Raw genomic sequence first — 56,124 nt, 5'->3', positions numbered from 1 at the left:
GTCCGCGCCCACGCCCCGCAGCGCGCCCGTCATGCGGTCAGCGACGTGGGGATCGCGTGGAACTGCCGGCGGAAGTAGACGAGCGCCCCCGAGCCGTCCTCGCCGACGAGCACCCGCTCCGCCTCGATGAACATCACGGTGTGCGAGCCGCGTTCGGCGGTTCCGGTGACCCGGCCGACGACCGAGGCGGCCGAGCCCTTGAGCACCGGGACGCCGGCCAGCGTGTGGTCCCATACGTCGCCGCGGGCCGCGAAGCGCTCCTCGGCGGGCACGCCGCCCGCGAAGGCCTTGGCGACGTCGGCGTGGTCGGGGCCGAGGACGTTGACGCAGACGCGGCCGTTCTCGGTGAACAGGTCGTGGCTGCGGCTGGACTGGTTGATGCAGACGAGCATGGTGGGCGGGTCGTCGGTGACGGAGCAGGCCGCGCTCACCGTGATGCCGGCGCGGCCGCGCGGTCCGTCCGTGGTGACGATGTTGACGCCTGCGGAGAGGTTCGCCATCGCGTCACGGAACGAGAGTTGGTTCGGGGTGAGTCGGTCCACCGCTGCCCTGCGTGTCACGGGTGTCATGGCTGTCACGGTAGGGCGCGGCGGGCGGCCCGCGATATCGAGAGTTCCTTCGGGACGCCTCAGGATTTCCCCTATGCCGGGCGAGGCCATTCCCAATTGGCCGCCCCCTCCGGCCGTCCTAGCGTCTTGGGCATCGAACGACGGAGGCACGATGACGCTTGAGTTCAGTGCGGACACCGTCCACGACCTCGCCCCGCACGATCTGGTGGGCGAGGACCGCGTGGCGGGGCGCATGTACACCGATCCCCGGCTCTTCGAGCGGGAGATGACCGCGATCTTCGAACGGACCTGGGTGTGGGTCGCCCACGACAGCGAGCTGCCGAAGGCGGGCAGCTTCAAGTCGACGTACGTGGGCCGGCAGCCGGTCATCGTGACGAAGGACCGCAAGGGCGACGTCAACACCCTGCTCAACCGCTGCCGACACCGCGGCGCCAGCCTGTGCGAGCAGCGGACGGGCCGGGCCAACGGCTTCACCTGTCCGTATCACGCCTGGTCCTACGGCCTGGACGGCAAGCTGCGCGGCATCCCGTACCCCGACGGCTACGAAGGTGTCGTCGAGAAGGGCGAGTTGGGGCTTCGCAGGCTGCGCACCGAGTCCTACGGCGGCATGATCTTCGCGACGTTCGCCGAGGACGTCGAGCCGCTGGAGGACTTCCTCGGTGACGTGAAGCTGTGGATCGACCGGTTCATGAAGCAGGGCGGCGGCTACCCGGTGAAGGTGCTGGGCACCCACCAGTTCCGCTTCCGCGGCAACTGGAAGATCCAGCTGGAGAACACCACCGACGGCTACCACTTCCCGATCGTGCACCGCTCGTGGATGGCGTCCGTGGACGCCGAGACCGCGGACATGATGTCGTTCATGACCGACCCCTCCGCGGTCACCCACGACCTCGGTCACGGGCACAGTGTCATGCAGATGGTGCCCGGGCACGCGGACCTCGACGCCGACGACGGCACGGAGCCGCTCCAGCCCCGATTCGACGGCCTGGTCGGGGAGTTGAGGTCGGCGGGCCTGGACGACGCGGCGGTCCGCAAGCTGGTCCGGGCCGTGCACGGCACCGGGTTCAACCTCAACCTGTTCCCGAACGTGTCGATGTCCAACTCGTTCCTGCGGGTGCTGCGCCCGCTGTCGGCGAACGAGACCCTCATCGAGCACGTGGCCCTCGGCCCCGACGGGCCGCCGGAGGTCGTCGACCCGGTCAACCGGGAACGGCTGCGCATCCACGAGCACTTCCAGGGCCCGTTCGGCTTCGGCACCCCCGACGACGCCGAGGGCTGGGACCGCGTGCAGCGCGGCGTCCAGGCCGCGCCCGACATGCCGATCCTCGTCAACCGGGGCCTGGCCCGCGAGACACCGAGCCCCGAGGGCTGGCCCACCGCGCACGTCACGGACGAGACCGGTATGCGCGCCGCGTACGCGCAGTGGAAGGAGATGATGCGCGATGACTGACACCCTGACGACGCCCGCCGAGGGACTTCTGGGCCTCGCCGATCCCCGCGTAATGCGCGCGATCTCCCTGGTCTGGCACGAGGCCGACCTCCTCGACCGCGGCCGGTACGAGGAGTGGCAGCGGCTCTACACCGACGACGCGCACTACGTGATCCCGATCGACCCGGCCACCGACGACTTCGCCGGCTCCCTGAACATGGTCTACGACGACGCCCGCATGCGGCAGATGCGCGTGACCCGGATGACCGAGGGCTACGCCATCGCCGCGGTCGACGCCGCACGCACCGTACGCACGGTGTCCCGGTTCGTGCCCGAGGAGGTCAACGACACCGAGGTGACGCTGCGTTCGGCGCAGGTGCTCGTCGCGTACAAGCGAGGCCGGCACGACCTGTGGGCCGGCGAGGTCACGCACCGGGTCCGGCTCTCCGCCGAAGGGGACCGGATCGCCCTGAAGGTCGTCCGCCTCGTGGACAGCGAGGACGCCGTACCGGCGGCCGGGTTCCTACTGTGAGCGTGGAGGTCCGGGTCCGAGAGGTGACCGAGGAGACGCCCGACATCCGCGCGCTGCGGCTCGTGCGGGCGGACGGGGCGGCGTTTCCCGCGTACCCGGCGGGCGCGCACATCGACGTGAAGGGCCCCACCGGCGTGCTGCGCCAGTACTCCCTGTGCGGCCCGCCGTCCGATGCGTCCTCGCTGCTCATCGCGGTGAAGCGGGAACCGTCCTCGCGCGGCGGCTCGCTGGCCCTGCACGAGGTGACCGAGGGCGCCCGTCTGGAGATCGACGGCCCGCGCAATCTGCTGCGCCTCGCCGAGGACGCCGACCGGCACGTTCTGGTGGCGGGCGGCATCGGCATCACCCCGCTGCTGAGCATGGCGTACGAACTGCACCGTACGAACGCCGACTTCGAGCTGCACTACTTCGCCACCAGCCGCGAACAGGCCGCGTTCGTCCACCTGTTGGAGCGGCGCGTCGAGTTCCCCGACCGGGTGCGGCTGCACTTCGGCACGGTCAGGTCCGAGCGTCCCGCGCTGCTCGCCGCCACCGCCGCGGGGCTCACGGGCGCGTCCCATGTGTACACGTGCGGGCCCGAGGGCTTCATGCGGCAGGTCACCGAGGCCTTCGAGCCGGTGGTCGGCGCGGCACATGTGCACATCGAGCACTTCGAGGCCGCCGAGGTGGACACGAGCGCCGACCGGGCGTTCACCGTCGAGCTGGACACCGGCGAGGTCTTCGAGGTCCCCGCCGACCGCTCCATCCTCTCCGTCCTGGAAGAGGGCGGCATCGACGTCTTCAAGTCCTGCGAGGAGGGCGTCTGCGGCTCCTGTGTCTCCGGCGTCCTCGAAGGCACCCCGGAGCACCGCGACAACTGCCTGTCCGCCGCGGACAGGGCGGCCGGCACGCAGATGGCGCTGTGCGTGTCGCGGGCCGGTTCGGAGCGGCTCGTCATCGAGCTGTACTGACCGAGCCGCACTGAAGGAGACGCATGGCCTCGTCCGGAACCACGTCCCGCAGGCCGAGCGCGCTCAGTCGCTGCCGCCGTACGCCGCCATCGGCATCGCGGCGCCGGCCCGCACCTGCCGAGGAGAGAGCACCCCGGCCGCCCGTCGAGCCCGTCACTCCAGGAGCACGATGAAGATCACCGCGATAGAGGCGATCCCCTTCGCCATCCCGTACCGAAAGCCCCTGAAGTTCGCCAGCGGCGAGGTGCGCACCGCCGAGCACGTCCTCGTCCGTGTGCACACCGACGCCGGTCTGACCGGGACGGCGGAGGCGCCGCCGCGCCCGTTCACGTACGGCGAGACGCAGGCCTCCATCGTCGCGGTGATCGGGCACCTCTTCGAGCCGCAGCTGCTCGGCCTCTCCCCCGTGCGCCGCGAGGCCGTGCACGCCCGCCTGAACCGCACCGTCGGCAATCCGACCGCCAAGGCCGCGATCGACATGGCGCTGTGGGACCTCGTCGGCCAGGCGGCGGGCCTGCCCGTGTCCGAACTGCTCGGCGGCCACGGGGAGTCCATGCGGGTCTCGCACATGCTGGGCTTCGCCCCTGCGCAGGAGATGGTGGACGAGGCCCGGCGGATGCGGGACACGTACGGCATCACGACGTTCAAGGTGAAGGTCGGCCGCCGCCCCTTCCGCCTCGACGTCGAGGTGTGCCGGGCGCTGCGCGAGGCGTTCGGCGACGACGTCGAGCTGTACGTCGACGGCAACCGCGGCTGGACGCCATCGGAGGCGGCGCGCGCCCTGCGGGCCATGGACGACCTGGACCTGACGCTGGCCGAGGAGCTGTGCCCGGCCGACGACGTGCTCGGCCGCCGCCGGCTCGTCGAGAGCTGCCCGGTCCCCTTCGTCGCCGACGAGAGCGCCACCCGCACCGGCGAGGTGACGCGCGAACTGCTCGGCGGCTCGGCCACCGCCATCAGCATCAAGACGGCCCGCACCGGCTTCAGCCACTCCCAGCGCGTGCTGTTCGAGAGCGAGGGGCTCGGCGTGGAGGTGGTGATGGGCAATCAGATCGACGGCCAGCTCGGCTCGTTGTGCTCGGTCGCCTTCGGGGCCGCGTACGAGGCGACCTCGCGCCGGGCGGGCGAACTCTCCAACTTCCTCGACATGACGGACGACCTGCTCGCCGAACCGCTGCGCATCAGCGGGGGAACGCTGCGCGTCCGCGAGGGCGCGGGCCTCGGCATCGAACTCGACGCCGAGAAGCTGACCCGTTACCGCCAGGACCTCTGAACCGCCCTCCGCCCCCCCTTCCGCACTCGCAAGGAGTCGCATCATGACCACGTCCACCGAGCAGGCCACGGCCGCCGCGTCCGGCAACGCCGCCACCGCCGCGTTCGCCCAGAAGTCCCGCTCCGGCGCCGCCGGCAGCACGGAGCGCGTCGACACCCTCGCCTCCGAACTCATCGCCGCCGTCCATGACATCGTCCGCCGCCATGAGGTCACGTACGCCGAGTACGACGCGCTGAAGGCGTGGCTGATCCGGGTCGGCGAGGACGGCGAGTGGCCGCTGTTCCTCGACGTCTGGATCGAGCACGTCGTCGAGGAGGTCGCGAACGCGTCCCGCGAGGGCTCCAAGGGCACGATCGAGGGCCCGTACTACGTGCCGGGCGCGCCCGAACTGCCCGCCGATGCCACGCTTCCGATGCGCCCCGACGAGCAGGGCACGCCCCTGCTGTTCCAGGGGCGGGTCACCTCCGTCGACGGAACTCCCCTGCCCGGCGCGCGCGTCGAGATGTGGCACGCCGACGACGACGGCTACTACTCCCAGTACGCCCCCGAGCTCCCCGAGTGGAACCTGCGCGGCACCGTCGTCGCCGACTCCGAGGGCCGCTTCGCCATTCGCACCATCGAGCCGGCGCCGTACCAGATCCCCACCGACGGCTCCTGCGGCAACCTGATCGCCGCGGCGGGCTGGCACGCGTGGCGCCCCGCCCATCTGCACCTCAAGGTGTCCGCCGCGGACCACCGACTCATCACCACGCAGCTGTACTTCAAGGGCGGCAGCCACATCGAGGACGACATCGCGCAGGCCGTGAAGCCGGAACTGGTCCTCGACCCGACCGCGGCCGCGAGCGGCACAGGACACGAGGTCACCTACGACTTCGTCCTCGACCCCGCCTGACCCCCTGACACCGACCGAGGAGCCCGCCCATGCTGTTCGCCGTCACGATGGACGTCCGCATCCCCACCGATCTCGACCCCCAGGTACGCGCGGACGCCATCGCCCGCGAGAAGGCGTACTCCCAGGAGCTCCAGCACAAGGGTGTCTGGCGGCACATCTGGCGCTGCGTGGGCCAGTACTCCAACCTCAGCGTCTTCGACGTCCGCGACAACGACGAGCTCCACGACATCCTGTGGGGTCTGCCGCTGTTCCCGTACATGTCGCTCGAGGTGACACCGCTGGCCGGGCACCCGTCGGACATACTGCGCGAATGACGTCTTCGCTTCCCGCAGGGCTCGCGCTCCGCCACGACCTGACCCCGACGGCATGGGTGCGCGAGGCCCTGCCGGACTTCGCGGCCGGCATGGTCGGCTCCCTGCTGCCCGCCGGGTACGAGCGGTACGTGCGCGTACTGCACCCGGCGGACCGCGACGGGGACGGGCCCGGTGAGGGGACGCTGCCTGGCCCGCTCGCGGCGCCGCTTGCGGAGGTCCTGGAAGGCAGCACGGCCACGCCGGACGACTGCTTCTTCGGAGTATGGGACGGCTGTGGCTACTTCGACGACGGCACGGCCACGGCCCTGCTCGTGAGCGGTACGGGCACGGTGTCCTGGCGGGTGCGACCGGCCGTCGACATCGCGGGCGCGCCCCGCCTCGCACTCCCTCACCGCGAGTACGCCGTGTTCCATGGCCCGGCCGGCTCAGTGACCGCCCTCGCCATGACCGTCGCGGGTGAGATCGGGGAGGGCGCCGACCTGGACAACGCCCTCGTACCCGACCTGTGGTGGCCCGCCGACCGCTCCTGGTTCGTGCACGGGGACACCGACCTCACGGCGACGTGGATCGCCTGCTCCGCCGCGACGGCGGAGCAGCTCCTCGCGCACCCGGGCCTTGAGGCCGTGCCGATGGATCCGGCCTCACCGGTGCTCCCCTGACCGGGCGCTCACTCGGCGAGCGCACCCATCGGGTCCCAGGCGGGCAGCACGATCGGCGGCTCGTCGAGGGCGGCGGACAGCTCCGGCGGGAGCGCGGAGCGGCGCACGGCGACCTCGAAGACATGCTCACCGAACCACGAGTCGTTCATGGTCCAGAAGCCCTTGTCGGCCTTCTCGTCGCCCCAGCTGTTCTCGACCCGCCAGCGACGCGGCGCGCCGTCCACCACGTCGACGCCGGTGAAGAGCATCGCGTGGGTCATCTGGGTCTCGTGGTGGACGAGCCGGTCCGCCTTGTCGAGCTCGAACGCCGCGTCGTAGACGGCCTCGTAGTCGAAGAGTCCGGCGTCCCAGATGCCGAGGTCGGGGCGCATCTGCTGGGCGACGTCGCAGCCGAACCAGACCGGCTCGCCGCCCACCACGGCCTCCATGGTGAGCCGCTTGAGCAGGTCGATGTCCGCGTTGAGGTAGACCACGGGCGGGGCCTCGACGATGTTGCCCAGGTGCTCGACGGTGAAGGTGCGCCCGACGGGGCTGGACTCGCGCGGATCGTGCACGAGACACACGTACTCGTCGAGGGGTATCTGCACATACGCGTCGGCGAACTCGGTCGGTGTCATCCAGCCGTCGCGGTGGAACTCCTGGTCGCTGTCCCGCCATTGCCACAGGAATGTCCGCGGCGGCGTCCCGAGGTGGATGCTGAGCACGCGGTGGACGGCGCCGAGCACCTCCGCCTTGCGGACGCGCTGCGCCTCGGCGCCATCGGCCGCCGCGCGGCGCAGATCACGGGCCCCTTGACGGAGCAGACTCATCAGGGCCCGGTTCATCGGCCCGGTCGCCGAGGAGCTCTCGGTCTCCGGCATCGCCGACTTGGGCACGAGGCCGTGCTTGGCGACCAGCGCCACGAACATGTTCCACTGCCCGCCGTCGCTGATCGGATCGCCGAGCAGGTGCGCCACGGTGCGGTCGTCGACATCCCGGTCCGAGGTGTCGATGACACTCTCCAGGAAGTGGTTCGCGCGCTCGAACTTGTCCCACCACAGCACATAGTTCTGGGAGAACTCGAAGTCCTTTACACCGAGCTTGCGCGCGGCGCCCACGCGCAGCAGATTGAGCCCGGCGAACATCCAACAGCGGCCGCTGCGCTTCTGGTTGGTGACCTTCCAGTCGTCCAGGTGGTGCGAGACGGTGTGGTCGATCGCCGTGACGATCCGCCGGTCGAGGGCGATGTCGTCCACCGTCGTCTGCGTCACGGCGTTCTGCATCAACCGGTTCGCCGGCCGGGCGGCGAACTCCTTCTCATATGCCTCGAATTGAGCCGGGGTCAGGCCGCGTTCGCTGTCGGCGGGAGCGTCGGTGGACCGAGAGGTGTGCGGGTGTCCGAGCGTCACAGTTTCCGCTTCCCGTTCTTGAATCGGCCCGTGCTCACGCGGGGCCTGGCAGGTAAAAGGGGTAACGCGCTCTCACCGTCGCACGGCCGTTCTAGCCAGTCAACGGACCCGCCCCCGCGGTCGTTGGCCCCGACACTCAGTTCTCGGCATCCTGCGGATACCACCGCAGTTCGACGGTGTTCCCGTCCGGATCCTTGACGTACACGGACTGCGCCTGCCCTCGCGCACCCCAGCGCGGCACCGGCCCCTCCAGAACCTCGAACTCCCCCGAGTCGATGACCTCCTGCCAGTCGAGGGGGTCGACGACGAGGCAGAAGTGATCGACGTTGGACTCGACCCGGGCGGCGGCGAACAGATCGATGACGGTGCTGCCGTCGATCCGCACGGACGGAAACGGCACCTTCCCGGCCCGCCACTCCTCGACCCGCTCGGGCACGAGCCCGAGCCGGCCGGTGTAGAACTCCAGCGACTTGTCGACGTCGGCCACGTTCAGCACCAAGTGATCGAGAGCTTTGACACGCATGGGTTCCGTCCCCGTTTCTGTCGGCTACCTGCTCCCGGCCTGCTTAGCCCAGCAGCGACCCGACGGCAAGGGGCACTCGGGCACCGGCCGCGGCTCCGGCCGGTCGGCGGCAGCGCAGCGACTGTAAATGTACGTACACCTTGCGCCAGAATCACCGCAGCCACTTGTACGTCACGAGGAAATCGACCTAGCGTAGATGTACGTACATTATGGCGGGAGGGTTTCCCTTGGTGACCAAGCAGCACCACCGGACGGTGATCGTGGGTGGCGGCTCGGCCGGGATCTCGGTCGCGGCGCGGCTGCGGCGTGCCGGTGAGCGCGACGTCGCGGTCCTCGACCCGAGCGAGCGGCACCACTACCAGCCGCTGTGGACGCTGGTCGGCGGCGGCCGGGCGCCGCTGAAGGAGAGCGTGCGGCCGCAGGAATCCGTCATGCCGAAGGGCGTGCGGTGGATCCGGCGGGCCGCGGTCGCCGTCGACCCCGAGGCCCAGGAGGTGACCCTGGACGACGGCGGTGTCGTGCGCTACGACCATCTCGTGGTGTGCGCCGGCATCCAGCTGGACTGGGGCGGCGTGCCAGGACTGGAGGGCGGGCTCGGGCAGGACGGGCTCTCCAGCAACTATCTGCCGCACACCGCACCCGTGACCTGGCGGTTCATCCGCGACACCCGCTCCGGCAGCGCCGTGTTCAGCATGCCGTCCGGACCCATCAAGTGCGGCGGCGCCCCGCAGAAGATCGCCTACCTCGCCGCCGACCACTGGCGTCAGCAGGGCGTCCTCGGCCGGATCGACATCCACCTGGTGCTCCCGACGGACACCATCTTCGGTGTCCCGGAGTTCGCCCGGGTCCTGGAGGACGTGGCCCGCCGGTACGGCATCCACGTCCACTACGGCAGCGAGGTCACCGAGGTCCGCCCCGAGGCCCGCGAGGTCGTCGTCAGCCACCTCGGCACGGGTGACAGGACCACGCTCCCGTACGACATGGCCCACCTCGTACCGCCGCAGAGCGCCCCGGACTGGATCAAGCGGAGCCCGCTCGCGGACGCCGCCGACCCGGCCGGCTACGTCGAGATCGACAAGCACACGATGCGGCACGTCCGGTACCCCAACATCTGGGCCCTCGGCGACGCCGGCTCATCGCCGAACTCGAAGACCGGCGCGGCCGTGCGCCAGCAGGCACCCGTCGTCGTCGAGAACCTGCTCGCGACCATGCACGGCCAGGAGCCGCTCGCCGTCTACAACGGCTACTCCTCTTGCCCGCTGACCACGGCCCGCAACAAGATGCTGCTCGCCGAGTTCGACTACAGCGGGCGGCCCACCCCCTCGATCCCACTGATCGACACGGTCCGCGAGCGCACCGACATGTGGTACCTCAAGCGGCACGGCCTGCCGTTCCTGTACTGGAACCTCATGCTCCGCGGCCTCGCGTGACCCGCACGCCTCCCCCAAGCAGCTTCACCACTCCGGAGTCCGTCATGCCCGCCACACCCCAGGAGCCCCTCGCCCACGAAGGCACCGGGCCGCTGATGTTCGAGCAGTTCTACCTCGACTGCCTCTCGCACGCCTCGTACCTCATCGGCGACCGCACCACGGGCCGCGCCGTCGTGGTCGACCCCCGGCGCGACGTCAACGCATACCTCGCCACCGCCGCACACCACGGCCTCACCATCGAGCGCGTCATCGAGACCCACGTCCACGCCGACTTCCTCTCCGGACACCTGGAACTGGCCGAGCGCACCGGCGCCCGCATCTCCTACGGCGCCGCCGCCGACGTCGCCTTCGACACCGAACCCCTCGCCGACGGAGAACACCTCCGCCTCGGGGAGGTCGACCTCCAGATCCTGCACACACCGGGCCACACCCTGGAATCGGTCTGCATCCTCGTCCGCGAACACGCCGACGACCCCGTCCCCTACGGCGTCCTCACCGGCGACACCCTCTTCATCGGCGACGTCGGCCGCCCCGACCTGCTCAGCGCACGCGGCCGGTCCGCCGAGGAGATGGCCCGCGCCCTGTACCGCTCCACCCGCGAGCGCCTGCTCACCCTGCCCGACGAGACCCGCGTCCTCCCGGCACACGGGGCGGGCTCCGCCTGCGGCAAGAACCTCTCGACCGCGCTGAGTTGCACGATGGGCACCCAGCGCCGCACCAACTACGCCCTGGCCGACATGTCCGAGGACGCCTTCGTCGAGGCCGTGACATCGGGCCAGTCCGCCGCACCCGCCTACTTCTCGTTCACCTCCGCGCGCAACCGCGAGACACGTCCGGTGCTCGACGAGGACGCACCCGTGCCCCCACTCACCCCCGACGCCGTACGGCAGGCCGTCGCGGGCGGCGCGACCGTCCTCGACACCCGGGCCCCCGACCCCTACGCCGCCGCCCATCTGCCCGGCTCGGTCAACGTCCCGCTCGGCGGCCGGTTCGCCGAACTCTGCGGCGAGATACTCCCGTCCGGCGCCGACCTCGTCCTGTGCGGGGACCCGGCCACCGCGCGCGAGGCCCGCAACCGCCTCGCCCGCATCGGCTACGACCGGGTCATCGGCGCCCTGTCCGCCGACACACTCCCCGCCGAGGACACGGTCTCGACGCCGCGCGTCGAGGCGCAGGCCCTCGCCGGCCGTCTGGCCGACAGCCCCCGGCCCTTCACCGTGCTCGACGTACGCGGCCCCGGCGAGATCCACGACACCGGCACCCTCCCCGGCGCCCACACCGTCCCACTTCCCGAACTTGTCGAACGACTCGACGAGTTGACGGAAACTCAGCCGGTCGTCGTGGTGTGCGCGAGCGGCAACCGGTCCTCCGTGGCCGCCTCCGTGCTGCGGGCCCGCGGCTTCGACGCCGACGACCTGCGCGGCGGCTTCGCCGCATGGCGCGGCCCGGTGGAGCACCCGTCGCGCGGGGGCGGCGTCCACGCGTGAGCATCCTGATCCTCGCCGTGCTCTGCGGCGCCGTCGTCGGCCTGGCCCTCGGCGGACTCGGCGGCGGCGGTGGCGTCCTCGCGGTCCCGGCACTCGTCTATCTCCTGGACGTCGACCCGGCCGACGCGGGCACCACCAGCCTGCTCATCGTCACCGTCACCTCGGCCACCGCCCTCGCCCGGCACGCCGGCACCGGAACCGTCCGCTGGCGGACCGGCGCCCTGTTCGCCGCGGTCGGCGCGGTGCCCACCATCGGGGCGTCGATGCTCGCGCACCGCCTCCCGCAGAACCTGCTGACCGGGGCGTTCGCCGTACTGGCCGCAGTGGCCGCCGCGGTGATGCTGCGCGGCACCCGCACCCGGGGGGACACGGCCCCTGCCCGCCCACCCACGCGGGCCGCAACGGGGCCCGCCCCCGGCCACGTACACGTACACGTACACGTACACGTACACGAGGCAGAACAGACGATCACCGAAGCCCGCCACGGCAGCCCACTCCGCACTGCCGGCGCCGGGGCCGGACTCGGCACGGTGACCGGCCTCCTCGGGGTGGGCGGCGGGTTCCTCGCCGTACCCACCCTGGTGTCCGTACTGCGGCTGCCGATGCGGGTGGCCGTCGGCACCAGCCTCGTCGTCACCCTCCTCAACTCGCTGATGTCCCTCACCACGCGCCTGACCACCGAGGGCATCTCCATCGACCCGGCGGTGCTCGGCCCCTTCGTCGGCGCCGCGATCCTCGGGGCGTGGGACGCGAGGCGACTGGCGGCCAGGCTGTCGGGGCCGGCGCTGCAACGCACGTTCGCGGTCCTGCTGCTCGCGACGGCGGCGTTCATGCTGGTGGACGCGTTCATGTGAGCAGGTCCCGCCGTTTGCACCGCCTCCGTAAATCGACGAGCATGCATCCCGTGCCCACCAGCAGCTCGCAGTCCGGCCCTCGTCCGCTCACCCGGTCCAAGGGCAAGCCGCTGTGGTCCCAGCTCCGCGCCGACCTGCTGCGCCGCCTCGAGGACGGCGAGTTCCGGGACGTCTTCCCCGGCGAGCACGACCTCGTCGCCGAGTACCAGGTCAGTCGGCACACCGTCCGCGAGGCGCTGCGCACGCTGCGCGCGGAGGGCCTGGTCACCGCGCAGCGGGGCAGGGTGTCCCGGTTCGCGGCGAGCCGGCCGCTGGAGCAGAAGGTCGGCGAGGCGTACAGCCTCTTCCGCTCCGTCGAGGAGGTGGGAGCGGTCCAGCGCAGCGTCGTGCGCCGCCTCGACGAACGGGCCGACGGTGTCATCGCCGCGCGCCTCGGCCTGGAGGAGTCCACTCCCCTCGTCCACCTCGAACGCCTGCGCCTCGCCGACGGGGAGCCGCTCGCGGTCGACCGCGTCTGGCTCCCCGCGGACGTCGCCCGCCCGCTCCTGTCCGTCGACTTCACGCACACCTCGCTCTACGACGAGCTGGAGCGTCACTGCCGTACGCACATCAGCGGCGGCTGGGAGCGGATCCGGGCCGTCGTGCCCACCCGCGCGGAGCGCAAGCTGCTCGACTGCCCCGAGTCCACCGCGCTGTTCGCGATCGACCGGCTCGGCCACGACGGCGACCGCCGCCAGGTCGAGTGGCGCCAGACCCTGGTCCGCGCGGACCGCTTCGCGGTGGCCGCCGCGTTCTCGGCGGACGACGGATACCGCCTGGGCGGCCCCATGCCCACCACCTGACAGACCGCTCCCCGCTTCCGGGGATGTCACAACCGCCGCACGCGCAGCACACCCGTCCGCATCGGCAGGGTGAACTCGCCGCGGGCGGTCTCCGGCCGCGAACTCGGCCTGTTCCGGCGACCCGAACCGGGAAGCCGCCCCGGCCCTCGGAAGGTGCATACCGGCGGTCGCGGCGCGCCAGGGCCCGGGCCCCCGTCAACGAACGACGCAGCTCGGCCGGCATGACCGCGTCCGGCTCCACGACGCCCAACGCACGGCGGCCTGGGCGTAGTCGAGCCGATGCTCGGCATACGGCACCGCCACCGCACCGAACGAGGAGGCGCGCCGCTGCCGCTCAGCGTCTCGTGCCTGTTTTACGTGCCTGGATGACGACGGATCGTGGTCCACGCGGTCACCGCAGCCGTACCGATAACGCATGGACAAGGGAACGCGGTCAGCCAACTCCCTTGAGGTCAAGGGTCGGTGGGGTCCAGTCGTGGTGCCGCAGGATCATGCGGACGGCGGTACGGGAGGGTGTCAGCCGCATCGCCGTGTTGCGCAGGGCGACGGGCAGCGGACGGGTGAGCTGCTGCCCCATGCGCCCGGCCTGGCGCGCGGCGCGTGCGACGGCCTGACTGCGCGGGCGGCGCTCGGCGTCGTAGCGGGTGAGCGCGGCTTCCACGGTGGACTCGGAGCCGAGGGCGGCGGCGAGGGTGACCGCGTCCTCAAGTGCCTGACAGGCGCCCTGCCCCAGGTTCGGTGTCATCGCGTGGGCCGCGTCGCCGAGCAGCGCGATCCGGCCGACCGCGTACGAAGGGAGCGGCGTACGCAGTTCGTTGACGTCGTGGTGCAGCACGGCGTCCGGGTGCGTCGCGTCGAGCAGCGCGGGGACGGGCTCGTGCCAGGTGCGGAACCGGCGCCGCATCTCGCGCAGCGGGTCGTCGAACCGCGTCCCCTCGGGGAGGTTGAGGACGGCGTGCCATTCGGCGCGGCCGTCGGGGAAGGCGATGTGCCCGAACTCGGCGCCGTGACCCCAGGTCAGCTCGAAGTCGGTGCGCAGGTCGAGCGGCCGCTCGGTGAGGGCGCGCAGGACGGCCGAGCCACTGTGGACGGGCCCGGGGTGGGACGGAAAGAGGTCGGCCCGGACCTTGCTGCCGATGCCATCGGCCGCCACGACCAGATCGGCCTCGATCCCCCTGCCGCCGCACTCGACATGCACCGTGCCGGAACCGCCCTGCCGGACGGGCCCGGCCTCCCGGCCGACGAGCAGCACTCCGGCGGGCAGGGCCTCGCGCAACAACCGGTGCAGGGTGGCGCGCGGGATCCCCATGATGGGTGTGCCGACCGCCTTCTCCAGCGCCGCGCCGTCCATCCGGGCGAGCCAGCGGCCGTCCGGTGTGCGGGTGCCTCCGGTGTACTGGCCCCGGGACGCGGCCCGCACCGCCTCCCCCACGCCGAGTCCGTGCAGCGCCCGCAGCCCGTTGGCGGCCAGCGAGATGCCCGCGCCCGCGTCGTCGAGCTCCGCCGCGCGCTCGACGACCGTCACCTCCCAGCCGACCCGGCGCAGCCCGATCGCGGCGGCGAGCCCGCCGATACCGCCTCCGACGACGACCGCACGCTTCCCCATGCCGAGCCCCTCCACCGTCTTCTACACCTGTAGAAACGGGACCCTACCCGAACCTCCACTCCAACCTCTACAGGTGTAGAAAGGAGCCATGGCACCAGCGGACAAGGCAACGGACCGGCGCACCCTCCTCGCGGACGCGGCGCTCGACGTACTCGCCGACGACGGCATCCGTGGCCTCACCCACCGCGCGGTGGACCGCCGGGCCGGCCTGCCGACGGGCACCACGTCGGCGTACTTCCGCACCCGGACCGCCCTGCTCACCGGACTCGTCACCCGCCTCGTCCAACTCGACCAGGCGGAACTGCAGTCGACGGCCGAGCGGCTCGCCCCGCTGCGCACCACCGCCGACTTCGTGCACGGCATGACACACCTGACCCGGCAACGCCTCACCGGCGAGGGCCGCCGCCGCTCACTGGCCCGCTACGCCTGCGCCGTCGAGAGCGTGCGCGACCCGGAGCTGCGGGAGATCCTCGTCCCGCGCGAGAACGCCGGCCGCGAGGCGGTCCGCACGTTCCTCACCGCACACGGCGTACCCGACGCCGAATCCCGCACCCACACGCTGCTTTCCTGCATCGACGGCCTGATCTTCGCCCACCTCGTGAACGGCGGCGAGGTCCCACGCGAGGCCTTGGAGGGCCTGCTGGCGGCGGCGCTGCGGTAGGTGCTGGGGCCCGGACTCAGGCGCGAGCCGCCCTCCGTGCCGAACGCGGTCGGTACTCCACCACCGTCAGGGCCAACGACACATACCGTTCGACGAGTTCGTCGGGGGTCACCTCGCCGTCGGTGCGGTACCACTGGGCGATGGCGTTGCACATGGCGATCACGGCGCGACGGGCGTCGTCCGGGTGGGGGGTCAGGAAGACGCCGTCGGCGACGCCGCGTTCGATGACCTCGCGGAACTGCTGGGTGCCGCGTTCCTCGTTCTTGCGGTAGCGGGCGAGGTGTTCGGGTTCCAGGCTGCGGCCCTCGGTCAGCACGATGCTGCTCTTGACCGGGTGCTCGATACGGAACTGGACCGTCGCGGTGACGAGGGCCTCCAGCTGCTCCGCCGGATCGTCCCCTGCCTCTTCGAGGGCGGTCCCGCAGGCGCCGAAGTACGCGTCGAGGCCCTCTTCGAGGATGGCGACGAGCAGGTCCTGTTTGCCCTTGTAGTAGTAGTACAGCGCGGACAGGCTGACCCCCGCGCGCCCCGCGATGTCGCGGATCGAGGTGGCCCCGTAGCCGTGCTCGGAGAACTCTTCGCGGGCGGCCTCGATGATGGCCCGGTGACCTGCGGGGCGAGTGGACACGATGCTCCGATCTGCTGGGCCGCTCCGTCCGCCCCGCGACTGAACATTCGTAAAGCCCGCGACGGCGCCGTCATCGTAGCGCCGTGGGTCCTCGCCGCCGAGCCCGCACCGGAATCGTTTTGCGCCTAACGAACGTTCAAGGAAACGCCCGGCTCGGCGGCCCACCCCCGTGCGGACCGCCGAGCCGGGCGCTCAGCCCGGGAGCGTCACTCCGTGATCTCGATGTGGCCGTTCGGCGATTCCGCGCCGACCGGTTCGGCCGTCTTCGGGGACGGCACCGTGCCCTTGCCGCCCGTGATGTTCTTCAGCAGCGCGGCGAGGTCCACACCGGTCGTGGAGTTGAGGAGTTCCACGCCCTGCGCCACGTTGTCGGCGACCGTACGGGACAGCTGGCTCGCCCCGTCCGTGGAGATCACCGTCATCTTGTCGACGGCGCCCAGCGGTTCGGACGCCTTCGCGACGACCTGCGGCAGCACCTCGACCAGCATCTGGAGCACCGCCGCGTCGCCGTACTGGGCGAACGCGTCGGCCTTCTTCCGCATGGCCTCGGCCTCTGCCGCACCCTTCGCGCCGATCGCCGCCGCCTCGGACTCGCCCTCGAGCCGGACCGCGTCCGCGAGCGCCGCACGGTGCGCCTTCTCGCCCTCACCGGTCAGCCGGGACCGCTCGGCGTCCGCCTCGGCCTGCTTGACCAGGCCGATCCGGCGGGCCTCGGCCTCCTGCTCGGCCTGGTAACGGGCGGCGTCCGCGGGCTTACGGACCTTGGTGTCCAACTCGCGGTCGGTCAGGGCCGCCTGACGCTCCGCCACCTTCTCCTGCTCGGTCAGCACCTCCTGCTGGCGGGCCGCGTCGGCGAGCGGACCCGCCGCGTTGGCCTGCGCCGCGGCCTGGTCGGTCTCCGCCTTGATCTCCGCCTGCTTCAGCGCGAACGTGCGCTGCGCGATCGCGATCTCCTCCTCGGCCTTCAGCCGCGCCTGCTCGGAAGCACGGCGCGCGACGGCCTCGGCGATGTCGGCCTCCTGCTTGGCGCGGGCGGCCTCGGGCCGGCCCAGGTCCTCCAGGTAGGAGCCCTCGGTGGTGATGTCCTGGATCTGGAAGGCGTCCAGGACCAGGCCCTGCCCGGACAGCGACGCCTCCGCCTCCTCGGCGACCTGCCCGGCGAACGCGGCCCGGTCGCGGATGACGTCCTCCACTGACATCCGCCCCACGATGGAGCGCAGCGCGCCGGACAGCACTTCCTGGGTGAAGCCGACGATGCCGTCCTGCTGCATCAGGAAACGCTGGGCGGCGGCGCGGATCGAGTCCTCGGTGCCGCCGACCTTGACGATCGCGACGCCTTCGAGGTTCGCCTTCACACCGCGCAGGGTGACCGCGCCGCGCACCGCGACGGGGATGTGCCGCGAGGACAGGTCGAGCGTGAACTTCTGCTGCACGAACGGGACGACGAACACGCCGCCGCCGACCACGACCTTCTGGCCGCTGTTGTCCGTGATGACGTGGCCGGTCTCCGGATCGGTGGACTTCTTGCCGCGCCGCCCGGTGACGATGAACGCCTCGCTGGGCCCCGCGACCTTGTAGCGGGTGATGACGACGAGCGCCAACAGGACCAGGAGTACGACGACTCCGGCCACGGCGATGGTGACAGGGCTCATGATGGCTTCCCCCTCTGCCCCCTCGCCTCCCGGGAGGCGGCAGTCGGTTGGTGATGGTTCGTACGGATCGATCGAGATGGCACGCACGGAACCGCGGTCTGTGGTCGACGGTCAGCGGTCAGCGGTCAGCGGTCAGCGGTCAGCGGTCGACCGTGCGGACCTCGACCGAGGTCGGCGACAGCACGTCCGCCACCCACACCTCGGCGCCGCGGGCGACGGCGATCGGGCTCTTCGCCGAGAACTTCGTCGGCTGGCCCGCGAGCCGGAGCAGCACCTCGCCGTATCCGTCGACCGGGATGGCGGTGACCACGGTCCCCGCGCTGCCGACGAGGTCGTCGCCGCGCGGCGTGACCGCGGTCTGGTCCCGCATCAGCGCGCGGGTCAGCTTCCACGTCAGCCAGCCGGCGCCGCCCCCCGCGACGGCACCGACGGCAGTGGCGGGTCCGGCACCGAGGTCGGTGGTGCCGAGGACGATCGCGCCGCCGAACCCGAGCATCGACACGAAGCCCGCGATCACGGGCAGCGACAGCAAACCGTCGAAGAGTCCGTCCAGGACCCCGGCCCCGTCGAACAGCCCCTCCAGCACCCCGTCGAGCACCAGGGACAGTGCGAGCAGCACCACTCCCGCGATGCCGAGGCCCAGAAACCACGTCATGTCACTGGCCTCCCCTGGTTCGCGTCCGCTCCGTCTGCTGCCCCGGATGTTGTCATGGGCAACCACCTCGGGTAACTGCCGGATTCCGGCAATCTTTACGCGATTTTGATGCCTGCGTGCTCATCGGCTAAGAATGCGGAGGGAGTGCGAAGAAGGTGCAGAGGGCACGGCACCGCGATGGGGGTGGGCATGGCGCCGCAGCAGGACGTTCCCGACGAGTACCTGGACGGGTATGTCGGGGCGGTGGCCGATGCCGCCGCGACCGGGCGCCGGCTGACCCGGGACGAACTCGACGCGCGCCGCGCGCTGGGCGAGCGCGCCGCGGAGGCAGGACTAGGGCTGCGTGCGCTGGTCGCCGCCCACCTCGCGTGCACGCACACCGGCAACCTGGGCCACAGGGTGGGGGTCGACTCCGTCGTCGCGGCCGGCGCCCAGGCCATCGACGCGTTCGCCGAGGGCTACGAGCGTGCTCAGCGGCAGACCATGCGCCGGGAGGAAGCGGCCCGCCGCGAGTTCATCGACGACCTGCTCTACGGCCGCAGCGACCTGGGCAAACTCGCCGAGCGCGCCGAGCGGTTCGGGTTGCGCCTGTCCGACGAGCACGCCATAGCCGTGGCCCGCGGCGACAGCGCCTACGAGGAGGGCGACACCGTCCCGCGCGAGATCGAACGCGCGGTGATCGCCCGTTTCGGCAACCGGAACATCCTGCTGACCACCAAGGACGGGCGGCTCGTCTGCATCGCGCCCGGCGACCAGAGCGAGGTCCTCACGTACTTCGCCAAGCAGGCGTACGCCGCCGCCGACGGCGGCCAGGTCGCCATCGGCCGCCCCCAGTCGGGCCCCGGCGGCGTCGTCCAGTCCTACGAGGAGGCGTTGAGCGCGCTCGACCTCGCCACCCGCCTCGGCCTCGACGCCCCCGTGCTGCGCTCGGCCGACCTGCTCGTCTACCCGGTCCTCACCCGCGACCGGCAGGCCATGACCGACCTGGTCCACAACACGCTGGGACCGCTGCACCAGGCACGCGGCGGCGCCCAGCCGCTGATCGACACGCTGATGGCGTACTTCGACTCCGGCTGTGTGTCGGCCGAGGCCGCCCGCCAACTGTCGCTCAGCGTACGGGCCTTCACGTACCGCCTCGCCCGCATCCACCAGCTCACCGGCATCGACCCCGCGGTCCCGGCCGACCGCTACACCTTGCAGACCGCGGTGATCGGCGCCCGCCTCCTCGACTGGCCGGCGGACACCACCACCGCTTGACGCGAGGGACCTCACTCGAAGAACTTGAGGCTCCAGCCGGTGTTGGTCTCCGCGCCGGGGACATTGGCCCGCCGGTAGGTGGTGTCGCCCCACCAGACGAACGAACCGGAGTACCAGTAGCGGTTCTCCCAGGCGTACGGCGTCCCCTTCGCCACGGCGTGGAACATGAAGGGCACCTTGTTCCCGGCCGGCGGGCTGGTGTTGATGTCACCGTCCCGCAGGGCGAAGGTGTGATGGCCCGGGCCGTCGACGTGCAGCGTCGGATCCCAGCCGGTCATCATCGTCTCGCGGTGGGAACCGAACAGGCAGCCGTTCGACTTGTACCAGTCCCATACGTACGTGGGGTCGCCGCCGGCCCGCAGCCGCAGGTCGGCCAGGCAGTACTGGCTGCTCCAGCTGCCGTTCGCGGAGTAGACGACGTGCAGCTGCCCGTTCGGGTCCTTGATGGCCTCGGGGGCCTCGTTGATGTACGGGTCGCCGACCACCCGCTCCCAGCTCTCGCGGGGCTGCGAGATGACGGACCGTTTGCCGGTCGGCGTGGTCGGGTCGCTCATGCGGGCGATGTAGAGGTTCTGCTCGACGTTGGTGTCACCGGCCCACCCCGACCAGACGAACCAGCGCTGCCCCTGAAAGGTGAAAAGGGTCCCGTCGATGGCCCACTTGTCGTCCGGCAGCGCCAGCTTCTTCTCCGCCGTGTAGCCGCTGTCGGGGCTCGCGGAGCTGATGACGTACATGCGGTGGGCGGCGCTGCGGCCCGCGGAGAAGTAGATGTAGTAGCGGCCGCCGTCCCGTACGACCTCCGGCGCCCAGACCTCTCCCAGCCCGCCGTCGTCCGACCACACCTTCTTCCCGGGCGCGGACGCGAGACCGTCCAGGGAGGAGGCCTGCCGTACGAGGATGCCGCCGTCGGCCGACTTGACGGCGATGTAGGTGTCGCCGACGCGCAGCACACTGGGATCCGCGCCCTTGAGGCCCGTCGCACCCCGCGCCCCGTCCGCGTCCGCTCGCACGGAAGGCGGTCCCGCCCCCTCCGCGCTGCCGGACAGCGACAACGGCATGGCGAGCGCGCACGTCAGCGCGAGCACACCGAAACCGACGGAGTGTCTCAAGCGATTCATGGACTCTTCCCTCCAGCGTCGCGAATGCATGCATTACATCGTTGGAAGTACGCCGTCACAGGCTCCCGAAGGCCGCATGACAAGTCAACACCACCGTCAAGAAGCGAGCACGTGGTGCGAGTTGCTTCAACGTTTACCGTGACACGCCCCGAGGGCTGCCACGCGGGTTCGGGTCGCAACGGGTGCCCAAGAAGGCCGCTCCGTCGATACTGGCGAGGGACCGGAAGACGCCGCCCTGCGCCGCCTGCCAACGCCACCCGGAGGTACCAGTGAAAATGCTCATCAACGTAGCCGAGACCGTCGTCCCCGACGCCCTGCGCGGGATGGCCGCCGCCCATCCCGAACTGAACGTGGACGTCGAGAACCGGGTGATCGTGCGCCGGGACGCGCCGGTGGCCGGGAAGGTGGCGTTGGTCTCGGGCGGCGGGTCGGGGCACGAGCCGCTGCACGGCGGGTTCGTCGGCCCCGGGATGCTCGCCGCGGCCTGTCCCGGTGAGGTGTTCACCTCGCCCGTGCCGGATCAGATGGTGCGGGCCGCCGCCGCGGTGGACAGCGGCGCCGGTGTGTTGTTCATCGTGAAGAACTACACCGGTGACGTGCTGAACTTCGACATGGCCGCCGAGCTCGCCGAGGACGAGGGCGTCCAGGTCGCCAAGGTGCTCGTCAATGACGACGTCGCCGTCACCGACTCCCTCTACACCGCGGGGCGGCGCGGCACCGGAGCCACCCTCTTCGTGGAGAAGATCGCGGGTGCCGCCGCCGAGGAGGGGCAGCCGCTGGAGCGCGTCGAGGCGATCGCCCGGCAGGTCAATGAGAACGCGCGGAGCTTCGGTGTCGCACTGAGCGCTTGCAGTACGCCCGCCAAGGGCGCGCCCACCTTCGATCTGCCCTCCGGCGAGCTGGAGTTGGGGATCGGGATCCACGGCGAGCCGGGCCGGGAGCGGCGGCCCATGATGACGTCCGGGGAGATCGCGGACTTCTCCGTGAACGCCGTCCTCGAGGACCTCAACCCCAGCAGTCCTGTGCTGGTGCTGGTCAACGGGATGGGTGCCACTCCGCTGCTCGAGCTCTACGGGTTCAACGCCGAGGTGCAGCGGGTGCTGGCGGAGCGCGGCGTCCCCGTCGCCCGCACGCTCGTCGGGAACTATGTCACCTCGCTCGACATGGCCGGGGCCTCGGTCACCATCTGCCAGGCCGACGAGGAACTGCTGCGGCTGTGGGACGCGCCCGTCAGCACGGCCGGGCTCCGCTGGGGCATGTGACCCACCTGCCTGGGCATCCGACCACGTCAACGAACCTGAAAAGCAAGGAGATCACGTGCTCGACGCCGACTTCTTCCGGCGCTGGCTGACGGTGGCCGCCGCGGCCGTGGACCGTGAGGCCGACCGGCTCACCGAACTCGACTCGCCGATCGGCGACGCAGACCACGGCAGCAATCTGCAACGCGGCTTCAACGCCGTGCGCTCCACCCTCGACAAGGACGCCCCGGACACTCCGGGGGCCGTACTGACCACGGCCGGGCGGCAGTTGATCTCGACGGTGGGCGGTGCGTCCGGGCCGCTGTACGGGACGCTGCTGCGCCGCACCGGCAAGGCGCTGGGCGACGCGGCCGAGGTCGACGAGGCGGACTTCGCGCAGGCCCTGAAGGCCGGGGTCGACGCGGTCGCCGCGCTCGGCGGGGCCGCCCCCGGCGACAAGACGATGCTCGACGCCCTCGTGCCGGCGGTGGAGGCGCTCGGCGACGGAGACTTCGCGGCGGCGCGCTCCGCGGCCGAGCACGGGGCGGAGGCCACCACCCCGCTCCAGGCCCGCAAGGGGCGGGCGAGCTACCTCGGCGAGCGCAGCATCGGGCACCAGGACCCGGGCGCCACGTCGTCGGCGCTGCTGATCGGCGCGCTTGCCGAGGCGGCGGGAGGCGCATCGTGAGCGCCCCCGGCAAGCCCGTCGGCATCGTGCTGGTCTCGCACAGCAAGGACGTCGCCGAGTCGGTGGCGCGGCTCGCGACCGGCCTCTCCGGCGGCGGCGACACCGCGCCGATCGCGGCGGCGGGCGGCACGGAGGACGGCGGCCTCGGCACCAGTTCCGAGCTGATCTCGGCGGCCGCCGCCGAGGTCGACCGGGGCGCGGGCGTCGCGGTCCTCGTGGACCTCGGCAGCGCCGTGCTGACCGTGAAGGCGCTGCTGGCCGAGGGCGACGAACTCCCGGACGGCACGCGCCTGGTGGACGCCCCCTTCGTGGAGGGCGCGATCGCCGCGGTCGTCACCGCCTCCACCAGGGCGGACCTGGACGCGGTCGCCGCGGCGGCCTCGGAGGCGTACACGTACCGCAAGGACTGAGAGAACAACCGAGGGGCTCCGGAGAGCCGAGACCCCTCAACGAGCCTTTGGTACAGACCTGTTGGCGCGAACCTCTTGAGGAATGCCCGCCTCTCGTGCCATACAGGTCTGTACCAATCCGCTCGAACGGAAGGCCCTCCGTGCGACGCCTCCCCCCACGCGCTCTGCTCGCCCGCACGCTCTGCGCCGCCGCGCTCGTGACCGCGCTCGCCTCCTGCGGCCTCCTCTCCGACAGCGCGCAGGCCGAGGGGCCCGCCCTGTCGGCGCCTGCCGGCGTCACCGCGCAGGCCGGGAGCGCCACCTCCGTGCACGTCATGTGGAACCGCCCCGCGAGCACGGCGGAGGTCGAGGGGTACGAGGTGTACCGGGGCGCCAAGCGCGTGAAGCGCCTGCCCGCGGAGCGCCACATGGTCGACGTCACCGGGCTCGCCCCCAGGTCGCGCTACGTGTTCACGGTGCGCGCCCGCGGCGCTGACGGCTCCCTCGGGCCCGCCAGTACCCGTGTAACCGTCACCACCCCGGCCGCCGTCAAGGAGGACCGCGCGGCGCCGACCCGGCCGACCGGGCTGCGCGGAGAGGCGGACGGGAGCCGGGCGGTGTCGCTCGCCTGGCGCGCGGCGGCGGACGCCCGGGGTGTCGCCTCGTACGACATCTACCAGGGCGCCACGAAGATCCACAGCGTCGGCGGCAAGGAGACGCGGGCCCTGGTCACCGGGCTGCGGCCGGGCACCGCCTACGCGTTCAGCGTGCGCGCCCGGGACGCCGCCGACAACACCTCCGCCGCGAGCGGGACCCTGCGCCTGACGACCGCGCGGGGCAAGGGCGAGACGGGGCCGGGCACCGCCCCCGCGGACTTCGAGGCGTCGACGCGGCGCTCGAAGGGCGCGTACTACATCGACCTGACGTGGACGCCGCCGCGGACCGGCGGCGAGGTCCCGGCGTACCAGGTGTTCCTGGACGGCCGGGCGGCGACGACGGTGGTGTGGGGCGAGGGCGCGCCGGCCGACTCGGCGACGTACAGCTTCTACACCGGGAAGAAGCCGCAGGTGACACACCGGGTGAAGCTGCGCGCGCAGTTGCCGGACGGGACGTGGGGCGCCTTCTCGGCGGAGCGGACCGTGGTCACGGGGAAGGCGGCGAAGCGGGGCTGACGCCCCTCAGTCCAGCTCGGCGATGGTCCGCTCCAGCCAGTCCACCCAGAACCGTTCGAGATCGATGCCCCCGCGCAGCACCGCGTGCTGAAGACGGTCCGCCTCGCTGTTCTTCTCCGGCGGGAAGTCCCGCTTCTCGATGTCCCGGTACATCGCCAACTGTTCGCGGTGCAGGGCGAGATGGCGTGTCAGCTCCTCGGCGATGCCCGCCGTGCCGACCACCGCGGCCGAGCGCAGGCGCAGCAGCAGTGGATCGCGCAGCGGCCTGGGGTCCTGGGGCGTGGCGGTCCAGCGGGCGAGTTCGGCGCGGCCCCGGGGCAGGACCTCGTACTCCTTCTTCTGGCCGCGCGCGGGGGTCTCGGTGGGCAGCGCGCGGATCAGCCCCTCGCGTTCGAGTCTGCCGAGCTCCCGGTAGATCTGCTGGTGCGTGGCCGACCAGAAGTAGCCGATGGACTTGTCGAACCTGCGGGTCAGTTCGAGGCCCGACGACGGCTTCTCCAGGAGCGCCGTGAGGATCGCGTGCGGGAGTGACATGGGGCCCAGAGTACGAGGTGGCGTGCAGGCAGGGAGGTGGCCACGCGTCCGGCGGGCCCGGACACGTGACCACCGGTCTCTACAGGGCCGCCGCGACCTCGGTGCCCTGCTTGATGGCACGCTTGGCGTCCAGCTCGGCCGCGACGTCGGCGCCGCCGATCAGGTGCGGGGTGCGTCCTGCGGCCACCAGGTCGTCGTACAGCGAGCGGTGCGGCTCCTGGCCCGCGCACAGGACGACGGTGTCGACGGGGATGAGGGACTGCGCGCCCTCGACGGTGATGTGCAGGCCCGCGTCGTCGATCAGGTCGTACGTGGCACCCGCGATCATGGTGACGCCGCGGTGGCGCAGTTCGGTGCGGTGGATCCAGCCGGTCGTCTTGCCGAGGCCGGCGCCGACCTTGGTGGCCTTGCGCTGGACGAGGTGCACCTGGCGGGGCGGGGTGGGCCGTTCGGGCCTGGTGAGGCCGCCGCGGTCGCCGTAGTCCATGTCGACGCCCCACTGCCGGAAGTACGTGGCCGCGTCCAGGCTCGCCTTCTCCCCGCCGTCGGTGAGGTACTCGGCGACGTCGAACCCGATGCCGCCCGCGCCGATGATCGCGACGCGGTCGCCGACGGGGGCGCCACCGCGCAGGACGTCGAGGTAGCTGACGACGCTCGGGTGGTCGACGCCGTCGATCGCCGGGGTGCGCGGGGTGACACCGGTGGCGACGGCCACCTCGTCGTAGGAGTCGAGGTCGCCGGCCTCGACGCGGGTCTCCAACTTGACGTTCACGCCGTGCAGTTCGAGCTGCGTGCGGAAGTAGCGCAGCGTCTCGTTGAACTCCTCCTTGCCGGGGACCTGGCGGGCGACGTTGAGCTGCCCGCCGATCTCGGCGGCGGCGTCGAAGAGGGTCACGTCGTGGCCGCGCTCGGCGGCGCTGACGGCGCAGGCGAGTCCGGCGGGGCCCGCGCCGACGACGGCGACGCGCTTGCGGATCCGGGTGGGCGAGAGGACCAGCTCGGTCTCGTGGCAGGCGCGCGGGTTCACCAGGCAGGAGGTGATCTGGAGGCTGAAGATGTGGTCGAGGCAGGCCTGGTTGCAGCCGATGCAGGTGTTGATGGTGTCGGAGCGGTCGGCGGCGGCCTTGTTCACGAACTCCGGGTCGGCGAGCATGGGGCGCGCCATGGACACCATGTCGGCGGCGCCGTCGGCGAGCAACTCCTCGGCGAGTTCCGGGGTGTTGATGCGGTTGGTGGTCACGAGCGGGACGTTCACCTCGCCCATGACCTTCTTGGTGACGAAGGTGTACGCGCCGCGCGGCACGGACGTGGCGATGGTGGGGATGCGGGCCTCGTGCCAGCCGATGCCGGTGTTGATGATGGTGGCTCCGGCCGCCTCGATCTCCTTGGCGAGGTGCACGACCTCGTCGAGGGTCGAGCCGCCGGGGACCAGGTCCAGCATGGACAGCCGGTAGATGAGGATGAAGTCGGGACCGACCCGCTCGCGCACGCGCCGCACGATCTCGACGGCGAAGCGGATCCGGTTCTCGTAGGAGCCGCCCCAGCGGTCCTCGCGGTGGTTGGTGGCGGAGACGATGAACTCGTTGATGAGGTAGCCCTCGGAGCCCATGACCTCGACGCCGTCGTACCCCGCGGACTTGGCGAGCTCGGCGGCGCGCGCGTAGTCCTCGATGGTCCGCTCGACCTCGTCGTCGGTGAGGGCGCGCGGGACGTGGGCGCTGATCGGCGCCTGCACGGCGCTCGGCGCGACGAGGCCCGCGTGGTGCGCGTACCGGCCGAAGTGCAGGATCTGCATGGCGATCCTGCCGCCCGCCGCGTGCACGGCGTCGGTGACCTCGCGGTGCTGCGCGGCCTCCGCCTCGTCCGTCATCTTGGCGCCGCCCTCGAAGGAGCAGCCCTCGGCGTTGGGGGCGATGCCGCCGGTGACCATGAGGCCGACGCCGCCGCGGGCGCGGGTGGCGTAGAACTCGGCCATGCGCGCGAACCCGTTCGGGGCCTCCTCGAGGCCCACGTGCATCGAGCCCATCAGGACGCGGTTGGGGAGCGTCGTGAAACCGAGGTCGAGCGGGGCGAGCAGATGCGGGAAGCGGCTCATGGGGCCCTCCGTGAGCGGTGAACGGTCGAAACAGTTGTAGAGGACACCGCACAGGTTTTGCAACAAGTTGCAAAAGAGATCCGCGCCACGTCCGACCGCCCCGGGGGCCGTGCTGGGTTGTAGAGTGCAACGAGCATCCCGAAAGGAACCGCCGTGGCACAGCCAGAGCACCCGGCCGACCGCGAGGCGGCCGTGGAGACCATCCAGCGCGAGCTGACCTCGTTCGCCCGGCGCGCGCGGGCCACCGCCGCGCGGATGCACCCCGAGCTCTCGCTCGTCTCGTACTCGCTGCTCGCCCACCTCGACGAGCGGGGCGGCTGCCGCGCCACGGACCTGGCGGCGCACTACGCCCTCGACAAGTCCACGGTCAGCCGTCAGGTCGCCGCCCTCCAGCGGGCGGGCCTCGTGATCCGGCGCGTCGACCCGGACGACCACCGGGTACAGGTCCTGCACCCGACCGAGGCCGGCGCCGACGTGCTGCGCCAGGTGACCGTCAACCGCCGCCAGATCTTCGGCGAGCGCCTGGCGGACTGGCCGGAGGAGGACCTGGAGCGGTTCGCCGACTACCTGGTGCGCTACAACCACGCGGCCCAGGAGGATCCGGACGCGTAGTCCGCCCCAATCTACAGCGGGGCGCGCACCGTCCGGAAGCGGGTCGTGTTGCGCAGGTGGAAGCCCAGGGACTCGTAGAGCCGGATCGCGCTCGCGTTGGCCGCGCCGGTGTGCAGGAACGGGGTCTCGCCGCGCTCCTGGACCACGGCCGCGACGGCCTTCACCAGCCGTCCGGCGAGACCCTTGCCCCGGTGGTCCGGGTCGGTGCACACGGCGCTGACCTCGGTGTATCCGGGCAGGTGCAGGCGCTCCCCCGCCATGGCGACGAGCTTTCCGCCCTCGCGGATGCCCAGATACGTGCCGAGCTCGATGGTGCGGGGTGTGAACGGGCCCGGCTGGGTGCGGGCCACCAGGTCGAGCATCTTCGGCACGTCGTCGGCGGTGAGCAGAACGGCCTCCGGGTCCGGGGTCGCGTCCACCGCGTCGCCGACCATGCGCACGCCCGCGTGGTCCACCGTCGTCTCCCAGCCCTCCGGCAGCTCGATGTCGGTGCCGAGCAGCGGCAGGGTTCCGTCGGGGGCGGCGAAGGCGGCGAGGCCCGTCCAGTCCTCGGGTCCCGGGTCGGGCGGCAGCGCGGTCCACGGCGTGACGGCGGCGGGATAGCGCAGGGCCCGGCCGCTGCGCTCGGCGAAGTGCGCGTGCGGTCCCGTGAGCGCGGCGTACGCCGGGTGATCGAGGGGGTGGAACCCGCGCTCGGTGTGCGGGGCGGGACCCGTGGTGCCCTCGTGTGCTGCGTACGTCTGCGTCTGCGTCATCCGCCGGAACCTTCGAACCTTCTCCTGTGCCACTGCCGCCCCATCCGTAAGGGACGGCCACAAGATCAGAACCGCCGCGAACGCCACCGCATTCCCGGACCCCGCGAGGCGCACCCGTGATCACGCTTGGCATCCTGGCGCGATGCCGTTCACGTCACTGAGTGATCACGTCGAGTCCCTGCTCGCCGCCGAGGGACCGCTGCCGATCGTCGCCGCGGGCGACCCGGTGCTGCGCCGCCCCGCCGAGCCCGTCGAAGGGCAGCTCCCGGACGAGCTGCTCGCCCGGCTGATCGCCGCGATGCGGGTCACCATGCACGCCGCGCCCGGCGTGGGCCTCGCCGCGCCGCAGATCGGGGTGCCGCTGCGGCTCGCCGTCATCGAGGACGCGGCGAACGTGAGCGAGGAGGTGCGAGCGGCGCGGGGGCGGACGCCGCAGCCGTTCCGGGTGCTGCTCAACCCGTCGTACGACGGTGTGGGAGCGCGCGGCGCGGCGTTCTACGAGGGATGCCTGAGCGTGCCGGGCTACCAGGCCGTGGTCGCCCGGCACGAGCGGGTGCGGCTGCGCGCCCTCGACGAGCGGGGGCGCGCGGTGGACGAGGAGTTCACGGGCTGGCCCGCGCGGATCGTGCAGCACGAGACGGACCACCTGAACGGCATGCTCTATCTGGACCGGGCCGAGCTGCGGTCCCTGTCGTCCACGCAGACGCCCGAAGCGGTGGAGCGCTGGGCGCAACCGACGCCCCGACTCGCCGCGCGCGAGCTGGGGTTCGAGCTGCCGTCGTCCGACTGACCGTCAGCTCAGCTTCGGCATCTCGCCCTTGGCCGCCGTCACGTCGATGACGGAGAAGGCGGCCCCCTGCGGGTCGCCGACCGCCGCGAACCGGCCGAAGGGGGTGTCGATCGGCCCGAAGTGCAGCTTGCCGCCCAGGCGTTGGACGGTGGCGACGGCCGCGTCGCAGTCCTCGACGACGAAGTACACATTGACGTAGCTCGGGACGTGCGGCGGGAAGTCGTCCGTCATCTGCATGCGGCCCATGGTGGGTTCGCCGTTCAGCTCCCACACGTTGAAGTCGACGTGCTCGTCCTCCATCTTCTTCACGTCGTAGCCGAAGACGGCCGGGAAGAAGGAGTCGGTCCTCGCGGCGTTGCGGGTGTTGACCTCGGCCCAGCAGAACGCGCCGGGCTCGTTGACCTTCTCGAAGCCCTCGTGGGTGTCCGGCTGCCAGACGCTGAAGACGACTCCCGCGGGGTCCTGCGCGGTGGCCATCGTGCCGAACGAGGCGACCTGCATCGGGTCCATCATGAGGCTGCCGCCCGCGTCCTTGATCCGCTCGGCGACCGACTCGATGTCCGCGGTGGCGAGGTACAGGTTCCACGCGGGGTGCACGCCCTCGGCGCCGGGCATCTGCGGCACCAGTGCCGCCACCCGCTTGCCGTCCGGCGTCCTGGCCTGCGTGTAGTTGCCGAACTCGGCGCTGCCCTCGTCGTAGGTCCAGCCGAACAGCTCCGTGTAGAAGCCCTTCGCGGCCTCCAGGTCGGGGAACATGGCGTCGGCCCAGACCGGCGCGCCTTCAGGACGAGCGGACATGACGCGACACCCTTCCGTCGGTCGCCGGGCACGACGCCGCCCGGCAGCTATGGATACACGCTAGGCGCGGCGGGCCCGCGGCGCGATCCGGCGGACGGCAAGCGGGAGGCGTGATTCCGGGCCGCGGGGCGGGGCCGCAGTGGCAGGATGCGCACGCCCGGACCAGCCGCGCCCCAGGAGGCCCCGCCTTGCACTGGAGATCCGTCCTCCGCGCCGTCGCTCTCCCCGCCGCCCTGTGCGCGGCCGTCCTCTCCCAGGCGGGCCCCGCGCCGGCCGCCGCCCAGGCCGTGGGCACCGAGGCGGTCTTCAACAATCCGGTCGGCACGGCCGCCGAGCAGCAGGCGATCGTGACCCGGCAGGTCGAGCTGATCGCCGGCGCGCCAGCCGGATCCAGGATCCGGCTTTCGCTGTTCTACGCGGACGACCCGACGGTCACGGACGCGCTGATCGCCGCCCACGCGCGCGGGGTCGCCGTGCAGGTGATCCTCGACAACAAGGCCGTGACCATGGCCCCGTACCAGAGCCTGCTGAGCGCGCTCGGCGGGGACACGTCGAAGGCGTCGTGGGTGATGAACTGCGGCGCGGGCCGCGGCTGCATCGGCACCCGCGCCCTCGGCACCGTCGACGCGATCAACCACAACAAGTTCCTGCTGCTGTCGAGCACACAGGGCACGGCGAACGTCGTCGTGCAGTCCTCGGCGAACCTGCACAACGGCCGCGACGGCACGAAGGGCTGGAACAACGCCCTCGTCCTCACCGGCAACGACGGCATGTACTCCGCGTACAACGCCTACTTCGACGACCTCACGTCCCGTACGGCGAACAACAACTACTACGACACGGGCCGGCCCCCGGTGGCGTCCGGGAACGCGAAGGCGCACTTCTACCCGCGCGCCGAGAGCAACGGGCAGCCGTACAACGACCCGTCGGAGGACACCGTCGCGACGGTCCTCGACCACGTGGAGTGCTTCGGGAACACCAAGGTGGGCACGGCCGACAACCACCGCACCCGGATCCGCGTCGCCATGAACATCTTCAGCCGCCCCTACCTGGCCCAGCGCCTCGCCGCGCTCGACGCCGAGGGCTGCTATGTCGAGGTGTCGCAGAACTACAACCCGGCCAGCGCCCTGGAGCAGCAGTCGCTGTCGGCGCTCCTCGCGAGGACCTCCAGCGTCTACGGCGGTGTGATCGCCAGGTACTACTGCCAGGCCGACCCGACGTGGATCCACGACAAGTACCTGCTGGTCGAGGGCAAGTACTACGGCGTCCCCGACCGCAAGCTCGTGTGGACGGGCAGCCACAACTGGAGCGGCAACTCGCTGCGGCAGAGCGACGAGACGATGCTCCAGCTGGAGGATCCGGCGGTGCACGACGCGTACGTGGCGAACTACAACAAGGTGCGGGCGGCGACGACGCATCAGCCGGCGAACGGCGGCGCGCCGTCCTGCTGAGCCCCGTTCAGCGGCGCGTCGCCACGACCAGCCTGCACCGCGGGCTGCCGTCAGGGCGCGCGCCGAGGTCGGGCAGCGCGTACAGGGTGACGTCGAATCCGGCGTGGTCCAGCGCGCGGCGTACGTCGGCGAGGCGGAACGGCCGGTAGTACATGACGAACGGCGGACGCCACACCGCGTTGCGCACCCGCATCGCGGCATCGAAGCCGAGCATCGCCCAGTAGCCCACGGTGCCGGGCCCGGCGGGCGCGGGCAGCGGGAACGCGAACTGCCCGCCGGGGCGCAGCACTTGGCACACCCCGGAGAACAGCCGCGGCCATTCGCGCGGCAGGAAGTGCCCGAACGCCCCGAAGCTCACCACGAGGTCGAAGACCTCGCCGAAGGGCAGCGCGAGGGCGTCCGCGCGGACGTGGTGGGCGGCCGGTTCGGCGCGTCGCGCGACGTCCAGCATCCCGTCGCTGAAGTCCACGCCCACGGACCGACCGACGCCCGCCTCGCGCAGCACGCGCAGGCCCGCCCCGGTGCCGCAGCACAGGTCGAGCCCGGTGTCGTAGGGGCCGAGTCCGGCGAGCGCGCGGCCCACCGCGTCGAGCACGACATCCGGGGTACGGAACGGCGTGTGGTCGAATTTCGGCGCCAGCAGGTCGTAGCCGCGCTCGACCGAGGAAAGCGCCTGAACGGCCAGCTCGCGGAGGGTGGGGCCCTGATCGGTGAACATGGCGGCTCAGCATAGGGCGGACGCGCGCCGCAGCAGGGGCTTGCCGCGCGACAGGTGTCGGGTGGTACGGTCTTAGCGGTACATGTGCTCGCCCGTTTCGAGGCGCCGGTACCGAATCTCTTCTCTCAGCGCACGCGGGTCGACCGTCTCCCGGTCACCGCACAGCGCACGTCATTCCTGGTCAGCGGCTTCTGGCGGGCTCTTCACCCGTTGCCTCGACGCCAGGTTCTCCCCCGGCCGCGGGGCGCGCTCTACCGCCCCCGCCCTTCGCCGGATCCCCTCCCTCCCCTGCCCTTGTACGCCTGCCGCGTCCGCGGCCCGGCCCGCGAAAGGACCTGTGATCGTCATGACCACGGCCACCACCCTGAGCACCACCACCGCACCCAAGGAACAAGAACCCGTCCGCGCCGCCGGAGTCCTCGACATCGGCGGGAACGGGCACGGCTTCCTGCGGGCGCCCGACCTGGAACCCACGTCGCACGACGTCCAGGTCCCCGCCCACCTCATCCGCCAACTCGGCCTGCGCAAGGGCGACTTCGTCGAAGGCACGTGCGGGAGGCCGCGCGGTCTCGCACACGTCGAGACCGTCGGCGGCGCGCCCGCCGACGCGAGCCGCGGCCGCCCGCGCTTCGCCGACCTCACCCCGCTCCACCCCAGCGAGCGCTTCCGCCTGGAGCACCCGGCCGCCGGGCTCGCCGGACGCGTCGTCGACCTGTTCACACCCATCGGCAAGGGGCAGCGCGGCCTGATCGTCGCGCCGCCGAAGACCGGCAAGACAGTGCTGTTGCAACAGCTCGCCGCCGCGTTCGCCGCGAACCACCCCGAGATCCACCTCATGGTGGTACTCGTCGACGAGCGCCCCGAGGAGGTCACCGACATGCGCCGCTCCGTGCGCGGCGAGGTGTACGCCTCGACGTTCGACCGTCCGGCGAAGGCGCACATCGCGCTGGCCGAACTCGCCGTCGAGCGCGCCAAGCGCCTCACCGAGCAGGGCCGCGACGTGGTGATCCTCCTCGACTCCCTCACCCGGCTGTGCCGGGCGCACAACAACGCGGCCTCCACCAGCGGCCGCACCCTGTCGGGCGGTGTCGACGCCGCGGCCCTGCACGGGCCGAAGCGCTTCTTCGGTGCGGCCCGCGACGCCGAGGAGGCCGGCTCGCTGACCATCCTCGCGACCGCCCTCGTCGACACCGGCTCCCGCGCCGACGACTACTACTTCGAGGAGCTCAAGAGCACCGGCAACATGGAGCTGCGCCTGGACCGCGTCCTCGCGCAACGCCGTGTCCACCCGGCCGTCGAGCTCACCCCCTCCGGCACCCGCCGCGAGGAACTCCTGCTCCCCGCCGCCGAGTTGACCGTCGTACGCGGACTTCGGCGCGCCCTCCAGAGCCGGGACCCGGCCGCCTCCTACGAGGCCCTGCTCGACAAGCTGCGCCAGAGCCCGGACAACGCCGCGTTCCTGCGCCAGGCGCACTCCACGGTTCCCACCGGCTGACCCGCCCCCGAGTGCGTAATACTCGACACATGAACGCGAGCATTACGCGCCGTGGCGGGCCCCCGGCCGTCACCGTCCGGCGGGCCACCGCCCGGGACGCCCGGCGCCTCACCCGCCTCGTGCGCGGCTCCAGCGCCTACCGGGACCCCTACGCCTCCATGGTCGCGGGCTACCGGGTGGGCCCCGACTACATCGAGGCGCACCACGTCTACGTGGCGGTGGATCCGGCCGACGAGCGGGTGCTGGGCTTCTACGCGCTGCTCGCCGAGCCCCCGGAGCTGGACCTGATGTTCGTCGCCGACGAGGCACAGGGCCGGGGCATCGGGCGGCTGCTCGTCGACCACATGCGGGAGCGGGCCCTGGCAGCGGGCCTCGACCACGTCCGCGTCGTCGCGCACCCGCCCGCCGAGGGCTTCTACCGCGGCATGGGCGCGCACCGCACCGGCACCGTGCCCGCGCGTCCGCCGGTCGCCTGGGACCGGCCCGAACTCGAATTCCCCATTCCCCCGGCCGCCTGAGGGGTTCCGCCCTCGCCCGGTACGGCGCACACTCGGGGGCGTCGGAATGCGGCAAGGAGGCCACATTGGGCAGCAGTCAGGCACGCGCCGAGGCGTTCGACGTGATCGTGGAGATCCCGCAAGGGTCCCGGAACAAATACGAGATGGACCACGATCTCGGCCGGATCCGGCTCGACCGGATGCTGTTCACGTCGACGCAGTACCCCGCGGACTACGGCTACATCACCGGCACGCTCGGCGGCGACGGCGACCCGCTGGACGCGCTCGTCCTGACCGGCGACGCGACGTTCCCCGGCTGCGCCATCGAGTGCCGGGCCATCGGCATGTTCGTGATGAGCGACGAGAAGGGCCCGGACGAGAAGGTCCTGTGCGTTCCCGCGCACGACCCGCGGCACGACGCGACCCGGGACATCGAGGACATCCCCGAGTTCGACCGCCTGGAGATCACGCATTTCTTCGAGGTCTACAAGGACCTGGAGCCGGGCAAATCGGTCGACGGCTCCCACTGGGAGGGCCGGGAGAAGGCGTACGACGAGATCCGCCGGGCCCGCGAGCGCGCCGCGGGCAGGTAGTAGGGTGGTCGGGCCGTGGTGCTCGGGAAGACCGGTGACGGCCCTTCAGGGGCCCATTCCGGAGCGGCCCTCGCCACTGTGATCGGGTTCTGGACAGCGACGTCCGGAGCGCGCCGTTCCATCCTGTACGCCACTGGCGGCCGTCGGCCGCTGGGAAGGCCGGAGCGGCGGGCACGCCCGTAAGCCAGGAGACCGGCCGCGGCATCTCACGAAGTGATCCACGAGGTGCTGGAGCGTGATCGACGCATGACCCTGCCCGGGAACTCCCCGACCCCTGCCCTGAACTCCCCCTCCCCTGCCTTCCGCTGGCGCCGCGAGGACACGCTGCGCACGGCCGGCCTGATCGCGGTGATCGCCGCGCTGCACGTCGTCGCGTTCGGCGTGCTCTTCCTGCTCGTCGTCCCCGAGCACTATGAGGTCGACAACAAGGCCTTCGGCATCGGCCTCGGCATCACCGCGTACACGCTCGGGATGCGGCACGCCTTCGACGCCGACCACATCGCGGCCATCGACAACACCACCCGCAAGCTGATGGCGGACGGCAAGCGGCCGGTCTCGGTCGGCTTCTGGTTCGCGCTCGGCCACTCCAGCGTGGTGGTCGTGCTCGCGGCGCTCGTCGCGGGCGGCACGGCGCTCGCCACCACTCTGACCAGCGACAACTCGCCCACCCACCAGGTGCTCGGCGTCGTCGGCACGACCGTCTCCGGCACGTTCCTGTACCTCATCGCGGCGCTCAACCTCGTTGCCCTGATGGGCATTTTGAAGGTCTTCAAGGCGATGCGCGCGGGTTCCTACGACGAGAAGAAGCTCGAGGAGCACCTGGATTCCCGCGGGTTCATGAACCGGATCCTCGGCCGCTTCACCAAGTCCATCACCCGGCCAGGACAGATGTTCCCGCTGGGCTTCCTCTTCGGGCTCGGCTTCGACACCGCGACCGAGGTGACGCTGATGGTGATGGCGGGCAGCGGCGCCGCCGCGGGCCTGCCGTGGTACGCGATCCTGTGCCTGCCGCTGCTGTTCGCCGCGGGCATGAGCCTGTTCGACACCCTGGACGGCACGTTCATGAACTTCGCCTACCAGTGGGCGTTCTCCAATCCGGTCCGCAAGGTGTTCTACAACCTCACCATCACCGGCCTGTCGATCGCGGTCGCGTTCTTCATCGGGACGATCGAACTCGTCGGCGTCCTGCACGACAAGCTCGACCTGAGCGACGCGGTCACCGGGTGGATCGCGGGGCTCGACCTCGACAACGTCGGGTACGTCATCGTGGGCCTGTTCGTGGTCGTGTGGGTGGCGGCGATCGCTTACTGGCGACTGGCGCGGGTCGAACAGCGGTGGTCGGCGCGGGTGGCCGACGGGGCGTAGCCCTCGTACACCGGATAAATCGGTTGCCGGGGTGCGCGGCGTGCTGCTGCACTGATCCCCGTGCGGCAGCTGCCGCGCATCCCGAGCGTGAGGACCGATCCATGCGCACTGCAGTCCTGTTCCTTCCGAGGGCCACCGGCAATCCCGCCGTGGCATCCCCTTCCCTCAAGGACCCGACTGCCAGTGGCACTGCTGAATCTTGGAATTCTCGCGCACGTCGACGCCGGTAAGACCAGCCTGACCGAGCGGCTCCTGCACACGGCCGGTGTGATCGACGAACTCGGCCGCGTCGACGACGGGAGCACCCGCACCGACTCCCTCGACCTGGAGCGCCGGCGCGGCATCACCATCAAGTCGGCCGTGGTGTCGTTCCCGGTCGACGGCACCACCGTCAACCTGGTGGACACACCGGGACACCCCGACTTCATCGCCGAGGTCGAGCGCGTGCTCGGCGTGCTCGACGGGGCGGTCCTCGTCGTCTCCGCCGTGGAGGGCGTACAGGCACAGACCCGCGTCCTGATGCGGACCCTGCGCCGACTGCGCATCCCCACCGTGGTGTTCGTGAACAAGGTCGACCGCGGCGGCGCCCGCGAGTCCGCGCTCCTCGACGACCTGCGGCACAAGCTCGCGCCCGCGATGATCCCGATGAACACGGTGGCGCACGGCCTCGGCGGCCGGGACGCGCACTGCGTTCCCTGCGCGTCCGACGACGCGGCCCATCGCGCCCGCCTTGTCGACGTGCTCTCGGCCCGTGACGACGCGCTCCTGGAGGCGTACGTCAAGGACGAGGAGTCGGTCACGTACGGCTGGCTGCGCGACGCGCTCGCCGAACAGACGGCGCGCACCGAGGCGCATCCGGTGTACTTCGGCTCGGCGATGACGGGCGCGGGGATCGACGCGCTCGTGGACGGCATCACGCGCCTGCTCCCGACGGCCGACGAGCGGCCCCGACTGCCGCTGTCCGCCCGCGTGTTCAAGGTGGAGCGCGGACCGGCCGGCGAGAAGATCGCGTACGCCCGGGTGTTCACGGGGACGCTGCCGGTCCGCGAGCGGCTCGCGCTGCCCGGCGGCGGCGAGGACCGGGTGACGGCGGTGCGCGTCTTCGCGGACGGCGCGGACACACCGCGCACGGAAGCGGGGCCCGGGCAGGTGGCGCGGCTGTGGGGGCTGGGCGGCGTACGCGTCGGGGACGATCTCGGCGAGCCCCGGGTGCCCGTCGAGGAGCACCACTTCGCACCGCCGACCCTGGAGACGGTCGTCGACCCCGACCGGCCGGGGCGGCGCGGCGCCCTGCTCGCCGCGCTCACGCAGCTCGCCGAGCAGGACCCGCTGATCGGCCTGCGGCAGGACGACATCCGCCAGGAGATCTTCCTGTCGCTCTACGGAGAAGTGCAGAAGGAGGTCGTGCAGGCCACGCTCGCCGAGGAGTTCGGGCTCGATGTGACGTTCCGGGAGTCGACGCCGCTGTGCGTCGAGCGGCCGACGGGCTCCGGCGCGGCGGCCGAGGCCATGAAGGACGAGGGCAACCCGTTCCTGGCGACCGTCGGCCTGCGGGTCGACCCGGCGCCGATCGGCTCGGGTGTCGCGTTCCGGCTCGGCATCGAGCTCGGCTCCCTCCCCCTGGCCTTCATCAAGGCCATCGAGGAGAGCGTGCACAGGACGCTGCGCCAGGGACTGCTCGGCTGGCAGGTCACCGACTGCACGGTGACCCTCGCACGCTCCGGCTACGCCCCGCGTCAGAGCCACGCGCACGCGATCTTCGACAAGTCGATGTCGAGCACGGGCGCCGACTTCCGCGGCCTCACCCCGCTGGTCCTGATGAGCGCGCTCACGCGCGCGGGCACGGCGGTGTGCGAGCCGATGCACCGCTTCCGCCTGGACATCCCGGCGGATCTGTACGGGGCGGTGCTGCCGGTGCTCACCCGGCTGCGGGCGGTGCCGACGGGACAGCGCACGGACGGCGGGCCGTGGACCACGGTCGACGGTGTGATCCCCGCGGCCCGGGTGCGCGCCTTGGAGCAGCAACTGCCGTCCCTCACCCGGGGCGAAGGGGTCCTGGAGGCCTCCTTCGACCACTACGCACCGGTCCACGAGGACGCGCCGCGCCGCTCCCGCACGGACCACGACCCGCTGCACCGCAAGGAGTACCTGCTGCGGGTGGTGCGCGGGGCGGGGGCGCGGACGGTGTGAGAGCGGGGGCTCGCGCCAAGCGGTTGAATCCGGGCCGTTCGGCCCACCACAAGGGCCCCTTGGCCCCGTCCGTCATGGGGCCGCGCACTGAGATGCTGCGGTATCGAGCCTCCCGTGCCCTCGCCCTCCCGCCGCGGCGCACGGTCGAGGCCGAGGGCCGGGCCCGCTGTTCGCAGAAGGGGGAGCCGCGAATGGCGGGCCCGTCCGTACCCCCGCCCAGGACGGGCCACCCCGGCTTCGCACGCGTGTCCGGCGCGCCGCTGTGGCAACTCGCGCGCAAAACGCCCCAATCGGAGCGATAAAGTGGCTCGTCAACCCGCACATGCCCGATCACTCAGGAGTGCCTTCGTGTCCGTAGCCATCGACTCGTCCGACGCCGCTGTCCAGTCCGGCGCCGAGGCCACCGCGGAGCCCGTGCCCGCTCCGGCCGTCGCCCCGGACGGCGCCGTCGCCGTGCCCGCGAACGAGGAGACGGCCGAGCCCGGGGACACCACGAACATGTGGACCCCGCCGACCACCGAGACCCCGGACGCCACCACTCCGGACGACGACGCCGCCCCGGCCGCCGAGAGCGCGGCGGACAGCGCGTCCGACAGTGCGTCCGACAGTGCGTCCGACAGCTTCTGGACGCCGCCCACGGAGGTCCCCTTCGCGGAGAGCTCCGAGGCCGACGCCGACGCGGAGGCCGACGACGACCCCGCCCCCGGCGACGTACCGGAGGCCATCACCCGCGACGCCCACGAGTTCGGCGTCTACGCCCGCACCGGTGGCTGGGCCTTCGCCCTGAAGGTGGCCCGCAGCGTGCGGCCCGGCGGACAGTCCGCCGGGGAGTCCGCCAAGGTCTCCGCGCGGCGCTTCGCCGAGCTTGCGGGCTGCTCCGCCGACCGCGTCATGCGCTTCTACAAGGCGTGGGACAGCGCGGCGGACGACGGCCTGGTCCCCCAGTTCGAGGCCCTCGAGCCCGGCGCCGACGTCGAACTCCCGGACGCCGACGTCTGGTTGTCGTACTACGTGTCCCGCAACAGCGCGACCTCGGTGCGCGGTCAGGCGATCACCGCGGCCGCCGAGTCCGAGGGCATCCGTCCGACGAAGGCCCTGGAGGTCGCGGAGAACCCGACGGCGCTGCGGGCCGCGATCCTCGCCGACCCCGGCACCGCCGAGGCCGCCCGCAAGGCGCTGATGGACCGCCTCGACGAGGACCCGGTGCTGCGCACGGGCCTGGCGCGCGACATCGTGCGCACCGACGACCTGAAGAAGGCCGTCGCCGAGGAGACCAAGACCGGCGGCCAGCTCGAGTACGTGCGCAGGATCGCGGAGGAGGGCCAGGTCAAGACCCCCGCGGGCCAGAAGATCGAGGCCTCCCCCGCGCTGCGCGAGGAGGCCGAGCGGCACCTGTCACTCATCGACGAGCTGGACGAGGACGAGGAGGCGGGCGAGTGGGCCCGCGAGGCGTACGACACCGTGCGCACGCTCGTCGCCGAGACCGTCGAGAAGGACCCCGAGCTGCGGGTCCAGGAGCGGCGCGCGAAGTTCTACAGCAGCCTCCAGAAGGCCACGAAGGCCTTCGAGGAGCTGACGTTCGACGACGTCGACGCCGAGGAGATCGACGACATCGTCGAGGACGACATGCTTCAGCGCCTCGAGGAGCTCCAGTCGGCGATCGCCATGTGCATCACGGCGCTGCAATCGGCGCAGAAGAAGGACTGACACGCCCCCGGCCCCACCGATGCCACCGCGGCGCGACCCGCGGTGGCATCGTGGGTTCATGGCACAGACCCCGCACACCCCCAGGTCGACGGGCCGCCCGGCCCACCAGAACATGACGTTCGACAGCCACGGCAGCACGGCCCACGGATATCTGGCGCTGCCGGCCTCGGGGCGCGGCCCCGGCGTCCTCGTCATCCAGGAGTGGTGGGGCCTGACGGACCACATCGCCGACATCGCCGACCGTCTCGCCGCGGAGGGCTTCGTGGCGCTCGCCCCCGACCTGTACGGCGGGAACGTGGCGCACGACTCCGAAGAGGCGTTCGCCATGATGCGGGACCTGCCGGTGGAGCGCGGCGTGGAACTCCTGTCCGGCGCGGTCGACTGCCTCCTGGCCCTCCCCCAGGTCACCTCCGACACCGTCGGCGCGGTCGGCTTCTGCATGGGCGGCGGCTTCGTCCTGTACCTGGCCGCGGCGGACCGGCGAGTGAGCGCGGCGGTCCCGTTCTACGGCGTGATCCAGGGCGCGGTCCCGGACTTCTCCCGCCTGAAGGCCCGGATCCTGGGCCACTACGGCGACCGCGACGAGGCGATCCCACCGGCCACGCTCTCCGGCCTGCGCGCCGCGATCAGGTCCCAGTCGGGCATCGACCCCGACTTCCGCACCTACCCCGCGGACCACGCCTTCTTCAACGACGGCCGCCCGGAGGTCTACGACGAGCAGTCGTCCCGCGAGGCGTGGACGTCAACGATCGACTTCCTGAAGTCGACTTTCCCAACGTCCTGAATCGCGCCCAAGTCCCCGCAAATCAAGCCCCTCCGGCGATTGAGGAGCGGGGCCCGGGGCAGCGCCCCGAGCCCCAGGGCCGGACGGCCGCAACCGTCCGGCCCACCCAAGGATCACGTCACCAGATCCGCACCCGATCCTCCGGATCAACCCACAGCCCGTCCCCGACCACCGTCGAAAACGCCTCGTGGAACTCATCCAGGTTCCGCACGATGTTCGCCCGGAACTCCGGCGGCGAATGCGGGTCGATGGTGAGGTACTGCTGCTCCTGCTCCTTGCGCCGCTTCGTGCGCCAGCAGTACGCCCAGTTCATGAACAGCCGCTGCGTACCGCTGAGTTCACCGTCACTCGGCACCGGCTCGTCGCCGAGCGCGATCTTGTACGCGGTGTGCCCAATAGTGAGCCCACCAAGGTCACCGATGTTCTCGCCGACCGTCAGCGACCCGTTGACGAACTCGCCCGGGAGGTTCCGCGGCGAGAACCCGTCGTACTGCTTGACGAGCGCCTTCGACTTCGCCTCGAAGGCGGCCTTGTCGTCGGCGGTCCACCAGTCGTTCAGGTTCCCCGCGCCGTCGTACTGCGCACCCTGGTCGTCGAAGCCGTGGCCGATCTCGTGGCCGATGACGGCGCCGATGCCACCGTAGTTCTCGGCGGGGTCGGCGTCCGGCGAGAAGAACGGCTTCTGCAGGATGCCGGCCGGGAAGCAGATCTCGTTCGTGCCCGGGTTGTAGTAGGCGTTCACGGTCTGCGGCAGCATGAACCACTCGTCGCGGTCGACCGGCGCGCCGATCTTCGCCATCTGCCGGTCGTGCTCGAAGGCATCGGCGGCATACGCGTTGGCGAGCAGGTCGTCGGGGACGACGGTGAGCCCCGAATAGTCACGGAACGTGTCCGGGTAGCCGATCTTCGGCCGGAACGTGGCGAGCTTCTCGTACGCCCGCTCCTTCGTCTCGTCCGTCATCCAGTCGAGGCGGGAGATGGACTGGCGGTACGCCTCCAGGAGGTTGGCGACCAGCTCGTCCATGAGCGCCTTGGAGCGCGGCGGGAAGTGCCGGGCCACGTACTCCTTGCCGACGGCCTCGCCGATGGCGCCCTCGACGAACGCGACGCCGCGCTTCCAGCGGGCGCGCAGCTCCGGTGTGCCGTTCAGCGTCTTGCCGTAGAACTCGAAGTTGACGCGCACGAACGGCGTCGACAGGTACGGCGCGGCGGAGCGCAGCACACGCGCGAGCAGCCAGTCGCGCCACTGCTCGATCGGCACCTCGGTGAGGACCGCGGAGAGGTGGGTGAGGTACGAGGGCTGGCGCACGCAGGACTCGGCGAGGGTCTCGTCCTTGCCGCCGAGCCCGGTGACGTAGCCCCGCCAGTCGAACGCCGGTGCGAGCGCGGTGAGTTCGTCGAAGGTCGTGAGGTTGTACGTCTTCTGTACGTCGCGCGTCTCGGCGCGCTCCCAGTGGCCCTCGGCGAGGCGGGTCTCAAGGGCGAGAACGGTGCGGGCCGCGGCGGCCGGGTCGGCGTGCTCGCCGAGCGTGAACAGCTCGGTCAGGTACGCCTCGTACTTCTCGCGGATCTCGGCGAACTTCTCTTCGCGGTAGTACGACTCGTCGGGCAGGCCGAGGCCGCCCTGGAGGATGTTGAAGAGGTAGCGGTCCGAGTTCCGGTCGTCGCTGTCGATGTACGCGCCGAACAGGCCGGAGCCGCCCTTGCGCTCGAAGCGGCCGAGGAAGCCCGCCAGTTGCCGTACGTCGCCGAGCCCCGCCACCTCGTCGATCAGCGGCCGCACCGGGTCGAGCCCGCGGGCCTCGACGGCGTCCTCGTCCATGAACGACGCGTACAGGTCGGCAATCTTGCGCGCCTCGTCCGCGTCCAGGCTGGTCGGGCCGCCTGCCGCGATCTCCTGAATGATCTCCTTGACCCGCTGCTCGGCCACGTCCACGAGCTCCACGAAGGGGCCCCAGCTGGAGCGGTCGTCGGGGATGGGCTCGGTCGCCAGCCACTGGCCGTTGACATGCCCGAAGAGGTCGTCCTGCGGTCGGATCGCCGGGTCCATGCCCGGGCGCGCGTCATCCAGAGTGCTCATCGCTGCACCCTACCCAGGTCAGGGCGCATGAACTACGTCAAATGGGGCGCCTTCCGCGCAGCGTGAACAACACCGCCCCGGCCGGCACGGGGCCGACCGGGGCGGTGTGTGTGCCGCGAGGATCAGGCGAGCGAGGCCAGCGCCTCGTTCAGCGTCTGCGACGGGCGCATGACCTTGTCGGCCTTGGCCGGGTCGGGCTGGAAGTAGCCGCCGATGTCGGCCGGGGAGCCCTGGACGGCGATCAGCTCGTCGACGATCTTCTGCTCGTTCGTGGCGAGCTTCTCGGCGAGCGGCGCGAAGGCCTTGGCGAGCTCGGCGTCCTCGGTCTGCTTGGCCAGCTCCTGGGCCCAGTACAGGGCGACGTAGAAGTGGCTGCCGCGGTTGTCGATGCCGCCGAGGCGACGGGTCGGCGACTTGTCCTCGTTGAGGAAGGTGCCGGTGGCGCGGTCCAGCGTCTCGCCGAGGACCTTCGCACGGGCGTTGTCCGTGGTGGTGGCGAGGTGCTCGAAGGAGACGGCCAGGGCGAGGAACTCACCGAGGGAGTCCCAGCGCAGGTAGTTCTCCTTGACGAGCTGCTGGACGTGCTTCGGGGCGGAGCCGCCGGCGCCCGTCTCGAAGAGGCCGCCGCCGTTCATCAGCGGGACGACCGACAGCATCTTGGCGCTGGTGCCCAGCTCCAGGATCGGGAAGAGGTCGGTCAGGTAGTCGCGCAGCACGTTGCCGGTGACCGAGATGGTGTTCAGGCCCTGGCGGATGCGCTCGACGGAGAGCTTGGTGGCGTCCTCCGGGTTGAGGATCCGGATGTCCAGGCCCTCCGGGTCGAACTCCGGCAGGTACTGCTCGACCTTCTTGATCAGCTGGGCGTCGTGGGCGCGGCCCTCGTCCAGCCAGAACACGGCCGGGTCGCCGGTGGCGCGGGCGCGCGTGACGGCGAGCTTGACCCAGTCCTTGATCGGGGCGTCCTTGGTCTGGCAGGCGCGGAAGATGTCGCCCTCGGAGACCTGCTGCTCCAGGACGGCCTCGCCGGCCTGGTTGACCACGCGGACGGTGCCGCTGGCCTTGATCTCGAAGGTCTTGTCGTGGGAGCCGTACTCCTCGGCCTTCTGCGCCATGAGGCCGACGTTCGGGACGGTGCCCATGGTCGACGGGTCGAAGGCGCCGTTGGCGCGGCAGTCGTCGATGACGGCCTGGTAGACACCGGCGTACGAGGAGTCGGGGATCACCGCGAGGGTGTCCTGCTCCTGGTCGTCCTTGTTCCACATGTGGCCGGACGTGCGGATCATCGCCGGCATGGAGGCGTCGATGATGACGTCGGACGGCACGTGCAGGTTGGTGATGCCGCGGTGCGAGTCGACCATGGCGAGGTCCGGACCTGCGGCCAGCTCGGCGTCGAAGGAGGCCTTGATCTCGGCGCCGTTCGCGAGGGTCTCGAGGCCCTTGTAGATGCCGCCGAGGCCGTCGTTCGGGGTGAGGCCCGCGGCGGCCAGGTCGGCGCCGAAGCGGGCGAAGGTCTCCGGGAAGAAGGCGCGCACGACGTGACCGAAGATGATCGGGTCGGAGACCTTCATCATGGTGGCCTTGAGGTGCGCGGAGAACAGGACGCCCTCTTCCTTCGCGCGGGCGATCTGCGCGGTGAGGAACTCGCGCAGCGGCGCGACGTGCAGCACGGAGGCGTCGACGACCTCGCCGGCGAGGACCGGTACGGACTCGCGCAGCACGGTGGTGGTGCCGTTGTCGGCGACGAGCTCGATCCTCAGCTTGTCGTCGGCCGGGATGACGGTGGACTTCTCGGTGGAGCGGAAGTCGTTCTCACCCATGGTCGCGACATTGGTCTTGGACTCGGGGGTCCACTTGCCCATGCGGTGCGGGTGGGCCTTGGCGTAGTTCTTCACCGAGGCGGGGGCGCGGCGGTCGGAGTTGCCCTCGCGCAGGACCGGGTTGACGGCGGAGCCCTTGACCTTGTCGTAGCGGGCGCCGATCTCGCGCTCCTCGTCGGTCTTCGGCTCGTCCGGGTAGTCCGGCAGCGCGTAGCCGTGCTCGCGCAGCTCGGCGACGGCGGCCTTGAGCTGCGAGACCGAGGCCGAGATGTTCGGCAGCTTGATGATGTTGGCCTGCGGCGTCTTGGCCAGCTCGCCGAGCTCGGCGAGGGCGTCCGGGACGCGCTGCTCCTCGGTCAGGTACTCCGGGAACTGGGCGAGGATGCGCCCGGCCAGGGAGATGTCACGGGTCTCGACGCCGACACCGGCGGTGGACGCGTAGGCCTCGATGACCGGCAGGAAGGAGTACGTCGCGAGGGCCGGGGCCTCGTCTGTGTGGGTGTAAATGATGGTCGAGTCAGTCACCGGGTGCTCCGCTTCCACGTCTTCCACGTCATCTGAAGTCTTGTATCGGATTGCTCGACATCAAGATATCTCCTCCTCGGCCAGGATTCGAAAGGGGTCTGCCCGCCAAGATCGCGAGCGGCATGGCCGGTGGCTCACCCCGGGACGCAGACGGTGAGCCACTCCGCGTCGCGGGGCCGGTAGCCGTGGCGCTCCCGCAGGCCCGCCACGATCGCCGGTATGTGCCCGGCCCCGTACACGACGGCGACCCGCAGCGGTTCGGTGCGGTGCTCCGCGTGGATCTCGTCGAGCGCGTCGAGCAGCCGCCGGTCGCGGCGGTCCGTCATGGCGTGCACCACCGGATCGTCGGCCAGCAGCTCCGCCCGCAGGGTCGTCGGCAGATCGTCGACCGCCAGGTCCTCGTCGAGGAAGGCGCGCGGCCCGCGCAGCGCGAAGACCAGGCCCATCACGGGCGCCGCGACCAGCATCAGCAGATAGGTCCACCGCGGCAGGCTCTTCAGGTCTGCGGTCGCCTCCGCCGCGCTGACGTCCGGGTGGACGACCGGGACGCCGCCGGGCAGCAGGTCGTCGCTCTGCTCCTGCAAGCCGTTGCGGCTCCTGCGCGGGGCGAAGCGGTACGCGAGCGTGAGCGTGCTCGCCGCGGCCGACTTGCCGCGGATGCCCTCCATGACGACGAGGTCGCACCTCCGCAGCCGGAGCCTGACCTGCGTATAGAAGGTCGGCGACGCGATGTGCAGCATGGGGAAGAGCACGAACTCCAGCGGTGTGCCGCTGCTCCGCAGCGTGATCACGGCGGACCGGACGGCGTACCCCGTCACCTCGATGATCTGCATGACGCACCCCAGTGCGTACACGAGACCGCCCACGCATTCGGTTCCGCCCACTCAAGCCCCTGCGGCGATTGAACAGCGGGGCCCGGGGCAGCGCCCCGATCTTTCACGCCGTCGCGGCGCCACAGGGTTACGGCCAGGGGCACAGCCCTACGCAAGACTCGATCGACCTCCGACCCAGCCGAGCAACTCCTCCGCCGACCACGTGGTCACGACCCGCTCCGCAGGAACCCCGCACTGCTCGGCCCGAGCGCACCCGAACAGCTGCCAGTCGAGCTGTCCGGGAGCATGGGCGTCGGTGTCGATGGCGAAGAGGGTGCCGGCCGCCACGGCCCGGCGCAGCAGCCGCCGGGGCGGGTCGAGCCGCTCGGGCCGACTGTTGATCTCGACCGCGGTGCCGGCCTCCGCGCACGCCGCGAACACCTCGTCCGCGTCGAACTGCGACTCCGGCCGCCCCTTTCCGGTGACGAGACGTCCCGTGCAGTGGCCGAGGATGTCGGCGTGCGGATTGCGGACGGCGGCGACCAGACGGCGGGTCATCGCGGCGGCGTCCATCCGCAGCTTGGAGTGGACCGAGACGACGACCACGTCCAGGCGCTCCAGCAGTTCGGGTTCCTGGTCGAGCGAACCGTCGTCGAGGATGTCGCACTCGATGCCGGTCAACAGCCGGAACGGCGCCCATCCCGCGTTCAGCTCCGCCACCACGTCCAACTGCTCCCGCAGCCGCTCCGGCGAAAGGCCGCGGGCCACCTTCAGGCGCGGCGAGTGGTCGGTGAGCACCGCCCACTCGTGGCCGAGGTCCCGGGCGGCGCGGCCCATCTCCTCGATGGGGCTGCCGCCGTCCGACCAGTCGGAGTGCAGATGGCAGTCGCCGCGCAGCAGGGACCGCAGCCCCACGCCCGCGTCCCCCTCCAGCGGCACCGTGCGGGCCAGTTCCTCCTCCAGGTGCGTGAGGTAGTCGGGGACCTGCCCGGCCGCCGCCTCCCGGATCACGGCCGCGGTCTTGGGCCCGATGCCCTTGAGCGACTCCAGCGAGCCCGCCTCGACGTGTCGCGCGACCTCGGCGTCGCCCAGCTCGGCGATCACGCCCGCGGCGGTACGGAACGCCCGCACCCGGTAGGTGGGCGCTCCGTCCCGCTCCAGCAGGAACGCGATCCGTTCCAGCGCCCGCACGGGCTCCATCGCCACCTCCGGCCACGCGTCGACGCGTACGTCTCCAGCGTGCCGTACGACCTGGTGACCGGCATCCGTGCACGCCGCGCGGGAGGCGGCCCGGCCCTCAGAGGTGCTTGTCGATGACCTGCTGGGCCTGCGCCGGCAGGGCGCGCACCTGGTCGGCAGCGCCGCGCACGGTCTTGGTCGCCCCACTGGTCGCGCCACGGACGGTGCCGACGGCATCGCGGGCAGCGCCCCGCACGGAGCCGGTCGCGTCCCGCAGCGTGTGGGTCGTCTCGCGCCGCGCACGGCGTGCGGATGAGCGTCCGGAAGCGGCGGCGCCGCGGGCCCGGTAGGCGGCCGACGGCTTGCCGTGGGTGTCGGCGGCCGTGATGAGCAAGCCGCCCATCAGGGACAGGTTCTTCAGGAACTGGGTGCGCTGCTGGGCGCGTTGTTCGGGATCTTCCTCCTTCCACCAGGCGTGACCGGCCAGTGTCGTCGGCACGAGCGTTCCGGCGAGCGCCAGCGCGGCAAGCCGCGGGACCACTCCGGCGGCGAGCAGCAGCCCGGCCCCGATGTGCACGGCGCCGTTGATCCGGACCAGCTGCTCGGGGTTCTCCGGCAGCCGGGGCACGCGGGAAGCCACGGGAACGGCCACCGGCTCCGCGGCGGGCGCCACCCGCTCCGGGGCACGGACGGTGGACAGCCCGCCGGCCACGAACGCGGAGGCGAGCATCGGACGTGCGCATTTCCTCAGTACAGCCATACGTCGCCGTGTTCCCCGAGTCCGCGCACTCAGTCCGGGACCGCAGAGATGCGCTACGGACGCCGTCCCGCGCGGCGGCCGGCCGCGTACGAAGCGGCGCTGACGGCTGTGACCCCGGCCCCGACGCCCATGGCGAGCATCTTCCGCTGAGCCAGGGCGGTCCAGGCCGTCCGGGCCGCGGTGGTGACCTGCGCGGTCGCCTGCTGCGCGGCCGCGGCCGCCTCCCCGACCTTGGCCCCGGTCTTCTCAGCGGCGTCGCTCACGGGAGCGGTCGCCTTGTCGGCGCTGTCACGCGCCCGGGAAGCGGTCGTCCGCTTCATGGTCTCGGTGTGCTGATCCATTCCCTTGTTCGGTTCACTCATGGAGTCCCGGTTAGCCACTGACGGTCATCGCAAACCCGAGCCGCTCCCCCAACTCGTCGTTTTCGGACCGGACTTCCGTGTCCAGCGGCCACAGTCGGCCCCGAAAGTATGGTGTCCCACCACATGTGCCGCTGACCTGCGTGTTCCTACCTTGTGCCAGCAGATACACGTCCCCACCAACCCCTGGAAGTGGTGCACATGGCCTCCGCAGCAACCGCTCCGCCAACGCCCGGAAACCTCAAGCGCATTGTCGCGGCGAGTCTCATCGGCACCACGATCGAGTGGTACGACTTCTTCCTCTACGGCAGCGCCGCGGCGCTGGTCTTCAACCAGCTCTTCTTCCCCGATTCCGATCCCCTGGTCGGCACCCTCCTCTCCTTCCTCACATACGCCGTGGGCTTCGCCGCCCGGCCCCTGGGCGCGCTCGTCTTCGGGCACTACGGCGACCGGCTCGGCCGCAAGAAGCTCCTGGTGGTGAGCCTGCTCATGATGGGCGGCGCCACCTTCGCCATCGGGCTGCTCCCGACCCACGCGACCGTCGGCACGGCCGCTCCCGTACTGCTCACCGTGCTCCGCCTCGTCCAGGGCTTCGCCCTCGGCGGTGAGTGGGGTGGTGCGGTGCTCCTCGTGTCCGAGCACGGAGACGCCCGTCGCCGCGGCTTCTGGGCCTCCTGGCCGCAGACCGGCGCGCCCGCGGGACAGCTCCTGGCGACCGGCGTGCTCTCGGCCCTGACCGCCCTGATCTCGGACGCCGCGTTCACCGACTGGGGCTGGCGGATCCCGTTCCTCCTCTCCGGCGTGCTCGTCATCGTGGGGCTGTGGATACGTCTCTCCGTCGATGAATCCCCCGTCTTCAAGGACGCCCTGGCCCGCGCCGAGGCCCGCAAGGCGGCCGCCGACACCGTGGAGAAACTGCCGCTGGTCGCGGTCCTGCGGCACCACTGGCGCGATGTCCTGGTCGCCATCGGCGCCCGCATGGCCGAGAACATCAGCTACTACGTCATCACCGCCTTCATCCTCGTGTACGCCACCACGTCGGCCGGCGTCTCGAAGCAGACCGCGCTGAACGCCGTACTCATCGCGTCCGCCGTGCACTTCGCCGTGATCCCAGCCTGGGGCGCCCTCTCCGACCGGATCGGCCGCAGGCCCGTGTATCTGCTGGGCGCGGCGGGCGTCGGCCTGTGGATGTTCCCGTTCTTCTCCCTCATCGACTCCGCGAGCTTCGGTGGCCTGCTCCTCGCCGTGACCGTCGGCCTGGTCCTGCACGGCGCCATGTACGCCCCGCAGGCCGCGTTCTTCTCCGAGATGTTCGCGACGCGGATGCGCTACTCCGGGGCGTCCATCGGCGCACAGTTCGCCTCGGTGGCGGCGGGCGCGCCCGCACCGCTCATCGCGACGGCTCTGCTGTCCGAGTACGACTCCTCGACGCCGATCTCCCTGTACGTCATCGCGGCCGCGCTCCTGACGCTCATCGCCGTGGGCTTGGCGAAGGAGACCCGGCACCGCGATCTGGCCGACATCGAGCCCGAGGCCACGGGCGGCGTCGCGGACAGCGACCGGCCCGCCAACGTCCACCGCGTCTGACCGGGGCTTCCGCCCACCCGGCCCCGTCCGCCCCCGCGGACGGGGTCAGGCTATGTCCGGGGCCGCCAACCGATGCAGCCTCAAGGCCAGTTGGATCTCCAGCGCCCGCTCCGGTGTCTGCCAGTCCTCACCCAGGAGCCGGCCCACCCGCTCCAGCCGCTGCGCGACCGTGTTCACGTGCACGTGCAGCGCGTCCTTCGTACGGGCCGGGCTCATGCCCGACGCGAAGTAGGCGTCGAGGGTGCGCAGCAGGTCGGTTCCTCTGCGCTCGTCGTAGGTGACGACCTCGCCGATCGTGCGGGCGACGAATCCGCCGATGTCCCGGCTGTCGGCGAGCAGCAGCCCGAGGAACCCGAAGTCCTCGGCCGCGGCCCCCTGCCCCGACCTGCCGAGCAGCCGCAGCGCGTCGAGGCAGCGCTGCGCCTCCACGTACGCGGCTGCCGCCCTCTCGGTCCGCCCGGCCAGGTCGGCGACGGGGGCCGACGCGCCCACGGTGACGCTCTCGTGGATCGCCTCGGCGAGCCGACCCGCGACATGGGACGCCAGCTGCGAGGCGTCGGTGGTGTGCGCCGGGAGCAGTAGAACGGTGCCGCCGTCCCGCGCGGCGGCGAGGCCGTGCCGGGTCGCCGCGAGGTGGTTGGCCGCGGACCACAGGCGGCGGCGCGCGGCAGCCTCCTGCTCGGCGTCACCGGTGCTCTCCAGGCGGGCGGCGAGCACCACATGGGTCGCGTCGAGGTCGGCGTGCAGCCGCTCCGCTCTCTCGCGCAGCAGCCGCGGGTCCCGGTCCCGCCCGTCGAGCAGGTCGTCCAACAGCTCGCCCCTCACCCGCTGTTCGGCCTCGGCCGCGGAGCGCCGGGCGAGCAGCAGCAGCGAGGTGACCATGGCGGCGCGCTCCAGGGTGCGCTGGTCGACCGGGTCGAGGCCCGGGTGACCGCGCAGCACCAGGGCGCCGAGCAGTTCGCCGCCGGCGGCGACGGCCGCGACCCAGTCGTCCCGGTGCCGCACCGCGTGCCCGTCGACGCGGGAGGCTTCGAGGGCGCGGGCGGGTGCCGCCTCCGCGTCGGTGAACTCCACGGTGCCGTCGAGGACCTGGGAGACGGCCGCCGCCACGTCGTGCACCCCGCCACCGCGCAGCACCAGCTCGGCGAGCCGGTCGTGCACGTCGGACGCCCGCTCGATGACGCCGCTGCGGTCGCGGATGATCTCGTTGGCGCGCTCCAGCTCGTTCAGTGCCTGCCGGGTCTCGGTGAGCAGGTTCGCGGTGTCGATGGCCGCGGCGGCGAGCGCCGCGAAGGAGCCGAGGAGCGCGATCTCCTCGCGCTCGAAGACCCGTGCGCGCCGGTCGGAGGCGAACAGCACCCCGATCACCTGCGCCCCCAGCATGAGCGGCACACCGAGGATGGCGACGAGCCCCTCGTCCCCGACGCCCGCGTCGATGCTGCGGGTGTGCTGGAAACGCACGTCGTGCCCGTAGTCGTCGGTGACGTACGGCCGCGCGGTCTGCGCGACGAGGCCGCCGAGACCCTCCCCCATGCCGAGGCGCAGCTGCTGGAAGCGCGCCGCGACCGAGCCCTCGGTGACCCGCATGTAGGTGTCGCCCCTGGCCGGGTCGTTCAGCGTCAGATAGGCGACGTCGGTGCCGAGCAGCGAGCGGGCCCGCTGGACGATGGCCTGCAACACCGCGTCCAGGTCGCGCAGGCCCGCGAGGTCGTGCGCGGTCTCGAACAGTGCGGACAGCTCCGCCTCGCGGCGCCGCCTGCCCTCCATCTCCGCGCGTACGCGCAGCGCGAGCTCCTTGGCCGCCTCGAGTGCCGCTATCCGCTCGGGCGCCGCGCCCTCCGCCCGGGCGAGCAGCACGGGCTGTTCGTAGGCATCGGCGGAGGCGCCCCTGGCGAGCAGCTCCAGGAACGGGGCCTGCGGGTCCTCGGTGGTCACCGGGCCCGAGGCGCTGGCTGAGTGCGGTTGGTGGCGCGACATGCGGACAAGGATTACCCGTCGAGCGGTCGGGCCTGCTAGCCCTGTGGACAACTCGGGTCGGCACGGAATCGCGGTCACCCGGTCGAGGGACCGCGTTCCATGCGAAACCACCCGGAACCCGGCGAATGGCGGCGCCGGATCAGTGGGCGGACCAGCCGCCGTCGAGCACGAGGGACGTGCCGGTCATGAACGAGGCCTGCGGCGTGCACAGATACGCGACGGCCTCGGCGACCTCGGACGGTTCGATGAGCCGCTTGATCGCGCTGTCCTGCAGCATCACCTCGCCGAGCACCCGCTCCTCGGGGATGCCGTGCGCGGCGGCCTGGTCGGCGACCTGCTGCTCGACGAGCGGCGTGCGCACATAGCCGGGGTTCACACAGTTCGAGGTCACGCCGTGCGCCGCCCCTTCCAGCGCGGCCGTCTTCGACAGCCCCTCGAGCCCGTGCTTCGCGGCCACGTACGCGGACTTGTACGCGGAAGCCCGCAGCCCGTGCACCGACGACACGTTCACGACGCGGCCCCAGCCCTGCCCGTACATGTGCGGCAGCGCGCCGCGCAGCAGCCGGAACGGGGCCTCCAGCATCACGGTGAGCACGGTGTGGAAGACCTCGGGCGGGAACTCCTCGATGGGCCGCACCAGTTGGATCCCAGCGTTGTTCACGAGGACGTCGGTGCCGGCCGCCGCTTGCTCCGCGGCGTCGAGATCGGTGAGGTCCAGGACGTACGGCTCGACGCCAACGGCCTCACCAGCCAGCGCCTCGAGCCCCGCCGCGTCCCGGTCCACCGCTCTCACCTTGGCGCCCGCCGCGGCGAGGCGCAGGGCGCAGGCCCTGCCGATGCCACTGGCGGCGCCGGTGACGAGTGCGGTGCGCCCGCCGAGGTCGAGCTCGGGGGCGGCGGGTGCGGTCAGCGGGGTGTGCGGCGTCATGCTTCGCACCCTAGGCAGCTGATCGGCGCCGCCCGATGTGGGCAGCACCCATACTTCAGCGCTCGGCCATGGTCTCGAACCATGTGGGTCCCTCCGACTGTGCCTGCTTGATCCGGAACAGCGAGAACTCCTCGAGCGGCGGCAGCGCGTCCAGGGCGAACCAGGCGACGTCCAGGGACTCGTCGTCGTTGACGCGCGCCTCGCCGCCGGTGGCCCGGCAGCGGAAGGACGTGTCCATGAACTGGCACTGGTCGCCGTTGGGATACGTGATCGGCTGCAGGGCCTGCACCAGCACGACCCGCTCGACGACGCACTCGATGCCGGTCTCCTCGAACACCTCGCGCGCCGCGACGTCCGCGGGCTGCTCCCCCGGCTCGGGGATCCCGCCGATGATCGACCACGTGCCGGTGTCGGCGCGCCGCCCGAGCAGCACCCGGCCGTCGTCGTCGAAGACGACGGCGCTGACTCCCGGCAGAAGCAGCAGCTGATGGCCCGCGGTGGCCCGGATCGTACGGATGAATTCAGGAGTCGCCATGCCGGCGAGCCTACCTGTACGCCCCAACGAACCGGCAGGCCACAGCCCCCGTCAGGCGTCCGAGCGACGCCCGGCGCGGGCCCGCACGACGGCCCAGCCGAGCCCCCCGACGCCGATGGCCACGAGCAGCGCCTCGGGCCACGCGCCCGCGCGCGTGGCGAGCGTCTGCGACGTGCGCTTCGGGACATCGGCGAGCAGCGTGGCGGGCTCGAACATGCCGGTCTGCTGCGCGATCGAGCCGTCGGCCCGGATGACGGCGCTGACCCCGCTGGTGACCGGGACCATGACGGCCCGGCCGTGCTCGACGGCCCGCACCCGGTCCATGGCGAGCTGCTGGTACGTCATCTGGCTGCGCTCGAACGTCGCGTTGTTGCTCGGCACGGACAGGATCTGCGCGCCCTCACGGACCTGGTCGCGCACCGTGTCGTCGAACGCCGCCTCGTAGCAGGTGATGTTGCCGACCTCGGTGCCCGCCATGTCGAAGACGACGGGCTTCTTGCCGGGCACGAAGTTGCCCGCCCGGTCGACGTCCTTGCTGAAGATCCGGAAGAAGCCGCGGTACGGCATGTACTCGCCGAACGGCTGCAGGTGCCGCTTGTCGTAGACGGCTCCGGGGCCCGTCTTGGGGTCCCACTGGATGAGCCGGTTGCGGGGCGTGCCGTCCGCCGCCGTCACCACGGCGCCCACGGAGATCGGCACCCCGACGGCCTGCGCGGCCTTCGTGATCTCGTCGTAGGCGTCCTGGTTGACGTACGGGTCGATGTCCGAGGAGTTCTCCGGCCACAGCACGAGGTCGGGGCGCTCGACCTGGCCCGACTTGATCTTCGCGGCGAGCTTCATGGTTTCGCGCACGTGGTAGTCGAGAACGGCGCGGCGCTGGGCGTTGAAGTCGAGGCCCATGCGCGGCACGTTGCCCTGGATGAGCGCCACGCGCGCGGTGCCCGCCTCGGCGCCCGTCGCCACGAAGGGCATCGCGATCGCTCCGGCGACGACCGGGGCGACGGTGAACGCGGCGGCGGTGGCGATCCCCTTGTCCTTGAAGAAGTCCCGGAGGGAGCCCTTCCTGATCCGCAGGGCCAGGGACCCGAGCCCGAAGCCGCACAGCACCACACCGAAGCCGAGCAGCGGGGTGCCGCCCAGCGAGGCGAGCGGCAGGAACACCCCACTGGGCTGCCCGAACGCGACCTTCCCCCACGGGAAGCCACCGAACGGGGCACGCGCGCGCAGCGCCTCGGACGCGATCCAGACCCCACCGGCCCACAGCGGCCACAGCGGAAGCCGCGACACGTAGGCGATGCCCATGCCCGCGAGCGACACCAGCAGTGCCTCCGCTGCGGCGAGCGCCAGCCACGGCAGCGGCCCGACGTCGACGCCGGTCCAGGAGAGCAGCGGCACCAAGTAGGCGAGCCCGAAGGCCAGGCCGAGGCCGAAGCCCGCTCGCAGCCGCCGTCCGTACACGGCCACACCGAACAGCGCGAAGGAGATCGGCGCGAGCCATGGGAGCTCGCGCGGCGGGAAGCTCACGTACAGGAGCAGCCCGGCGATCACCGCGAACGCGAGGGGCACGAACCGTCGCAGGTGGGAGCCGACCCTCGACAGCGCCGACTGCTCTGCGGGCTCGTCCGACGGGGCTACGGGAGGTGCGGTGGCGGTCACCCGGGGAGTGTACGGCGCGGCACTGTCAGCCCGACATGCCGGTCGGCGCGCCCCAGGCCCCCCTTGAGGCGCATCGTTCCTGTGCAACACCGGTCCGCCGCGGCACACCAGCGGTTACCGTGTGGCCCGGTTCCCGACAACGCGGCCGCGTCCGGCCCCGCGTCCGGGACCCGGCGACGTCGGGGGGCGACGGGTGGGTACGACGGGGTGGTCCGCGGATGCGGGGACGGACGGCGCGCTGCGGGAGCACCGCGGCGCCTCGGACGCGATGGGGGTCGCGGTTCTCGGATGTTGTGCCGCGTGGTCGCTGATCAGCGCGACCGCACGCGCGGGCAGACCGGAGGGGGCGCTCCTTGCGGTGCTCGCCGTGATCGCGGGGTACGCGTGCGGGCGCATCGGCGGGGCGCTGGTGCCGGTCGCCGCGTCCTGCGCGGTGGGGCTCGGCGGCCTGTGTCTCGCGCTCACCGCCCCCTACGCGGCCCCCGCACCGGATGTCGTGATGCCGCTCGGCCGGGTCGGTGCGACCGCGGCACTGCTCGCCCTGTCGACGGGAGCGCTGTGCTGCGCGGCCTGGGCGGCGCGGCAGCGGGCGCTGCGGGGCGTGCTGCACCTCCTGGCGGCGGGCAGCGTGGTGGTGGCCGCCGTCGCCGATTCGCCTGCCGGCATCACGGTGTGCGCGGGGGTCGTCCTGTGCTCGCTCGCCGCGGCCCGGCTGCGCAGCCGGGCGCTCGGTCTTGCGGGCCTCGGCCTCACCACGGCGGTGGTGGCCGGTCTCGGTGTGGCGCTCGCCAAGGGCGCCCTGCCGACCGGGCCGACGGACTCCCTGGAGACGTGGCTCTCGCCCCGCCGGGTCCTGCTGTGGCGCGACGCCGTCCATCTCGCCGAGGTGCATCCCGCCCTGGGCACGGGTCCCGGCCGCTTCGAGGACCTGAGCCCGACCCTCGCGCAGTCCCCGCTCTCCGACGGCAAGCCGCACTCCGCCGTCCTCCAGGTGGCGGCCGAGCAGGGGCTCGTCGGCGTGCTGCTGCTCGCGGCGGCCTACTGCTGGCTGCTGTACGTCCTGTGGCGCTCCGCGCGCTCGACGCAGGTGGTGCTGGCGGCGGGCGCCGCCCTGACGGCGGTGGCCGCGATGGCGACGGTCGGCAACGCGCTCAGCTTCACGACCGTGACCGCGGGCGTGGGGCTGCTCGCCGGGATCGCCACGGCCGAACCGCTCGCGGACGGGCCGTCCGACGACGACGTGGCCGCCCCGGAGCTGCTCCGGGACGGCCACGACTGAGCGTGTCGGTCGGGGTCGGGCTCAGACGGCCCGGCCCGCG

At 71.7% G+C, this 56,124-nt stretch carries 53 protein-coding genes, 1 pseudogene and 1 riboswitch (2 of these 55 cut by a window edge); of the genes and pseudogenes, 29 read left to right on the top strand and 25 right to left on the bottom strand.

All coding sequences use genetic code 11. The features are described from left to right. Together ACNYS0_RS36865 and ACNYS0_RS36860 are read right to left on the bottom strand one after the other, a co-directional pair. On the bottom strand, positions 1–33 hold the start of the coding sequence (locus ACNYS0_RS36865; protein WP_422480185.1) for a hypothetical protein. Its footprint begins 261 nt before the window's first position; 33 of the gene's 294 nt are visible here — the first part of the coding sequence; the start codon lies at positions 31–33; its stop codon lies beyond the left edge, outside the window. Next, positions 30–569: a flavin reductase gene (locus ACNYS0_RS36860; protein ID WP_422480183.1), complete on the bottom strand. Its 540-nt coding sequence runs from the start codon at positions 567–569 to the stop codon at positions 30–32. Before ACNYS0_RS36860 ends, ACNYS0_RS36865 begins: the two co-directional genes overlap by 4 nt. Positions 570–720: 151 nt before the next feature. Between ACNYS0_RS36860 and ACNYS0_RS36855 the strand changes: the two genes are divergently transcribed. The 7 genes from ACNYS0_RS36855 to ACNYS0_RS36825 all read left to right on the top strand — a co-directional run bounded on the left by ACNYS0_RS36855 (position 721) and on the right by ACNYS0_RS36825 (position 6,618). After that, the gene (locus ACNYS0_RS36855; RefSeq protein WP_422480181.1) at positions 721–2,019 is read left to right on the top strand and encodes an aromatic ring-hydroxylating oxygenase subunit alpha; all 1,299 of its coding nucleotides are present in this window, start codon (positions 721–723) and stop codon (positions 2,017–2,019) included. Beyond that, positions 2,012–2,530, top strand: coding sequence for an aromatic-ring-hydroxylating dioxygenase subunit beta (locus ACNYS0_RS36850; protein ID WP_422480179.1), 519 nt, complete (start codon positions 2,012–2,014; stop codon positions 2,528–2,530). The genes ACNYS0_RS36855 and ACNYS0_RS36850 overlap by 8 nt, the downstream gene beginning before the upstream one ends. After that, a complete protein-coding gene (locus tag ACNYS0_RS36845) occupies positions 2,527–3,480 on the top strand; it encodes a PDR/VanB family oxidoreductase (protein ID WP_422480177.1) in 954 nt (317 codons plus the stop codon). Before ACNYS0_RS36850 ends, ACNYS0_RS36845 begins: the two co-directional genes overlap by 4 nt. Positions 3,481–3,649: 169 nt before the next feature. Continuing rightward, on the top strand, positions 3,650–4,753 hold the full coding sequence (locus ACNYS0_RS36840) for a mandelate racemase/muconate lactonizing enzyme family protein (protein ID WP_422480175.1): 1,104 nt from the start codon (positions 3,650–3,652) through the stop codon (positions 4,751–4,753). Positions 4,754–4,796: 43 nt separating this feature from the next. Next, entirely contained in the window at positions 4,797–5,645 is an 849-nt protein-coding gene (catA, locus tag ACNYS0_RS36835) for a catechol 1,2-dioxygenase (RefSeq protein ID WP_422480173.1), read from the top strand. Between the two features lie 29 nt (positions 5,646–5,674). Further along, positions 5,675–5,959, top strand: coding sequence for a muconolactone Delta-isomerase (gene catC / locus ACNYS0_RS36830; RefSeq protein ID WP_422480171.1), 285 nt, complete (start codon positions 5,675–5,677; stop codon positions 5,957–5,959). Then, a complete protein-coding gene (locus ACNYS0_RS36825) occupies positions 5,956–6,618 on the top strand; it encodes a hypothetical protein (RefSeq protein WP_422480169.1) in 663 nt (220 codons plus the stop codon). The genes catC and ACNYS0_RS36825 overlap by 4 nt, the downstream gene beginning before the upstream one ends. Positions 6,619–6,626: 8 nt before the next feature. Here the strand turns inward: ACNYS0_RS36825 and ACNYS0_RS36820 are convergent, their stop codons facing one another. Together ACNYS0_RS36820 and ACNYS0_RS36815 are read right to left on the bottom strand one after the other, a co-directional pair. Next, positions 6,627–8,006: a C1 family peptidase gene (locus ACNYS0_RS36820; RefSeq protein ID WP_422480167.1), complete on the bottom strand. Its 1,380-nt coding sequence runs from the start codon at positions 8,004–8,006 to the stop codon at positions 6,627–6,629. Positions 8,007–8,142: 136 nt separating this feature from the next. Next, complete coding sequence (locus ACNYS0_RS36815) at positions 8,143–8,529, bottom strand: VOC family protein (protein WP_422480165.1); 387 nt, start codon at positions 8,527–8,529, stop codon at positions 8,143–8,145. A gap of 227 nt (positions 8,530–8,756) precedes the next feature. Between ACNYS0_RS36815 and ACNYS0_RS36810 the strand changes: the two genes are divergently transcribed. From ACNYS0_RS36810 to ACNYS0_RS36795, 4 genes are read left to right on the top strand one after another with little or no spacing between them, the layout of a single operon-like run. Further along, complete coding sequence (locus ACNYS0_RS36810; protein ID WP_422480163.1) at positions 8,757–9,959, top strand: NAD(P)/FAD-dependent oxidoreductase; 1,203 nt, start codon at positions 8,757–8,759, stop codon at positions 9,957–9,959. 44 nt (positions 9,960–10,003) lie between these two features. Then, complete coding sequence (locus tag ACNYS0_RS36805) at positions 10,004–11,446, top strand: MBL fold metallo-hydrolase (protein ID WP_422480161.1); 1,443 nt, start codon at positions 10,004–10,006, stop codon at positions 11,444–11,446. Continuing rightward, on the top strand, positions 11,443–12,300 hold the full coding sequence (locus ACNYS0_RS36800) for a sulfite exporter TauE/SafE family protein (protein WP_422480159.1): 858 nt from the start codon (positions 11,443–11,445) through the stop codon (positions 12,298–12,300). The genes ACNYS0_RS36805 and ACNYS0_RS36800 overlap by 4 nt, the downstream gene beginning before the upstream one ends. A 41-nt stretch (positions 12,301–12,341) precedes the next feature. Beyond that, a complete protein-coding gene (locus tag ACNYS0_RS36795) occupies positions 12,342–13,142 on the top strand; it encodes a GntR family transcriptional regulator (RefSeq protein ID WP_422480157.1) in 801 nt (266 codons plus the stop codon). A gap of 433 nt (positions 13,143–13,575) precedes the next feature. On the opposite strand, the gene ACNYS0_RS36790 is transcribed toward ACNYS0_RS36795, so the two are convergent. Continuing rightward, positions 13,576–14,748 carry an FAD-dependent monooxygenase gene (locus ACNYS0_RS36790; RefSeq protein ID WP_422480155.1) on the bottom strand — a complete coding sequence of 391 codons (1,173 nt, stop codon included), beginning with the start codon at positions 14,746–14,748 and terminating at the stop codon, positions 13,576–13,578. 88 nt (positions 14,749–14,836) lie between these two features. Here ACNYS0_RS36790 and ACNYS0_RS36785 point away from each other — a divergent pair, with 88 nt between their 5' ends. Then, on the top strand, positions 14,837–15,409 hold the full coding sequence (locus ACNYS0_RS36785) for a TetR/AcrR family transcriptional regulator (protein WP_422480153.1): 573 nt from the start codon (positions 14,837–14,839) through the stop codon (positions 15,407–15,409). A gap of 16 nt (positions 15,410–15,425) precedes the next feature. Here ACNYS0_RS36785 and ACNYS0_RS36780 read toward each other — a convergent pair whose 3' ends face one another. The 3 genes from ACNYS0_RS36780 to ACNYS0_RS36770 all read right to left on the bottom strand — a co-directional run bounded on the left by ACNYS0_RS36780 (position 15,426) and on the right by ACNYS0_RS36770 (position 18,344). Further along, positions 15,426–16,037 carry a TetR/AcrR family transcriptional regulator gene (locus ACNYS0_RS36780; protein ID WP_422480151.1) on the bottom strand — a complete coding sequence of 204 codons (612 nt, stop codon included), beginning with the start codon at positions 16,035–16,037 and terminating at the stop codon, positions 15,426–15,428. A gap of 206 nt (positions 16,038–16,243) precedes the next feature. Continuing rightward, positions 16,244–17,689, bottom strand: a complete 1,446-nt coding sequence (locus ACNYS0_RS36775; protein WP_422480149.1) for a flotillin family protein — start codon at positions 17,687–17,689, stop codon at positions 16,244–16,246. Between the two features lie 139 nt (positions 17,690–17,828). Further along, complete coding sequence (locus ACNYS0_RS36770; RefSeq protein WP_422480147.1) at positions 17,829–18,344, bottom strand: hypothetical protein; 516 nt, start codon at positions 18,342–18,344, stop codon at positions 17,829–17,831. 189 nt (positions 18,345–18,533) lie between these two features. On the opposite strand from ACNYS0_RS36770, the gene ACNYS0_RS36765 reads away from it, so the two are divergent. Next, positions 18,534–19,601, top strand: a complete 1,068-nt coding sequence (locus ACNYS0_RS36765) for a PucR family transcriptional regulator (protein WP_422480145.1) — start codon at positions 18,534–18,536, stop codon at positions 19,599–19,601. Positions 19,602–19,612: 11 nt separating this feature from the next. Here the strand turns inward: ACNYS0_RS36765 and ACNYS0_RS36760 are convergent, their stop codons facing one another. Then, a complete protein-coding gene (locus ACNYS0_RS36760) occupies positions 19,613–20,719 on the bottom strand; it encodes a glycoside hydrolase family 43 protein (protein ID WP_422480143.1) in 1,107 nt (368 codons plus the stop codon). A 269-nt stretch (positions 20,720–20,988) separates the two neighbouring features. On the opposite strand from ACNYS0_RS36760, the gene dhaK reads away from it, so the two are divergent. The 4 genes from dhaK (at position 20,989) to ACNYS0_RS36740 (ending at position 24,206) form a co-directional block, all read left to right on the top strand. After that, on the top strand, positions 20,989–21,981 hold the full coding sequence (gene dhaK, locus ACNYS0_RS36755) for a dihydroxyacetone kinase subunit DhaK (protein ID WP_422480141.1): 993 nt from the start codon (positions 20,989–20,991) through the stop codon (positions 21,979–21,981). Positions 21,982–22,036: 55 nt separating this feature from the next. Further along, positions 22,037–22,645, top strand: a complete 609-nt coding sequence (dhaL, locus tag ACNYS0_RS36750) for a dihydroxyacetone kinase subunit DhaL (protein WP_422480139.1) — start codon at positions 22,037–22,039, stop codon at positions 22,643–22,645. Next, positions 22,642–23,055: a dihydroxyacetone kinase phosphoryl donor subunit DhaM gene (gene dhaM / locus ACNYS0_RS36745; protein ID WP_422480137.1), complete on the top strand. Its 414-nt coding sequence runs from the start codon at positions 22,642–22,644 to the stop codon at positions 23,053–23,055. The genes dhaL and dhaM overlap by 4 nt, the downstream gene beginning before the upstream one ends. Positions 23,056–23,195: 140 nt before the next feature. Further along, complete coding sequence (locus ACNYS0_RS36740; RefSeq protein WP_422480135.1) at positions 23,196–24,206, top strand: fibronectin type III domain-containing protein; 1,011 nt, start codon at positions 23,196–23,198, stop codon at positions 24,204–24,206. A gap of 6 nt (positions 24,207–24,212) precedes the next feature. Here the strand turns inward: ACNYS0_RS36740 and ACNYS0_RS36735 are convergent, their stop codons facing one another. Both ACNYS0_RS36735 and ACNYS0_RS36730 read right to left on the bottom strand, forming a co-directional pair. After that, positions 24,213–24,740 carry a PadR family transcriptional regulator gene (locus tag ACNYS0_RS36735; protein ID WP_422480133.1) on the bottom strand — a complete coding sequence of 176 codons (528 nt, stop codon included), beginning with the start codon at positions 24,738–24,740 and terminating at the stop codon, positions 24,213–24,215. Positions 24,741–24,819: 79 nt separating this feature from the next. Beyond that, entirely contained in the window at positions 24,820–26,835 is a 2,016-nt protein-coding gene (locus tag ACNYS0_RS36730) for an FAD-dependent oxidoreductase (RefSeq protein ID WP_422480131.1), read from the bottom strand. Positions 26,836–26,988: 153 nt separating this feature from the next. Here ACNYS0_RS36730 and ACNYS0_RS36725 point away from each other — a divergent pair, with 153 nt between their 5' ends. Next, positions 26,989–27,447, top strand: coding sequence for a MarR family winged helix-turn-helix transcriptional regulator (locus ACNYS0_RS36725; RefSeq protein WP_422405603.1), 459 nt, complete (start codon positions 26,989–26,991; stop codon positions 27,445–27,447). Between the two features lie 11 nt (positions 27,448–27,458). Here the strand turns inward: ACNYS0_RS36725 and ACNYS0_RS36720 are convergent, their stop codons facing one another. Continuing rightward, positions 27,459–28,202 (bottom strand): GNAT family N-acetyltransferase, encoded by a 744-nt coding sequence (locus ACNYS0_RS36720; protein ID WP_422480129.1) that lies wholly within the window; start codon positions 28,200–28,202, stop codon positions 27,459–27,461. A 142-nt stretch (positions 28,203–28,344) separates the two neighbouring features. On the opposite strand from ACNYS0_RS36720, the gene def reads away from it, so the two are divergent. Further along, on the top strand, positions 28,345–28,992 hold the full coding sequence (def, locus tag ACNYS0_RS36715) for a peptide deformylase (protein WP_422480127.1): 648 nt from the start codon (positions 28,345–28,347) through the stop codon (positions 28,990–28,992). Positions 28,993–28,995: 3 nt separating this feature from the next. Here the strand turns inward: def and ACNYS0_RS36710 are convergent, their stop codons facing one another. Beyond that, positions 28,996–29,790, bottom strand: a complete 795-nt coding sequence (locus ACNYS0_RS36710; RefSeq protein WP_422480125.1) for a VOC family protein — start codon at positions 29,788–29,790, stop codon at positions 28,996–28,998. Between the two features lie 188 nt (positions 29,791–29,978). Between ACNYS0_RS36710 and ACNYS0_RS36705 the strand changes: the two genes are divergently transcribed. Continuing rightward, on the top strand, positions 29,979–31,241 hold the full coding sequence (locus tag ACNYS0_RS36705) for a phospholipase D-like domain-containing protein (RefSeq protein WP_422480123.1): 1,263 nt from the start codon (positions 29,979–29,981) through the stop codon (positions 31,239–31,241). 7 nt (positions 31,242–31,248) lie between these two features. On the opposite strand, the gene ACNYS0_RS36700 is transcribed toward ACNYS0_RS36705, so the two are convergent. Next, on the bottom strand, positions 31,249–31,959 hold the full coding sequence (locus ACNYS0_RS36700) for a class I SAM-dependent methyltransferase (RefSeq protein WP_422480121.1): 711 nt from the start codon (positions 31,957–31,959) through the stop codon (positions 31,249–31,251). A 346-nt stretch (positions 31,960–32,305) separates the two neighbouring features. Between ACNYS0_RS36700 and rho the strand changes: the two genes are divergently transcribed. The 7 genes from rho to ACNYS0_RS36665 all read left to right on the top strand — a co-directional run bounded on the left by rho (position 32,306) and on the right by ACNYS0_RS36665 (position 40,590). Next, positions 32,306–33,454, top strand: a complete 1,149-nt coding sequence (gene rho / locus ACNYS0_RS36695; protein ID WP_422480119.1) for a transcription termination factor Rho — start codon at positions 32,306–32,308, stop codon at positions 33,452–33,454. Positions 33,455–33,483: 29 nt separating this feature from the next. Continuing rightward, entirely contained in the window at positions 33,484–33,972 is a 489-nt protein-coding gene (locus ACNYS0_RS36690; RefSeq protein WP_385764881.1) for a GNAT family N-acetyltransferase, read from the top strand. A gap of 65 nt (positions 33,973–34,037) precedes the next feature. Then, entirely contained in the window at positions 34,038–34,544 is a 507-nt protein-coding gene (locus ACNYS0_RS36685; RefSeq protein ID WP_422480117.1) for an inorganic diphosphatase, read from the top strand. Further along, a riboswitch (cobalamin riboswitch) is annotated at positions 34,544–34,759 on the top strand. (Overlaps the previous gene by 1 nt.) Before the next feature lie 31 nt (positions 34,760–34,790). Then, positions 34,791–35,909: a Nickel transporter NicT gene (gene nicT / locus ACNYS0_RS36680; protein ID WP_422480115.1), complete on the top strand. Its 1,119-nt coding sequence runs from the start codon at positions 34,791–34,793 to the stop codon at positions 35,907–35,909. 183 nt (positions 35,910–36,092) lie between these two features. Continuing rightward, a complete protein-coding gene (locus ACNYS0_RS36675; protein WP_422480113.1) occupies positions 36,093–38,099 on the top strand; it encodes a GTP-binding protein in 2,007 nt (668 codons plus the stop codon). A gap of 348 nt (positions 38,100–38,447) precedes the next feature. Next, positions 38,448–39,806, top strand: coding sequence for a hypothetical protein (locus ACNYS0_RS36670; protein ID WP_422480111.1), 1,359 nt, complete (start codon positions 38,448–38,450; stop codon positions 39,804–39,806). Positions 39,807–39,864: 58 nt separating this feature from the next. After that, the gene (locus ACNYS0_RS36665; RefSeq protein WP_422480109.1) at positions 39,865–40,590 is read left to right on the top strand and encodes a dienelactone hydrolase family protein; all 726 of its coding nucleotides are present in this window, start codon (positions 39,865–39,867) and stop codon (positions 40,588–40,590) included. A gap of 118 nt (positions 40,591–40,708) precedes the next feature. On the opposite strand, the gene ACNYS0_RS36660 is transcribed toward ACNYS0_RS36665, so the two are convergent. From ACNYS0_RS36660 to ACNYS0_RS36635, 6 genes and pseudogenes are all read right to left on the bottom strand, one after another. Next, on the bottom strand, positions 40,709–42,670 hold the full coding sequence (locus ACNYS0_RS36660) for a M13 family metallopeptidase (protein WP_422480107.1): 1,962 nt from the start codon (positions 42,668–42,670) through the stop codon (positions 40,709–40,711). A 122-nt stretch (positions 42,671–42,792) separates the two neighbouring features. Further along, positions 42,793–45,012 carry an NADP-dependent isocitrate dehydrogenase gene (locus tag ACNYS0_RS36655; protein WP_422480105.1) on the bottom strand — a complete coding sequence of 740 codons (2,220 nt, stop codon included), beginning with the start codon at positions 45,010–45,012 and terminating at the stop codon, positions 42,793–42,795. A 134-nt stretch (positions 45,013–45,146) separates the two neighbouring features. Next, positions 45,147–45,896 (bottom strand): hypothetical protein, encoded by a 750-nt coding sequence (locus tag ACNYS0_RS36650; RefSeq protein ID WP_422480103.1) that lies wholly within the window; start codon positions 45,894–45,896, stop codon positions 45,147–45,149. Between the two features lie 96 nt (positions 45,897–45,992). Further along, on the bottom strand, positions 45,993–47,024 hold the full coding sequence (locus ACNYS0_RS36645) for a PHP domain-containing protein (RefSeq protein WP_422480101.1): 1,032 nt from the start codon (positions 47,022–47,024) through the stop codon (positions 45,993–45,995). A gap of 217 nt (positions 47,025–47,241) precedes the next feature. Beyond that, a pseudogene (locus ACNYS0_RS36640) lies at positions 47,242–47,763 on the bottom strand (DoxX family protein); the annotation flags it as partial. 53 nt (positions 47,764–47,816) lie between these two features. Further along, on the bottom strand, positions 47,817–48,125 hold the full coding sequence (locus ACNYS0_RS36635; RefSeq protein ID WP_422480099.1) for a hypothetical protein: 309 nt from the start codon (positions 48,123–48,125) through the stop codon (positions 47,817–47,819). A gap of 198 nt (positions 48,126–48,323) precedes the next feature. On the opposite strand from ACNYS0_RS36635, the gene ACNYS0_RS36630 reads away from it, so the two are divergent. After that, on the top strand, positions 48,324–49,709 hold the full coding sequence (locus ACNYS0_RS36630) for an MFS transporter (RefSeq protein WP_422480097.1): 1,386 nt from the start codon (positions 48,324–48,326) through the stop codon (positions 49,707–49,709). Between the two features lie 45 nt (positions 49,710–49,754). On the opposite strand, the gene ACNYS0_RS36625 is transcribed toward ACNYS0_RS36630, so the two are convergent. From ACNYS0_RS36625 to lnt, 4 genes are all read right to left on the bottom strand, one after another. Beyond that, complete coding sequence (locus ACNYS0_RS36625) at positions 49,755–51,686, bottom strand: helix-turn-helix domain-containing protein (RefSeq protein ID WP_422480095.1); 1,932 nt, start codon at positions 51,684–51,686, stop codon at positions 49,755–49,757. A 139-nt stretch (positions 51,687–51,825) separates the two neighbouring features. After that, positions 51,826–52,614 carry a 3-hydroxybutyrate dehydrogenase gene (locus tag ACNYS0_RS36620; protein ID WP_422480093.1) on the bottom strand — a complete coding sequence of 263 codons (789 nt, stop codon included), beginning with the start codon at positions 52,612–52,614 and terminating at the stop codon, positions 51,826–51,828. 55 nt (positions 52,615–52,669) lie between these two features. Beyond that, positions 52,670–53,149: an NUDIX hydrolase gene (locus tag ACNYS0_RS36615; RefSeq protein WP_422405624.1), complete on the bottom strand. Its 480-nt coding sequence runs from the start codon at positions 53,147–53,149 to the stop codon at positions 52,670–52,672. Between the two features lie 51 nt (positions 53,150–53,200). After that, the gene (lnt, locus tag ACNYS0_RS36610; protein ID WP_422480091.1) at positions 53,201–54,805 is read right to left on the bottom strand and encodes an apolipoprotein N-acyltransferase; all 1,605 of its coding nucleotides are present in this window, start codon (positions 54,803–54,805) and stop codon (positions 53,201–53,203) included. A gap of 193 nt (positions 54,806–54,998) precedes the next feature. On the opposite strand from lnt, the gene ACNYS0_RS36605 reads away from it, so the two are divergent. Next, positions 54,999–56,084, top strand: a complete 1,086-nt coding sequence (locus ACNYS0_RS36605; protein WP_422480089.1) for an O-antigen ligase family protein — start codon at positions 54,999–55,001, stop codon at positions 56,082–56,084. A 21-nt stretch (positions 56,085–56,105) separates the two neighbouring features. On the opposite strand, the gene ACNYS0_RS36600 is transcribed toward ACNYS0_RS36605, so the two are convergent. Then, positions 56,106–56,124, bottom strand: the final stretch of a protein-coding gene (locus tag ACNYS0_RS36600; protein WP_422480087.1) for a hypothetical protein. Its footprint extends 545 nt past the window's final position; the window shows 19 of its 564 coding nt (coding positions 546–564); its start codon lies beyond the right edge, outside the window — the gene reads right to left on this strand; the stop codon is at positions 56,106–56,108.

Source organism: Streptomyces anthophorae, from assembly GCF_049310305.1.
In the GTDB taxonomy this organism is placed as follows: Bacteria; Actinomycetota; Actinomycetes; order Streptomycetales; family Streptomycetaceae; genus Streptomyces.
Note: the sequence above shows the minus strand (reverse complement) of the source record. Positions and strands in the feature narration are given on the sequence as shown.

Bases quoted from the DNA above. Each gene is read 5' to 3' on its own strand.
- ACNYS0_RS36860 (WP_422480183.1), bottom strand. From the start codon at position 569: ATGACACCCGTGACACGCAGGGCAGCGGTGGACCGACTCACCCCGAAC.
- ACNYS0_RS36855 (WP_422480181.1), top strand. From the start codon at position 721: ATGACGCTTGAGTTCAGTGCGGACACCGTCCACGACCTCGCCCCGCAC.
- ACNYS0_RS36850 (WP_422480179.1), top strand. From the start codon at position 2,012: ATGACTGACACCCTGACGACGCCCGCCGAGGGACTTCTGGGCCTCGCC.
- ACNYS0_RS36840 (WP_422480175.1), top strand. From the start codon at position 3,650: ATGAAGATCACCGCGATAGAGGCGATCCCCTTCGCCATCCCGTACCGA.
- catA (WP_422480173.1), top strand. From the start codon at position 4,797: ATGACCACGTCCACCGAGCAGGCCACGGCCGCCGCGTCCGGCAACGCC.
- catC (WP_422480171.1), top strand. From the start codon at position 5,675: ATGCTGTTCGCCGTCACGATGGACGTCCGCATCCCCACCGATCTCGAC.
- ACNYS0_RS36825 (WP_422480169.1), top strand. From the start codon at position 5,956: ATGACGTCTTCGCTTCCCGCAGGGCTCGCGCTCCGCCACGACCTGACC.
- ACNYS0_RS36815 (WP_422480165.1), bottom strand. From the start codon at position 8,529: ATGCGTGTCAAAGCTCTCGATCACTTGGTGCTGAACGTGGCCGACGTC.
- ACNYS0_RS36805 (WP_422480161.1), top strand. From the start codon at position 10,004: ATGCCCGCCACACCCCAGGAGCCCCTCGCCCACGAAGGCACCGGGCCG.
- ACNYS0_RS36795 (WP_422480157.1), top strand. From the start codon at position 12,342: ATGCATCCCGTGCCCACCAGCAGCTCGCAGTCCGGCCCTCGTCCGCTC.
- ACNYS0_RS36790 (WP_422480155.1), bottom strand. From the start codon at position 14,748: ATGGGGAAGCGTGCGGTCGTCGTCGGAGGCGGTATCGGCGGGCTCGCC.
- ACNYS0_RS36785 (WP_422480153.1), top strand. From the start codon at position 14,837: ATGGCACCAGCGGACAAGGCAACGGACCGGCGCACCCTCCTCGCGGAC.
- ACNYS0_RS36775 (WP_422480149.1), bottom strand. From the start codon at position 17,689: ATGAGCCCTGTCACCATCGCCGTGGCCGGAGTCGTCGTACTCCTGGTC.
- ACNYS0_RS36770 (WP_422480147.1), bottom strand. From the start codon at position 18,344: ATGACGTGGTTTCTGGGCCTCGGCATCGCGGGAGTGGTGCTGCTCGCA.
- ACNYS0_RS36765 (WP_422480145.1), top strand. From the start codon at position 18,534: ATGGCGCCGCAGCAGGACGTTCCCGACGAGTACCTGGACGGGTATGTC.
- ACNYS0_RS36760 (WP_422480143.1), bottom strand. From the start codon at position 20,719: ATGAATCGCTTGAGACACTCCGTCGGTTTCGGTGTGCTCGCGCTGACG.
- ACNYS0_RS36735 (WP_422480133.1), bottom strand. From the start codon at position 24,740: ATGTCACTCCCGCACGCGATCCTCACGGCGCTCCTGGAGAAGCCGTCG.
- ACNYS0_RS36730 (WP_422480131.1), bottom strand. From the start codon at position 26,835: ATGAGCCGCTTCCCGCATCTGCTCGCCCCGCTCGACCTCGGTTTCACG.
- ACNYS0_RS36720 (WP_422480129.1), bottom strand. From the start codon at position 28,202: ATGACGCAGACGCAGACGTACGCAGCACACGAGGGCACCACGGGTCCC.
- def (WP_422480127.1), top strand. From the start codon at position 28,345: ATGCCGTTCACGTCACTGAGTGATCACGTCGAGTCCCTGCTCGCCGCC.
- ACNYS0_RS36710 (WP_422480125.1), bottom strand. From the start codon at position 29,790: ATGTCCGCTCGTCCTGAAGGCGCGCCGGTCTGGGCCGACGCCATGTTC.
- ACNYS0_RS36700 (WP_422480121.1), bottom strand. From the start codon at position 31,959: ATGTTCACCGATCAGGGCCCCACCCTCCGCGAGCTGGCCGTTCAGGCG.
- rho (WP_422480119.1), top strand. From the start codon at position 32,306: ATGACCACGGCCACCACCCTGAGCACCACCACCGCACCCAAGGAACAA.
- ACNYS0_RS36690 (WP_385764881.1), top strand. From the start codon at position 33,484: ATGAACGCGAGCATTACGCGCCGTGGCGGGCCCCCGGCCGTCACCGTC.
- nicT (WP_422480115.1), top strand. From the start codon at position 34,791: ATGACCCTGCCCGGGAACTCCCCGACCCCTGCCCTGAACTCCCCCTCC.
- ACNYS0_RS36665 (WP_422480109.1), top strand. From the start codon at position 39,865: ATGGCACAGACCCCGCACACCCCCAGGTCGACGGGCCGCCCGGCCCAC.
- ACNYS0_RS36660 (WP_422480107.1), bottom strand. From the start codon at position 42,670: ATGAGCACTCTGGATGACGCGCGCCCGGGCATGGACCCGGCGATCCGA.
- ACNYS0_RS36645 (WP_422480101.1), bottom strand. From the start codon at position 47,024: ATGGAGCCCGTGCGGGCGCTGGAACGGATCGCGTTCCTGCTGGAGCGG.
- ACNYS0_RS36635 (WP_422480099.1), bottom strand. From the start codon at position 48,125: ATGAGTGAACCGAACAAGGGAATGGATCAGCACACCGAGACCATGAAG.
- ACNYS0_RS36630 (WP_422480097.1), top strand. From the start codon at position 48,324: ATGGCCTCCGCAGCAACCGCTCCGCCAACGCCCGGAAACCTCAAGCGC.
- ACNYS0_RS36625 (WP_422480095.1), bottom strand. From the start codon at position 51,686: ATGTCGCGCCACCAACCGCACTCAGCCAGCGCCTCGGGCCCGGTGACC.
- ACNYS0_RS36620 (WP_422480093.1), bottom strand. From the start codon at position 52,614: ATGACGCCGCACACCCCGCTGACCGCACCCGCCGCCCCCGAGCTCGAC.
- ACNYS0_RS36615 (WP_422405624.1), bottom strand. From the start codon at position 53,149: ATGGCGACTCCTGAATTCATCCGTACGATCCGGGCCACCGCGGGCCAT.